This is a genomic window from Paraburkholderia acidipaludis NBRC 101816 (assembly GCF_000684975.1).
GTDB lineage: Bacteria > Pseudomonadota > Gammaproteobacteria > Burkholderiales > Burkholderiaceae > Paraburkholderia > Paraburkholderia acidipaludis.
Window position 1 is genome coordinate 227,315 of the sequence record NZ_BAXZ01000003.1, and the last position, 56,272, is coordinate 283,586.

The 56,272-nt window shown below is 65.4% G+C and carries 47 protein-coding genes and 6 tRNA genes (2 of these 53 cut by a window edge); 33 read left to right on the forward strand and 20 right to left on the reverse strand.

The annotated features are described in order from the left end of the window. From BAC01S_RS03675 to BAC01S_RS03690, 4 genes are all read left to right on the forward strand, one after another. Positions 1-452 carry the 3' portion of an ATP phosphoribosyltransferase regulatory subunit gene (locus tag BAC01S_RS03675; protein WP_027793545.1) on the forward strand. It extends 700 nt beyond the left edge of the window, so only the last 452 of its 1,152 coding nucleotides appear in the window; the start codon falls outside the window, past its left edge; it ends in the stop codon at positions 450-452. A gap of 141 nt (positions 453-593) precedes the next feature. Beyond that, the gene (locus BAC01S_RS03680) at positions 594-1,940 is read left to right on the forward strand and encodes an adenylosuccinate synthase (RefSeq protein ID WP_027793546.1); all 1,347 of its coding nucleotides are present in this window, start codon (positions 594-596) and stop codon (positions 1,938-1,940) included. A 14-nt stretch (positions 1,941-1,954) separates the two neighbouring features. Next, complete coding sequence (locus BAC01S_RS03685) at positions 1,955-2,530, forward strand: phosphoribosyltransferase (protein ID WP_027793547.1); 576 nt, start codon at positions 1,955-1,957, stop codon at positions 2,528-2,530. 311 nt (positions 2,531-2,841) lie between these two features. Continuing rightward, positions 2,842-4,728 carry a potassium transporter Kup gene (locus BAC01S_RS03690; RefSeq protein WP_027793548.1) on the forward strand — a complete coding sequence of 629 codons (1,887 nt, stop codon included), beginning with the start codon at positions 2,842-2,844 and terminating at the stop codon, positions 4,726-4,728. A gap of 118 nt (positions 4,729-4,846) precedes the next feature. Here the strand turns inward: BAC01S_RS03690 and BAC01S_RS03695 are convergent, their stop codons facing one another. Continuing rightward, entirely contained in the window at positions 4,847-7,189 is a 2,343-nt protein-coding gene (locus BAC01S_RS03695; RefSeq protein WP_027793549.1) for a Tex family protein, read from the reverse strand. A gap of 180 nt (positions 7,190-7,369) precedes the next feature. Here BAC01S_RS03695 and BAC01S_RS30210 point away from each other — a divergent pair, with 180 nt between their 5' ends. From BAC01S_RS30210 to BAC01S_RS03710, 3 genes are all read left to right on the forward strand, one after another. Next, on the forward strand, positions 7,370-8,473 hold the full coding sequence (locus BAC01S_RS30210) for a colicin transporter (RefSeq protein WP_245616497.1): 1,104 nt from the start codon (positions 7,370-7,372) through the stop codon (positions 8,471-8,473). 78 nt (positions 8,474-8,551) lie between these two features. Then, entirely contained in the window at positions 8,552-8,785 is a 234-nt protein-coding gene (locus tag BAC01S_RS03705; RefSeq protein ID WP_027793550.1) for a DUF465 domain-containing protein, read from the forward strand. Between the two features lie 75 nt (positions 8,786-8,860). Next, entirely contained in the window at positions 8,861-11,122 is a 2,262-nt protein-coding gene (locus tag BAC01S_RS03710) for an ATP-dependent DNA helicase (RefSeq protein ID WP_027793551.1), read from the forward strand. Positions 11,123-11,323: 201 nt separating this feature from the next. On the opposite strand, the gene BAC01S_RS35445 is transcribed toward BAC01S_RS03710, so the two are convergent. Both BAC01S_RS35445 and BAC01S_RS03720 read right to left on the reverse strand, forming a co-directional pair. Further along, complete coding sequence (locus BAC01S_RS35445) at positions 11,324-11,605, reverse strand: hypothetical protein (protein ID WP_084168166.1); 282 nt, start codon at positions 11,603-11,605, stop codon at positions 11,324-11,326. A gap of 232 nt (positions 11,606-11,837) precedes the next feature. Continuing rightward, entirely contained in the window at positions 11,838-13,070 is a 1,233-nt protein-coding gene (locus BAC01S_RS03720) for a JmjC domain-containing protein (RefSeq protein WP_027793553.1), read from the reverse strand. Positions 13,071-13,102: 32 nt separating this feature from the next. On the opposite strand from BAC01S_RS03720, the gene BAC01S_RS03725 reads away from it, so the two are divergent. After that, positions 13,103-13,651 carry an FKBP-type peptidyl-prolyl cis-trans isomerase gene (locus BAC01S_RS03725; RefSeq protein WP_027793554.1) on the forward strand — a complete coding sequence of 183 codons (549 nt, stop codon included), beginning with the start codon at positions 13,103-13,105 and terminating at the stop codon, positions 13,649-13,651. Positions 13,652-13,789: 138 nt separating this feature from the next. On the opposite strand, the gene BAC01S_RS30215 is transcribed toward BAC01S_RS03725, so the two are convergent. From BAC01S_RS30215 to BAC01S_RS03745, 4 genes are all read right to left on the reverse strand, one after another. Further along, entirely contained in the window at positions 13,790-15,136 is a 1,347-nt protein-coding gene (locus BAC01S_RS30215) for a hypothetical protein (protein WP_407667904.1), read from the reverse strand. Further along, complete coding sequence (mutS, locus tag BAC01S_RS03735) at positions 15,102-17,789, reverse strand: DNA mismatch repair protein MutS (protein WP_027793555.1); 2,688 nt, start codon at positions 17,787-17,789, stop codon at positions 15,102-15,104. Before mutS ends, BAC01S_RS30215 begins: the two co-directional genes overlap by 35 nt. A gap of 124 nt (positions 17,790-17,913) precedes the next feature. Continuing rightward, complete coding sequence (gene lplT, locus BAC01S_RS03740; protein ID WP_027793556.1) at positions 17,914-19,212, reverse strand: lysophospholipid transporter LplT; 1,299 nt, start codon at positions 19,210-19,212, stop codon at positions 17,914-17,916. Positions 19,213-19,335: 123 nt separating this feature from the next. After that, positions 19,336-20,133, reverse strand: coding sequence for an inositol monophosphatase family protein (locus BAC01S_RS03745; protein WP_027793557.1), 798 nt, complete (start codon positions 20,131-20,133; stop codon positions 19,336-19,338). Positions 20,134-20,467: 334 nt separating this feature from the next. Between BAC01S_RS03745 and BAC01S_RS03750 the strand changes: the two genes are divergently transcribed. Together BAC01S_RS03750 and cysE are read left to right on the forward strand one after the other, a co-directional pair. Then, complete coding sequence (locus tag BAC01S_RS03750) at positions 20,468-21,301, forward strand: RNA methyltransferase (protein WP_043201071.1); 834 nt, start codon at positions 20,468-20,470, stop codon at positions 21,299-21,301. A 202-nt stretch (positions 21,302-21,503) separates the two neighbouring features. Next, positions 21,504-22,325 carry a serine O-acetyltransferase gene (cysE, locus tag BAC01S_RS03755; protein WP_027793559.1) on the forward strand — a complete coding sequence of 274 codons (822 nt, stop codon included), beginning with the start codon at positions 21,504-21,506 and terminating at the stop codon, positions 22,323-22,325. 27 nt (positions 22,326-22,352) lie between these two features. On the opposite strand, the gene BAC01S_RS03760 is transcribed toward cysE, so the two are convergent. The 4 genes from BAC01S_RS03760 to BAC01S_RS03775 all read right to left on the reverse strand — a co-directional run bounded on the left by BAC01S_RS03760 (position 22,353) and on the right by BAC01S_RS03775 (position 25,167). Continuing rightward, positions 22,353-23,150, reverse strand: coding sequence for a UDP-2,3-diacylglucosamine diphosphatase (locus BAC01S_RS03760; RefSeq protein WP_027793560.1), 798 nt, complete (start codon positions 23,148-23,150; stop codon positions 22,353-22,355). Positions 23,151-23,198: 48 nt separating this feature from the next. Next, complete coding sequence (locus tag BAC01S_RS03765) at positions 23,199-23,693, reverse strand: peptidylprolyl isomerase (protein ID WP_027793561.1); 495 nt, start codon at positions 23,691-23,693, stop codon at positions 23,199-23,201. A 109-nt stretch (positions 23,694-23,802) separates the two neighbouring features. Further along, positions 23,803-24,384, reverse strand: a complete 582-nt coding sequence (locus BAC01S_RS03770) for a peptidylprolyl isomerase (RefSeq protein WP_027793562.1) — start codon at positions 24,382-24,384, stop codon at positions 23,803-23,805. 78 nt (positions 24,385-24,462) lie between these two features. Beyond that, complete coding sequence (locus BAC01S_RS03775) at positions 24,463-25,167, reverse strand: tetratricopeptide repeat protein (protein WP_027793563.1); 705 nt, start codon at positions 25,165-25,167, stop codon at positions 24,463-24,465. A 258-nt stretch (positions 25,168-25,425) separates the two neighbouring features. Between BAC01S_RS03775 and cysS the strand changes: the two genes are divergently transcribed. The 4 genes from cysS (at position 25,426) to tilS (ending at position 30,473) form a co-directional block, all read left to right on the forward strand. After that, positions 25,426-26,823, forward strand: coding sequence for a cysteine--tRNA ligase (gene cysS, locus BAC01S_RS03780; protein WP_027793564.1), 1,398 nt, complete (start codon positions 25,426-25,428; stop codon positions 26,821-26,823). Positions 26,824-26,868: 45 nt separating this feature from the next. Then, entirely contained in the window at positions 26,869-27,882 is a 1,014-nt protein-coding gene (locus BAC01S_RS03785; RefSeq protein WP_027793565.1) for a DNA-3-methyladenine glycosylase family protein, read from the forward strand. 140 nt (positions 27,883-28,022) lie between these two features. Next, positions 28,023-28,994, forward strand: a complete 972-nt coding sequence (locus BAC01S_RS03790; RefSeq protein ID WP_027793566.1) for an acetyl-CoA carboxylase carboxyltransferase subunit alpha — start codon at positions 28,023-28,025, stop codon at positions 28,992-28,994. Positions 28,995-29,036: 42 nt separating this feature from the next. Then, positions 29,037-30,473: a tRNA lysidine(34) synthetase TilS gene (gene tilS, locus BAC01S_RS03795; protein ID WP_027793567.1), complete on the forward strand. Its 1,437-nt coding sequence runs from the start codon at positions 29,037-29,039 to the stop codon at positions 30,471-30,473. A gap of 43 nt (positions 30,474-30,516) precedes the next feature. On the opposite strand, the gene BAC01S_RS34370 is transcribed toward tilS, so the two are convergent. Next, entirely contained in the window at positions 30,517-30,762 is a 246-nt protein-coding gene (locus tag BAC01S_RS34370) for a hypothetical protein (RefSeq protein ID WP_156954295.1), read from the reverse strand. Between the two features lie 160 nt (positions 30,763-30,922). Here BAC01S_RS34370 and BAC01S_RS03800 point away from each other — a divergent pair, with 160 nt between their 5' ends. The 3 genes from BAC01S_RS03800 to BAC01S_RS03810 all read left to right on the forward strand — a co-directional run bounded on the left by BAC01S_RS03800 (position 30,923) and on the right by BAC01S_RS03810 (position 33,189). Continuing rightward, positions 30,923-32,173, forward strand: a complete 1,251-nt coding sequence (locus BAC01S_RS03800; RefSeq protein WP_027793568.1) for an aspartate kinase — start codon at positions 30,923-30,925, stop codon at positions 32,171-32,173. A gap of 172 nt (positions 32,174-32,345) precedes the next feature. After that, positions 32,346-32,439 (forward strand) — tRNA-Ser (locus BAC01S_RS03805). Positions 32,440-32,868: 429 nt separating this feature from the next. Continuing rightward, complete coding sequence (locus BAC01S_RS03810; RefSeq protein ID WP_027793569.1) at positions 32,869-33,189, forward strand: hypothetical protein; 321 nt, start codon at positions 32,869-32,871, stop codon at positions 33,187-33,189. A 111-nt stretch (positions 33,190-33,300) separates the two neighbouring features. Here the strand turns inward: BAC01S_RS03810 and fabI are convergent, their stop codons facing one another. Then, positions 33,301-34,092 (reverse strand): enoyl-ACP reductase FabI, encoded by a 792-nt coding sequence (gene fabI, locus BAC01S_RS03815; RefSeq protein WP_027793570.1) that lies wholly within the window; start codon positions 34,090-34,092, stop codon positions 33,301-33,303. A gap of 108 nt (positions 34,093-34,200) precedes the next feature. On the opposite strand from fabI, the gene BAC01S_RS03820 reads away from it, so the two are divergent. The 5 genes from BAC01S_RS03820 to BAC01S_RS03840 all read left to right on the forward strand — a co-directional run bounded on the left by BAC01S_RS03820 (position 34,201) and on the right by BAC01S_RS03840 (position 40,836). Beyond that, on the forward strand, positions 34,201-36,138 hold the full coding sequence (locus BAC01S_RS03820; protein ID WP_084168168.1) for an extracellular solute-binding protein: 1,938 nt from the start codon (positions 34,201-34,203) through the stop codon (positions 36,136-36,138). Positions 36,139-36,190: 52 nt separating this feature from the next. Then, positions 36,191-37,228: a microcin C ABC transporter permease YejB gene (locus BAC01S_RS03825; protein WP_027793572.1), complete on the forward strand. Its 1,038-nt coding sequence runs from the start codon at positions 36,191-36,193 to the stop codon at positions 37,226-37,228. Between the two features lies 1 nt (position 37,229). Then, on the forward strand, positions 37,230-38,336 hold the full coding sequence (locus BAC01S_RS03830) for an ABC transporter permease (protein ID WP_027793573.1): 1,107 nt from the start codon (positions 37,230-37,232) through the stop codon (positions 38,334-38,336). Further along, positions 38,333-39,961, forward strand: coding sequence for an ABC transporter ATP-binding protein (locus BAC01S_RS03835; protein WP_027793574.1), 1,629 nt, complete (start codon positions 38,333-38,335; stop codon positions 39,959-39,961). The genes BAC01S_RS03830 and BAC01S_RS03835 overlap by 4 nt, the downstream gene beginning before the upstream one ends. Positions 39,962-40,098: 137 nt before the next feature. Then, positions 40,099-40,836 (forward strand): C40 family peptidase, encoded by a 738-nt coding sequence (locus tag BAC01S_RS03840; protein ID WP_027793575.1) that lies wholly within the window; start codon positions 40,099-40,101, stop codon positions 40,834-40,836. A gap of 114 nt (positions 40,837-40,950) precedes the next feature. Here the strand turns inward: BAC01S_RS03840 and BAC01S_RS03845 are convergent, their stop codons facing one another. Continuing rightward, entirely contained in the window at positions 40,951-41,904 is a 954-nt protein-coding gene (locus tag BAC01S_RS03845) for a patatin-like phospholipase family protein (RefSeq protein WP_027793576.1), read from the reverse strand. 374 nt (positions 41,905-42,278) lie between these two features. Here BAC01S_RS03845 and gltX point away from each other — a divergent pair, with 374 nt between their 5' ends. The 7 genes from gltX to BAC01S_RS03885 all read left to right on the forward strand — a co-directional run bounded on the left by gltX (position 42,279) and on the right by BAC01S_RS03885 (position 45,370). Further along, positions 42,279-43,700, forward strand: a complete 1,422-nt coding sequence (gltX, locus tag BAC01S_RS03855) for a glutamate--tRNA ligase (RefSeq protein WP_027793577.1) — start codon at positions 42,279-42,281, stop codon at positions 43,698-43,700. A gap of 232 nt (positions 43,701-43,932) precedes the next feature. Further along, positions 43,933-44,008: transfer RNA gene (locus BAC01S_RS03860), tRNA-Ala, on the forward strand. Between the two features lie 194 nt (positions 44,009-44,202). Further along, positions 44,203-44,278 (forward strand) — tRNA-Glu (locus BAC01S_RS03865). 75 nt (positions 44,279-44,353) lie between these two features. Then, a tRNA-Asp gene (locus BAC01S_RS03870) sits at positions 44,354-44,430 on the forward strand. A gap of 82 nt (positions 44,431-44,512) precedes the next feature. After that, positions 44,513-44,588: transfer RNA gene (locus tag BAC01S_RS03875), tRNA-Glu, on the forward strand. 78 nt (positions 44,589-44,666) lie between these two features. Continuing rightward, positions 44,667-44,743, forward strand: a tRNA-Asp gene (locus BAC01S_RS03880). A gap of 162 nt (positions 44,744-44,905) precedes the next feature. Next, positions 44,906-45,370, forward strand: a complete 465-nt coding sequence (locus BAC01S_RS03885) for a GNAT family N-acetyltransferase (RefSeq protein ID WP_027793578.1) — start codon at positions 44,906-44,908, stop codon at positions 45,368-45,370. A 26-nt stretch (positions 45,371-45,396) separates the two neighbouring features. Here BAC01S_RS03885 and BAC01S_RS03890 read toward each other — a convergent pair whose 3' ends face one another. After that, positions 45,397-46,278 carry an AraC family transcriptional regulator gene (locus tag BAC01S_RS03890; RefSeq protein ID WP_027793579.1) on the reverse strand — a complete coding sequence of 294 codons (882 nt, stop codon included), beginning with the start codon at positions 46,276-46,278 and terminating at the stop codon, positions 45,397-45,399. 151 nt (positions 46,279-46,429) lie between these two features. Here BAC01S_RS03890 and rraA point away from each other — a divergent pair, with 151 nt between their 5' ends. Further along, a complete protein-coding gene (gene rraA / locus BAC01S_RS03895) occupies positions 46,430-46,927 on the forward strand; it encodes a ribonuclease E activity regulator RraA (protein WP_027793580.1) in 498 nt (165 codons plus the stop codon). Positions 46,928-47,026: 99 nt separating this feature from the next. Here the strand turns inward: rraA and aceB are convergent, their stop codons facing one another. After that, a complete protein-coding gene (gene aceB, locus BAC01S_RS03900; RefSeq protein ID WP_027793581.1) occupies positions 47,027-48,619 on the reverse strand; it encodes a malate synthase A in 1,593 nt (530 codons plus the stop codon). A gap of 60 nt (positions 48,620-48,679) precedes the next feature. Next, entirely contained in the window at positions 48,680-49,480 is an 801-nt protein-coding gene (locus BAC01S_RS03905) for a haloacid dehalogenase type II (RefSeq protein ID WP_027793582.1), read from the reverse strand. 165 nt (positions 49,481-49,645) lie between these two features. On the opposite strand from BAC01S_RS03905, the gene BAC01S_RS03910 reads away from it, so the two are divergent. Beyond that, positions 49,646-50,557, forward strand: coding sequence for a LysR family transcriptional regulator (locus BAC01S_RS03910; protein ID WP_027793583.1), 912 nt, complete (start codon positions 49,646-49,648; stop codon positions 50,555-50,557). Positions 50,558-51,025: 468 nt separating this feature from the next. On the opposite strand, the gene aceA is transcribed toward BAC01S_RS03910, so the two are convergent. The 3 genes from aceA to BAC01S_RS03925 all read right to left on the reverse strand — a co-directional run bounded on the left by aceA (position 51,026) and on the right by BAC01S_RS03925 (position 55,090). Next, positions 51,026-52,333, reverse strand: a complete 1,308-nt coding sequence (gene aceA / locus BAC01S_RS03915) for an isocitrate lyase (protein WP_027793584.1) — start codon at positions 52,331-52,333, stop codon at positions 51,026-51,028. Between the two features lie 399 nt (positions 52,334-52,732). Next, on the reverse strand, positions 52,733-54,403 hold the full coding sequence (locus tag BAC01S_RS03920; protein WP_027793585.1) for a DEAD/DEAH box helicase: 1,671 nt from the start codon (positions 54,401-54,403) through the stop codon (positions 52,733-52,735). A gap of 417 nt (positions 54,404-54,820) precedes the next feature. Next, positions 54,821-55,090: an acyl-CoA-binding protein gene (locus tag BAC01S_RS03925; protein WP_027793586.1), complete on the reverse strand. Its 270-nt coding sequence runs from the start codon at positions 55,088-55,090 to the stop codon at positions 54,821-54,823. 199 nt (positions 55,091-55,289) lie between these two features. On the opposite strand from BAC01S_RS03925, the gene tsaB reads away from it, so the two are divergent. Next, positions 55,290-56,060: a tRNA (adenosine(37)-N6)-threonylcarbamoyltransferase complex dimerization subunit type 1 TsaB gene (gene tsaB, locus BAC01S_RS30220; protein WP_043201075.1), complete on the forward strand. Its 771-nt coding sequence runs from the start codon at positions 55,290-55,292 to the stop codon at positions 56,058-56,060. Beyond that, positions 56,057-56,272 carry the 5' end (the start) of a ribosomal protein S18-alanine N-acetyltransferase gene (gene rimI, locus BAC01S_RS03935; RefSeq protein WP_027793587.1) on the forward strand. Its footprint extends 279 nt past the window's final position, so only the first 216 of its 495 coding nucleotides appear in the window; the start codon lies at positions 56,057-56,059; its stop codon lies beyond the right edge, outside the window. The genes tsaB and rimI overlap by 4 nt, the downstream gene beginning before the upstream one ends.

The window sequence follows — 56,272 nt, forward strand, 5'->3', positions numbered from 1 at the left end:
CGGGCATCGCGCGCGCGCTGGACGATCTGGCATTCCTCGTGAACGAGATCGACGGTGCGGAACTGATGATCGACCTCGCCGATCTGGGCGGCTATGCCTATCACAGCGGCGTGATGTTCTCGGCCTACGTGGACGGCGTGCCGAACGCCGTGGCGCGCGGCGGCCGTTACGACAAGGTGGGCGAGGCCTATGGCCGCGCGCGTGCCGCAACGGGCTTCTCGCTCGACCTGCGCGAAGTGGCCCGTATTTCGCCCGTTGAGGCGCGCAGCAGCGCCATTCTCGCGCCCTGGCGGCACGACGAGGCCCTGCGCACTGCCGTAGCGGCGCTGCGCGACGCGGGCGAGGTCGTGATCCAGGCGCTACCGGGCCACGAGCACGATATGGACGAATTCGCGTTCGACCGCGTGCTGATCGAGCGCAACGGGACCTGGGTGGTCGAGGCGCGCGCCTGAGCGTGAGAGGAACAAGCGCCCGAGCGTCCGAACCCGCCCAGGCCGTTGAGAGATAAGGAAAATTCCCGCTATTTCGGGAAAAAAAGCGGGCTCGCGCCCGAACCCAGGTAGAATACGTTTTTAACCAGCTAACGAAACACCATGTCTGCCAGCGCAGTGAATGTAACCCCGGGGCGCAACGTCGTCGTCGTGGGCACCCAGTGGGGAGATGAAGGCAAGGGCAAGATCGTCGACTGGCTGACGGACCACGCGCAAGGCGTGGTGCGCTTCCAGGGCGGTCACAACGCCGGCCACACGCTCATCATCGGCGGCAAGAAGACCATTCTTCGCCTCATTCCGTCGGGCATCATGCGCGCGGGCGTTGCCTGCTACATCGGCAACGGCGTGGTGTTGTCGCCCGAAGCCCTGTTCAAGGAAATCGGCGAACTCGAAAGCGCGGGCATCGACGTCCAGAAGCGCCTCTTCATTTCCGACGCGACCACGCTGATCCTGCCGTATCACATCGCCATCGACCAGGCGCGCGAAGCAAAGCGCGGCGCCGCGAAGATCGGCACCACCGGCCGCGGTATTGGCCCGGCGTACGAAGACAAGGTCGCGCGCCGCGGCATGCGCGTGCAGGATCTGTTCGAGCCGGAACTGTTCGCCGAGCGCCTGCGCGACAACCTCGACTACCACAACTTCGTGCTCACGCAGTACCTGGGCGCGGCGCCCGTGGACTTCCAGCAGACGCTCGACACGATGCTGAGCTACGCCGACCGTCTGAAGCCGATGGTAACGGACGTTTCGCGTCGCCTTTATGACGTCAACCGTTCGGGCGGCAGCCTGCTGTTCGAAGGCGCGCAGGGCACGCTGCTCGACATCGATCACGGCACCTATCCGTACGTCACGTCGAGCAACTGCGTGGCGGGCGCGGCATCGGCTGGCGCGGGCGTAGGCCCCCAGCAGCTCAGCTACATCCTCGGCATCACGAAGGCGTATTGCACGCGTGTCGGCTCGGGCCCGTTCCCGAGCGAGCTCTACGACGCCGACAACGCCGACCGCCAGGAAGAAGTCGGCCTCACGCTCGCTAAGGTCGGCAAGGAATTCGGTTCGGTCACGGGCCGTCCGCGCCGCACGGGCTGGCTCGACGCCGCCGCGCTGCGCCGTTCGATCCAGATCAACGGCGTGACGGGCCTGTGCATCACGAAGCTCGACGTGCTCGACGGCCTCGACGAAGTGAAGCTCTGCGTGGGTTACAAGGTAAGCGGCAAGGATGTCGACATTCTGCCGCGCGGCGCCTCGCAGGTCGCGGAGTGCGAGCCGGTCTACGAAACTTTCCCGGGCTGGAAGGAAAGCACGATCGGCATTACGCAGTGGGACGCGCTGCCGAAGAGCGCGCAGGCCTACCTCACGCGCGTGCAGGAAGTGGCAGGCGTGCCGATCGACATGGTGTCGACCGGTCCCGATCGCGACGAGACGATCCTGCTGCGTCATCCGTTCAAGGCGTAAGAGGGTAGCGCACGATGATTCAGATGACGGACCCGCGCAACGACGAAAAGAACCTGTGGGTCGGCTGGGACGAGTACCACCGGCTGATCGAGCTGCTCGCGCTCGCAGTGCACGAATCGCGCTGGAAGTTCGACCAGATCCTGTGCCTCGCGCGCGGCGGATTGCGCGTGGGCGACCAGCTTTCGCGCATCTACGACCTGCCGCTCGCGATCCTCGCGACCAGTTCGTATCGCGAAGCCGCCGGCACGCAGCAGGGTGATCTCGATATCGCGCAATACATCACGATGACGCGCGGCGAGCTTGCGGGCAACGTGCTGCTCGTCGACGATCTCGTCGACTCGGGCGTCACGCTCGCGCGCGTGCAGCAGCACCTCAAGGATCGTTATCCGGCTGTGACGGGCGTGCGTTCGGCGGTGCTGTGGTACAAGGGCTGCTCGAAGGTGAAGCCCGACTACTTCGTGCAGCATCTGCCGACCAATCCGTGGATTCACCAGCCATTCGAGGAGTGGGACACGGTGCGCCCGCACAATCTGGGCGCGTGGATCAAGCGCGGCCTGCAGCAGGCGAACGCAGCCGAATCGCAGTCCTGACGAACGTGAGGGCGCGAGACAAGGTTTGTTGTGAGTGCAACCAATCGTGCCCAGCCTCACCCAATGAGCCCTCTGCGCCGGCCATGCAAAACGGAGCCTTTCGAGGCTCCGTTTTTTTGCATGACGTTTTCGTGTCGGGGCGATGCAAATGCCCGGATGAACACGTGAGGATAGATGGAATGGGGGGCAATGCTACACTTCGCCGGAATGGACGACGTGGCATGACCACAACGGGTGTCGTTGGGGTCACGTAGCCGGTTTAGAATAGCGGTCGCTTTTATTTTCCGCCTCGAAAACGGATCTCCGCGTATATGACAACTAGCACACACGTGGCAAAGCAGTCTCTGCCGGCGCTGGCCGTTGCGGCAATCGGCGTCGTGTTCGGCGACATCGGCACGAGCCCGCTCTATTCGCTGAAAGAAGCGTTCAGCCCGGACCACGGCATTCCGCTCAACGACACCTCCATTCTTGGCGTCATCTCGCTGCTCTTCTGGGCGATCATGATCGTCGTCAGCGTCAAGTACGTGTTGTTCGTCATGCGCGCCGACAACAACGGCGAAGGCGGTGTGCTCGCGCTGATGGCGCTGGCGCTGCGCTCGTTCAAGCGCACGAGCCGCGCCGCGCTGATCCTCACGGGCCTCGGTATTTTCGGCGCGTGCATGTTTTATGGGGACGCGGTGATTACGCCCGCCATCTCCGTGATTTCGGCCGTGGAAGGTCTTGAAATCGCGGCGCCCAAGCTCTCCCATCTCGTGGTGCCGCTCACCATCGTGATCCTGATCGCGCTCTTCTGGATCCAGCGTCACGGCACCGCGCTCGTCGGCCGGCTGTTCGGGCCGATCATGGTGCTGTGGTTCGTGACCATCGGCGTGCTCGGCCTCTCGCGTATCGTGCAGGCCCCGGGCGTGATCGCGGCGCTCAATCCGTACTACGCCGTCAGCTTCATGGGCGCACACATGCTGCAGGCCTATGTCGTGCTCGGCTCGGTCGTGCTGGTGCTCACCGGCGCGGAGGCGCTCTACGCCGACATGGGCCACTTCGGCGCGAAGCCCATCCGCGTGGCCTGGTATGTGCTGGTGATGCCGTCGCTCGTGCTGAACTACTTCGGCCAGGGTGCACTGCTGATGCAGGATCACCACGCCATCGAGAATCCGTTCTTCCTGCTCGCGCCCGACTGGGCGCTGCTGCCGCTCGTCGTGCTCTCGACGGTCGCGACCGTGATTGCTTCGCAGGCCGTGATTTCGGGCGCGTATTCGCTCACGAGCCAGGCGATCCTGTTGGGCTACGTGCCGCGCATGAAGGTGCTGCACACGTCCGACCTCGCGATCGGGCAGATCTATGTGCCGGTGGTGAACTGGCTGCTGCTGTTCGTCATCCTGTGCATCGTGGTCGGCTTCAAGAGCTCGGACAATCTGGCCGCGGCCTACGGTATCGCCGTGACGGCGACGATGGTCATGACCACGGTGCTGCTGTGCGTCGTGATGATCGAAATCTGGAAGTGGCACAAGGCGCTCGTCGCGCTGATCATCGGCGTCTTCCTGGCGGTCGATCTGGGCTTCTTCGGCGCGAACCTGCTGAAGGTCGAAGAGGGCGGCTGGCTGCCGCTCGGCATCGGCGCGTTGTTGTTCTTCCTCCTCATGACCTGGTACAAGGGGCGCATGATCGTGAAGGAGCGCACGGCCGCCGACGGCATCCCGCTGATGCCCTTCCTGCAGGGGCTGCTCGCGCATCCTCCGCATCGCGTTTCGGGCACGGCGATTTATCTCACCGGCAGCAACACGCTGGTGCCGGTCAGCCTGCTGCATAACCTCAAGCACAACAAGGTGCTGCACGAGCGCACCATCTTCCTGACTTTCGTGATTCGCGACATTCCCTATGTGTCCGAGGCGGAGCGCCTGAGCGTGCAGGACATCGGCGGCGGGCTTTATCTCGTGAAGGCGGACTACGGTTTCAACGAGACGCCGGACGTGAAGGCGGTGCTGCAGGAAGTGGGCCGCACGCACGACATGACCTTCGAGATGATGGATACGTCGTTCTTCATCGCTCGCGAGACGGTGGTGCCTACCCAGTTGCCGGGCATGTCGATCTTCCGCGAGCGCGTGTTCGCGTGGATGCACCAGAACGCGGCGAAGCCCACGGATTTCTTCAGCATTCCTGCCAACCGCGTGGTGGAGCTGGGGACGAAGATCGAGATCTGACGCGCGGCGTGCTGCGGAAATAAAATAACGGCACTTCGGTGCCGTTATTCGTTGGGGTGTCGCGCGACGCGAGCCTGCTTACCACAGGCCCCCGCGCGCGAAGCGCCGCGCTCGCGCCTTACCGCTGTTTGAGCTTCGCGAACGCCGCTGCCATCGCGCCGCCCGGCTCCGGGTCGCGCGAACGTTGCGGGCGGCCTGCATTGCTGCCGCTGCCGCCGTTTCGGCTGCCGGAATTGTTGCCCGCATTGCCGCTGCGCTGTGCGGCGCTTGCGGGATCGTCGTCCAGACGCATGGTGAGCGCGATGCGCTGGCGCTTCACGTCGACATCGAGCACCTTCACCTTGACGACCTGGCCGGCCTTCACGACTTCGTGCGGGTCCTTGATGAACTTCGTGGACATGGCGGAGACGTGCACGAGGCCGTCCTGATGCACGCCGATGTCGACGAACGCGCCGAACGCCGCCACGTTCGTCACGACGCCCTCTAGCAGCATGCCGGGCACGAGGTCGGAGACTTTCTCGACGCCTTCGCGGAAGGTGGCGGTCTTGAACTCGGGGCGCGGATCGCGGCCCGGTTTTTCGAGTTCGCTGAGGATGTCGCGAACCGTTGGCAGACCGAAGCGTTCATCGACGAACTCTGCGGGCGAGAGACCCGAGAGCGCCTCGCGATTGCCCAGCACGTCGCCAATGGAGCGCTTGATCTTCGCGAGCATGCGCTCGACGAGCGTGTACGCCTCGGGGTGCACCGAGGAGCGGTCGAGCGGATTGTCGCCGGCGTTGATGCGCAGGAAGCCCGCGGCTTGCTCGAAGGTCTTGTCGCCAAGCCGCGGCACTTTCTTCAGATGCTCGCGCGACGGGAAGGGGCCGTTGGCGTCGCGGTAATCGACGATATTGCGCGCGAGCGTGGCGTTCAGCCCCGAGACGCGCGCGAGCAGCGCGACCGAAGCTGTGTTCGCATCCACGCCCACGGCGTTCACGCAGTCCTCGACCACGGCGTCGAGCGAGCGCGCGAGCTCGCGCTGGTTCACGTCGTGCTGGTACTGGCCGACGCCGATCGCCTTCGGCTCGATCTTCACGAGTTCGGCGAGGGGGTCCTGCAGGCGGCGCGCAATCGAAACGGCGCCGCGCAGCGAGACGTCGAGCTCGGGGAACTCCTTCGCCGCCAGTTCGGACGCCGAATAAACCGAAGCCCCCGCTTCGGACACGACGATCTTCTGCAGCTTCAGCTCGGGATGGCGCGAGATCAGCTCGCTCGCGAGCTTGTCGGTTTCGCGCGAGGCCGTGCCGTTGCCGATGCTGATGAGCTCCGCCTGGGTTTGCGCGGCAATCCGCGCGAGCTTCGCGAGCGAGCCGTCCCAGTCGCGGCGCGGCTCGTGCGGGTAGATCGTGTCGGTCGCGAGCAGCTTGCCCGTGCGATCCACCACGGCCACCTTGACGCCCGTGCGCAGGCCCGGATCGAGGCCGATCACGGCCTTCGGGCCCGCCGGCGCGGCCAGCAGCAGATCCTTGAGATTGCGCGCGAACACGTGGATCGCCTCGGTCTCGGCCTGCTCGCGCAGGCCCGTCAGCAGTTCGTTTTCGAGGTGCGGCTGCACCTTCACGCGCCAGCACCAGCGGCAGACGTCGGAGAGCCATTTGTCGGCGGGGCGTCCCTGGTTTGCGATGCCGAAATGGCGCGCGATTCGCCCTTCGCCCGGATGCGGCATCAGGGCGTCCTGCTCGGTGCCGAGGCCGAGCTTCACCATCAGCACGCCCGCGTTGCGGCCGCGAAAGAGTGCGAGGGCGCGGTGCGAGGGCACGGTCTTGATGGTTTCGGAGTACTCGTAGTAATCGCGGAATTTTTCGCCTTCTTCGCCTTCCTTGCCTTCCACCACGCTCGAGCTGACGAGCCCCTCGTTGTGGAGCCACTCGCGCAGCTTGCCGAGCAGCTCTGCCGTCTCGCCGAACTGTTCCGAGAGAATGTCGCGCGCGCCGTCGAGGGCGGCCTTCACGTCGGCGACGCCCTTTTCGGCATCGACGTACTGTGCGGCCTCCGTTTGCGGGTCGAGCAGCGGATTGCCGAGCAGGGCATCGGCAAGCGGCTGCAGGCCTGCTTCGCGCGCGATCTGTGCGCGCGTGCGGCGCTTCGGCTTGTACGGCAGATAGAGGTCTTCGAGAACCTGCTTGCTGTCCGCGGCTTCGATGGCCGTGCGCAGCTCGCCGGTGAGCTTGCCTTGCTCTTCGATGCTCGCGAGGATCGCGGCGCGGCGCTCCTCGAGCTCGCGCAGGTACAGGAGCCGCTCTTCGAGCGTGCGCAGCTGCGTATCGTCGAGATTGCCCGTGACTTCCTTGCGGTACCGGGCGATGAACGGAACGGTCGAGCCTTCGTCGAGAAGCTGCACGGCGGCTGCCACCTGGCGAGGCTGTACGGTCAGTTCGGCGGCGATACGCTGGACGATCTTGAGTGCTACGGTTTCCGTCATAGGGTCTGGGTATTCCTGTAGGGCCTGGCGACGCTTGCGCGAACAGGCTTCGGGATCGGGTTGCACTTGCGCGGTCGAACGGGGCAGACCCCGGAGGGGGGCGGCCCGCCGGCCGGTGGAGCGGGGCATTTTGCCATAAATGCCGGAGCGCTCAACCCGGGGGGTGTTAGAATTTCAGGCATGTCCCGCAGCCATCCGAAGACGTTGACGATCTCCCGCTTGCTTCCCCGTTTGTCCCCCGGCTTGAACCTTGCCACCCTCCGCAGGCGTAAAGGCGCCCCGTGGCGTACCGCCGCCCGTCTGACAGCTTGCGCTGTTGCACTGTACGCCGTGGCGAGCGTGCCGGTAGCGGCACAGGAGGATTCGGCGTCCGGTGCGGCGGCGTCGGCGGGAACCGCCCAGGCGGCCAGTGCCGCGGTGCAACGGGACAATAGCCCCGGCGTGCCTTGGGTAGCCTCGGGAACGGGTGTCACGGCGAGGCCGCTGGACGCGGCGCCGGCGGTGGGAGCAAGTGCAGTTGCAGGTGCAGTGACAGGAGACGGCGGCGCGCAGGACAGCGTCCAGGCCGGCTTCGACGCGCGGCAGAAGGTGCTGGACCGCCGCTCGGCCGAGAACAATTATCGCTATGCAGTCGCGCAGCACGACTGCTACAGCACGTTTTTTGTGAACCACTGTATCGGCAAGGCGCGCGACGAGATGCGGGCCGTGCAGGCGGACATTCGCGGCGAGCAGTTGAAGCTCGACGAGGAGCAGCGCGCGGAGCGCGCGCGGCGCCGCGACGAGCAGGCCGCGTTGCAGCAGGCGCAAGATGAGGCCAATGCGCCGCAGCGCGCCGCCAACGAGGCGGCAAATACGCAGGCGTATCAGCAGAAGCAGCAGCAGCACGCGCTGGATCAGGCCCAGCGCGCGGCGGAGGCCCCGCAGCGAGCGGCGAACGAGCAGGCGTACCAGCAGAAGCAGCAACAGCACGCACTGGATCAGGCCCAGCGTGCGGGCGAGCAGTCGCAGGCCCAGCACGCGGCGAACCAGGCGGCGTACGATCAGAAGCAATCCGACTTCCAGCAGAAGCTGGACGAGGCTCACCGCCAGGGCCAGCAGCAGGCCGAAGAGCGGCAGCAGAAGGCCGAGCACTTCCAGCAGAAGCAGGAAGACGCGGCGAAGCACAAGGCTGACGTGGAACAGCGTCAGAAGCAGGCGGCCGAGAAGGCGCAGCAAAAGCAGCAACAGCAACAAGAGCAGCAGCGAGAACAACAACAGCAGCAGATGCAGCAGCAGGACCAGTAGCACGTTTTTCCTGGCCAGACAGCAACCTCAGGCGCGCCGACCGACAAGGGGCACGCCGCTCAACACGAGGAGGCGAGCATGCGCGAGCAACGTGAAGTCAAGTCCACGGTCCTTCAGGACCGGATACTCCAGCTGGAGTCCGAGCACGGCGATCTGGACCGTCTGATCGACCGGATGGCCGAGACGCCGGGGTGCGACGATCTCGAACTGCAGAAGCTCAAGAAGCGCAAGCTCAAGGTCAAGGACAACATCATCCTGCTGCAATTGCAGCTGGACCCCGATTCAACGAAGACTTCGAACGGGCACGGCTGAGTCCGGGTTCCGGCAGGCGCCGGGGCGTGGAATCCGCAGTGCCGCGCCCGCCGAAACAAGCAGGAACCGCTTGCCTTGAATTCAACGACCGTTTCGCAATCCCGGCCTGCGCCCCAAGACGGCGCGCCGGATGCCGACGCACGTCCGTCGCGTGCCGCGGCGCCGGCTACGCTGACCGCGCGCCGCGCAGCCGAACTCGAAGACCTGTTTGCCGCCGACGGCCTGCTTGCCCGCGAGATCGACGGCTATCGCCCGCGCGCCTCGCAGATCGAAATGGCGCGCGCCGTGGCCGCGGCCATGGAGGCGGCCGCGAAAGGGTTGCCCGAGCCGGAGATGTTCGAGCTGAAGTCGCGCCCGGCGCGGCGTCAGCCGGGCGGCGGCGATGCCGCCGGCGCGCAGGATCGCGCCGGTGAGGCCGCGAACGCGGTTGCCGAGGCCGGCGACAACACGCTGATCGTCGAGGCCGGCACGGGCACCGGCAAGACCTACGCCTATCTCGTGCCGGCCATGCTCTGGGGCGGCAAGGTGGTCGTTTCCACGGGTACGAAGCACCTGCAGGACCAGCTCTTCCAGCGCGACATTCCCACGGTGCGCGATGCGCTCGCGGTGCCCGTGAGCGTCGCGATGCTCAAGGGGCGCTCGAACTACCTGTGCCACTACTACCTGCAGCGCACGGCCGACAACGGCCGGCTGCCGTCGCGCCAGGAGACGTCGTATCTGCAGGAGATCGTGCGCTTCGCGAAGATCACGCGCTCGGGCGACAAGGCCGAGCTCGCGAGCGTGCCGGAGACGGCGGCGGTCTGGTCGATGGTGACGTCCACGCGCGAGAATTGCCTTGGCCAGGAGTGTCCGCACTACAAGGACTGCTTCGTGATGCAGGCGCGCCGGGAGGCGCAGCAGGCCGACATTGTGGTCGTGAATCACCACCTGTTCTTCGCGGACATCATGCTGCGCGATACGGGCATGGCCGAGCTGTTGCCGAGCGCGAATACGATCATTTTCGACGAAGCCCATCAGCTGCCGGAAACGGCGACGCTGTTCTTCGGCGAGACGCTCTCGACCTCGCAGTTCCTCGAGCTTGCCCGCGACTGCGTGGCCGAGGGCCTGAGCCATGCGCGCGACGCGGTCGAGTGGGTCAAGCTCGGCGCGGCGCTCGAGCGCGCGGCGCGCGACGCGCGGCTCGCGTTCAAGGAGGACTCGCTGCGGCTGTCGATCGCACAGCTTGCCGGGGATCACCCCCTCTTCGATGCGCTCGACGCGCTGCAGACCGAACTCGTCGTGCTGGCGACGGCGCTGGCAGGGCAGGCGGAGCGCGCGGAGTCGCTAGGCGCATGCCTGCGCCGTGCGCGCGAACTGCAAGGCATGCTCGCGGGCTGGACGGCGCCGCAAACGGATGCCGCAACCATGCGCGAGGCCGACTTGACGGAAGCCGGCAAGGAAGGCGAGGGCGATCGCGCCGACGCTGACGAAAAGGTCCGCTGGGTCGAGGTTTTCTCCCATACGGTGCAACTGCACGAGACGCCGCTGTCCGTGGCGCCGATCTTCGCCAAGCAGCGCGCGGGTGTGCCGCGCACGTGGATCTTCACGTCGGCGACGCTTTCGGTGCGCGGGGACTTCACGCACTATGCGGCGCAGATGGGTTTGAATGCGCGCCGCTCGATGACGCTGCCCAGCCCATTCGATTACCCCGAGCAGGGGCTGCTCTACGTGCCGCGCAATATGCCGCAACCGTCGTCGCCGCAGTTCACCGACGCCGTATTCGAGGCGGCGCTGCCGGCCATCGAGGCCTCGGGCGGGGGCGTCTTCATGCTGTGCACGACACTGCGCGCGGTGGACCGGATTGCCGCGAAGCTGCGCGACACAATCGAGGCGCGCGGCTGGAACACGCCGCTGCTCGTGCAGGGCGATGCGAGCCGCACGGAGCTGCTGGAGCGCTTTCGCGCCTATGGCAATGCGATCCTCGTGGGTAGCCAGAGCTTCTGGGAGGGCGTGGACGTGCGCGGCGACGCGCTTTCGCTCGTCGTGATCGACAAGCTGCCGTTCGCGCCGCCCGACGATCCGGTGCTGGCTGCGCGGCTCGATGCGCTCACGAAGAAGGGTTTGAGCCCGTTCGCGGTCCACCAGCTGCCTCAGGCGGTCATCACGCTCAAGCAGGGCGCAGGGCGGCTGATCCGCGCGGAAACCGACCGCGGCGTGTTGATGATCTGCGACACGCGTCTTGTCGACAAGCCGTACGGCCGACGTATCTGGCAGAGCCTGCCACCGTTCAAGCGTACGCGCGAGATCGAGGTGGTGAAGGCGTTCTTTGACGAGGAAGCGGAAGATCCGGCGAATTGAGTGTCGCGGCACGCGTTGCCGTTCTGTATGACACCGGCGCGCTGCCGCGCTTTATGCAGGGTGAATAACAAAAAAGCCACGAACGAAAGTTCGTGGCTTTTTTTGCTTGCCCGCTGTATATCCGGCGAGACCGCCAGAATGCACAGCGGTTCGCAGCAATACCCGCCGGAGGCGAACTCCGCGCGGGCTTTGCGCGAATGCTTAGTTGCTTGCGCCCGAAGCCGGAGCAGCAGCCGACGCAGCAGCGGCTGCGTCCGAAGCGGCAGCACCAGCGTCCGAAGCAGCGGCAGCAGCCGAAGCACCAGCGTCGCTCGCAGCAGCACCAGCGTCCGAAGCAGCAGCACCAGCGTCCGAAGCAGCAGCAGCCGGTGCCGAAGCAGCGGTTGCGTCGCTAGCCGGCGCAGCGGCTTGATCGCTGCTCTTGTTGCACGCAGCCAGTGCAACAGCTGCCAGCAGGGATGCTACGAGGAGGGATTTCTTCATGATCACGTCCTTTTATGGTTAAAGGTAAGCAACAGCGCAAAATAATACCGGTAAATGTGCCCCAACACCGACCTGAGCCGCTGGTGGAGACGCACTGCAAGAGCGTGAATCTTCCCTACGGCCTGGGCGGGAATTATAGGCACTTTCGTATCGACCGTCGACAATTCGGGGGACAATACGTTGTCTTTCTCATACAAGCACTATATTAGTACGGTATAACAGTCCGGAGCGCTTAGGCAAGCATTCCGACCCGTATCCAGCCCGCACAATACCACTCGTGCAGCAACGCTGTCACCGACGAATCGTGTGAGAGTGTTACAAAGCGTTTCCCGTCCATCAAGCGGTTGTCGGCGAATTCCGGCAGCCACTTTCTCGTCTCTTTGAGCAAGTACTGGTCCCCGTTCAGGTAGTACGATCGCGCATCGTAAAGCAGGATTGTCCGCCGGTCGAGAGCCAGGCCGCTTTTTGCTGCGCGGGCGCCAAACCGGGCTTCGTCGAGCGGCTTTTCCGGTGCGTCGAACACGACGTTAGGCTTCGGTTCGCTGAGCCACGAGCCGACGAACGAAGATACCTCAGCTTCGCCCCAACGTACTTTTGCGAGCACATCCGCGACCCGCGAGACGAGCGCGGGCGGCAACTGCGCGGGCTGCGCGACCGCCGGCTGGCTCGGGTCGCGGTAGAGCGTGGGTACAGCCGGCGCGCGCTCCATTCCGCGTTCGGCGAGCCAGTAGAGAAACTGGTTCGTGAGCTCCGACGTGGAAGGCGAACGAAAGCCGATCGAACAGGTCATGCACTCGCCGACGGCCACGCCGTCGTGCGCGATATGCGGGGGCAGATAGAGCATGTCGCCGGGCTCGAGCACCCATTCCTCTTCCGGCTCGAAGTTTGCGAGGATCTTTAGCGGCAGACCTTCCTGCAGGGTGAGGTCGCGCTGCGCGCCGACGCGCCAGCGCCGCTTGCCATGCACCTGCAGGAGGAAGACGTCGTACGAATCGAAGTGCGGGCCGACGCCGCCGCCATCCGTGGCGTAGGAGATCATCAGGTCGTCGAGGCGCGCATCCGGTGCAAAGCGGAAACGCTCGAGCAGCGCGCGTGCCCGGTCGTCGTGCAGGTCGACGCCCTGCACGAGCAGCGTCCACTGGCGCGCCTCGGGAGCGGGCAGCGCCTCCGGCGAGAACGGTCCATGTTCGAGCACCCAGCGGCGACGAAAATGCGTGATGAGGCGCGACTCGACGTCGTCGCCGTCGGCGAGCGCAAAGAGTTCGTCGCGCATGAGCGGGGGCTCGATGCCAGGTATCGCCTGGCGGATCAGGAGCGGCTTTTTCTGCCAGTATCGCTTCATGAACTGCGCCGGCGTGAGGCCGCCGAGAAGCGGCGTGGGTTCGTCAGGCGCGGGACGTGCCGGAGTGGGCGCGGCGCGTTGCTTGCTGGCGTTCACCGCGTGGTCAGGGGACCGCTTGAGCATCGTATAATGTGGTCTGTATTCTGGAGGAACGAATGAAAATCGCAAAGGACACCGTCGTGTCGGTCGCTTACAAGCTATCGGATGCGCAGGGCAATCTGATTGAGGAGAGCGACGAGCCGATGGTCTATCTGCACGGCGGCTATGATGGCACGTTCCCCAAGATCGAGGAAGCGCTGGACGGCAAGGAGCCGGGCTTCGAGACCCAGCTTCAGCTCGAACCGCAGGACGCGTTTGGCGAGTACGATCCCGAGCTCGTCAAGATCGAGCCGCGTAGCCGTTTTCCTGAGCCGCTCGAAGTCGGTATGCAGTTCGAAGGAACACCCGAAGAGGGCGACGAGGATCTCGACACGCTCATCTACACCGTCACGGATGTTGCCGAGGACAAGGTCGTGCTCGACGGCAATCACCCGCTGGCCGGCATGGCGCTGCGCTTTGCCCTGACCGTCAGGGAAGTGCGCGAGGCGACCGAAGACGAGATCGAGCACGAGCACGCACACGGCGCGGACGGTCTTGAAGTCGTCGACGAGGACGACGAAGAGGAAGACGGCGGCGAAGCCGGTTCGAAACCCACGCTTCACTGATCCGCTTCGCAAATCTTTCATGCGCCGGCAAGTTGCCGGCGCGCATTGAGCCTGGCTGCTGCGGTCGTTGCCTCAGCTCATTGCGCCAGATCTATGCCGGGTGCGGCAGTTTGCCCGCACCTTTCGGCGCTATCTCTCTTACTGATTCCATGGCTGGGACGGCGTTGCGGGCTGCTGCCCGGGCGGGGTGCCCGGCGTGCCCGACGGCGGCATGGGCGAAACGCCGCTTGCGGCGGACGCGCCGGCCGGCGGCACGACGTCCGGCGCCTGGGGCATGCCGGGAATCGTCGTGACATCGGGCATTGACGAGACCTCGGGCATTTCCGGGGCCTCCCCTGCCGGGATCCCCTCGGGCAGAAGCGGTGGCAGGAGCGGCAGATGTTTCGGCACGTCGCGCACGCTGACGCGCAGCGGCGTGCCGTGCGTCATGTCGGCATCGATCTGCAGCCACTGCGTAAGCGGGTCGCGCAAGTCGAACTCGATGCGCGTCACGTTCGCAATTCTCACACCTTTTTCATTGTGTAACGGCCGGTCGATCGCGAAGCCGTGCGCAAGCTTTGCGTGCGTCGGATGGATGAGCACGACCGGACCGCGGAACGTTTCGGCCAGCTTCATCAGGCTGTGCCTGAATTCGACGTAGCCGTCGCGCGGCCGATGGCCGAAGCGCAGCCACGCGAAGCGATCGGGCCGCTCTTCGTGCTCGTGCTCCAGCAGGGGATCGCCTTCGATGAAGACGATCACGGCGCGCGCGTTACGGCGCTTCGCTACCTCCGCCGCGTGTTCGAGCCAGAAGCCGTTGGCGATCACGCGGTCCTCGAATTCGCCGTTGCGGCCGCCCGCGTACAGATAGTGATTGTTGCCGTCCGGTACGTTCAGCGCCACGAATACGGTGTCGCCAAGCTGCCAGCGCATGTTTTCCCGGTAGGGCCGAAAGCGCGACACTTCGCTTTCGCGCGTGACGGGAAGCGGGTTTTGCCCGAGCGTCATCGGGTCGGAGAAGAAGGTCTGGCGCAGCAGGTCGAGCCGTTCGACGGGGTCCCACGCCCCCGATCCGTTGGCGCCGCAACCGGACCAATCGTGTTCACCGGCCACGAAGATGAGGGCCGGGCGCGAAGCCTCCAGTATCGTGTGACGCCGGTCGTAGAGCGCATCCGCGCAGGTTTCGCCGGCTCCCTTGAGGTTGCCGTCGTAGACGACGAACGAGGTCTGCGGATCGCGGCCGATCGCGTCGATGAGCCGTTGCGCAGCAGGTTCGTCCGTTTGCGACCTGAGAACGTTCGCGATGACCGCGAATGCGTAGCGCGGCGACTGTGCTTCTGCCGGCGCACTGAAGGTCAGCACGAAAGCGACAGCGAAAACCGCCGCGGCACCGAACGACGCGCGGCAGCGCAAGGCCGCCTCGCCTCGGCACGCGGGCCGAGGCGAGGCATCCGGCGGCGCGCTGCGGCGCTCAGCGTTGCGCGTCCGGCGCCGTGGCCAGCTCATGCAGTTCGTACAGTAGATCGAGCGCCTCGCGCGGGCGCAACTCGTTCGGATCGAGCGCGCGCAGCCGCTCGGCGACGAGCGTGGCGGAGGGATCCTGCGCGGCAGGTGCGTCTTCGGCCTCGAGCGGCGCATCGTCGGCGAGCGACGCCGCGAAGAGGTCCAGCTGCGGCGTGGGTTGTCCCGCCGAAAGCTGCTCCAGATGGACGAGATGCTTGCGCGCCGCGCGGATCACGGGCGCGGGCACGCCCGCGAGCTGGGCAACCTGCAGGCCATAACTCTGATTGGCCGGGCCTTCCTGCACCGCATGGAGGAACACGATGCCATGCCCGTGCTCGACCGCCGAGAGATGCACGTTCGCCGCCTGAGTAAATTCGGCGGGCAGTTGGGTGAGCTCGAAGTAGTGCGTCGCGAAGAGCGTGTGGCAGCCGTTGCTCGCAAGCAGGTGGCGCGCGATCGCCCAGGCGAGCGCAAGACCGTCGAAGGTCGAGGTGCCGCGCCCGATCTCGTCCATCAGCACGAGGCTGTGCGGCGTGGCGTCGTTGAGGATCGCCGCCGCTTCGGTCATCTCGACCATGAAGGTCGAGCGGCCGCCCGCGAGGTCGTCGGCAGCGCCGATGCGCGTGAAGATGCGGTCGATCGGGCCAAAGCGGGCTTGCTTCGCGGGCACGTAGCTGCCCACGTAGGCGAGCAGGGCGATCAGCGCGGTCTGCCGCATGAAGGTCGACTTACCGCCCATGTTCGGGCCGGTGATGAGGAGCAGCTTGCGATCGGCCCCGAGCAGACAGTCATTGGCGATGAACTGCTCGACCTGCGCCTCGACGACCGGATGGCGGCCCTGTTCGATCTCGATGCCGGGCTCCGGCGAGAACGCCGGCGCACACCAGTCCAGCGCGCGAGCGCGTTCCGCGAACGCGGCGAGCACGTCGAGCTCGGCGAGCGCCGCAGCCACGCGCTGGCAGTCGGGAATGAACGGCAGCAGCGACTGCAGCAGCGCGTCGTAGAGCGCGCGCTCACGCGAGAGCGCGCGCTCCTGGGCGGAAAGCGCCTTGTCCTCGAAGGTCTTCAGTTCGGGCGTGATATAGCGCTCGGCGTTTTTTAGCGTCTGGCGCCGGCGATAGTCGTCGGGCACCTTGTCGGTCTGGCCGCGCGTGACCTCGATATAGAAGCCGTGCACCTTGTTGTACTCGACCCGCAGATTGCCGATGCCCGTGCGGGCGCGCTCGCGCGTCTCGAGATCGAGCAGGAACTGGCCGCAGTTCTCCGACAAGTCGCGCAGCTCGTCGAGCTCGCCGTCGTAGCCGCGCGCGATCACGCCGCCGTCACGCACCATGGCTGCCGGCTCCGGTGCGACCGCGCGTTGCAGCAGATCGGCACACGCTGCCGGCGGCTCCAGCGCCTCGGCGATACGCGCGAGCGACGGCGCGGCGCTCGCGCCGCCGGCGGCCGCCGCCACTTGTTCGCGCAGGGTGGGCAAGGCCGCGAAGGTGTCCCGCAGGCTCGAGAGATCGCGCGGGCGCGCCGAAAGCAGCGCGAGGCGTCCGGTGATGCGCTCCACGTCGGCGATCTGGCGCAAGCTGGCGCGCAGATCGTCGACGCCGGCGGGCGGCGGCGCTTCGAGCAGCGCGCCGATGGCCTGCTGGCGCATCTGCGCGATCGACGCATCGCGCGGCGGGTGATGCAGCCAGTGGCGCAAGAGGCGGCTGCCCATCGCCGTGCTGCAGGTATCGAGCAGCGAGCAGAGCGTGGGCGACTCGGTGCCGCGCAGCGTTTCGGTGAGTTCGAGATTGCGGCGCGTGGCCGGATCGAGGCCGATGTACTCCGACTCGACTTCCACCTTCAGGCTGCGCACGTGGCGCAGTTGTTGACCTTGCGTGGCCGCCGCGTAGAGCAGCAGCGCGCCCGCGGCGCCGCATGCGCTCGTGAGCGCCTGCGCGCCGAAGCCGTCGAGACTCGCTACGTCGAGCTGGTCGCACAAGCGCTGCTTGCCCGAGGCGACGTCGAAATGCCAGGCCGGTACACGCGTGAGCGCACCCGAATTCGACCCGGACGGTGCGGGCGGTGCCCAGCCCGCCGATTCCGCGGGCAGCTCGGCGACGAGGATTTCCGCGGGGCGGATCCGCTCGAAGGCGGCGGCGACCTGCTCGGGCGCGATTTCCGCGAGGCGCAGTGCGCCGCTCGCGAGATTGAGCCAGGCGAGACCGACGTTGACCGTCGCGCCGCGCCGGTTGTGGCCGGGGCAGACGGCCATCAGATAAACGTCGTTCTTGTCGGAGAGCAGGGCCGCGTCGGTCAGCGTGCCGGGCGTGACGACACGCACGACCTTGCGCTCGACGGGTCCTTTCGACGTGGCCGGATCGCCGATCTGCTCGCAGATCGCCACCGACTCGCCGAGCTTCACGAGCTTGGCGAGATACTGCTCCACGGCATGGTGGGGCACGCCGGCCATCTTGATCGGATTGCCGGCTGAGGCGCCGCGCTGCGTGAGCGTGAGGTCGAGCAGCCGCGAGGCCTTTTCGGCGTCTTCGAAGAAAAGCTCGTAGAAGTCGCCCATCCGGTAGAACACGAGCGTGCCCGGATGGTCGGCCTTGATGCTGAGGTATTGGCGCATCATCGGCGTATGCTGTGCGATGTCGCCTTCGGTATGTGTAGCCATCCTCGGAAGTCTTGCTTAGGGTTCAGGGCGTGAGTTTAACCCGCGCGGCCCGCATGTAAAGCTGGCCGAACGGCCGGTGCGGACAGCGTCAGGCATGGACGGCGCGCAAGGTGAATCGGCACGCTCATTCGTCCACGAGCGCGCGCAGATTCACTTTGCGTGCATTAGCGGCGCTTCGCCGCATGGCGAGCCCGATCATCGCGGCGATGAAGGTGCCGAACACGACAATGATCCACTGCGCCGGCATCCTGGCCGTCAATAGCAGCGCATAGGCGCCCAGCATCAACAGCACGGCGAGGTTCTGGTTGAAATTCTGCACCGCGATCGAGTGGCCCGCGGAGAGGAGCGTCGCGCCGCGATGCTGCAACAGCGCGTTCATCGGCACGATGAAGAAGCCTGCGAGCGTGCCGAGCAGCACCATCAACGGGTACGCGAACAGCAGATAGAAGGGCAGCAGGAAGTGGCCAATCCGCAGGCCCTCGCCCGGCGGGAAGAGCCCCTTGCTGTAGAACGCCATGCCCACGGCGACGACGCCGCACAGCACGCCCACGGGCAGCACCCGCAGCGACGCGCGCAGCGATACCCACGCGGCGGCGGCGGCCGCGCCGATCGCGATGCCCAGCCCGGTCACGCCCTGCATGACGGCGGCCTTCGAGAGCGAGAGGCCGAGGTTGACGTCGGCCCACTTGAGCACAAGCAGTTGCAGCGTGACGGCGGCGCCCCACATGAGCGTCGTGACCCAGAGCGCAATCTGCGCGAGCTTGTCGGCCCAGAGCACGTTGAAGCAGTGCACGAAATCGGTGACGAGGCGTCGAGGCTCCTTCAGGCGGTTCGCGTAGCGCGCGCCGGTATCGGGAATGTCGAAGTTGATGAGGCCGGCGATGACATAAGTGAGCATGACTGCGAACATCGCGAGATCCGCCGACGAGTGGATCAGCGGCAGCGCGTGGTGCGCGACGAAGCGATCGGCGTAGGTGCTCACGAGCGCGCCGCCCAGCATCGTGCCGATGATCGTGGAGAGCACGGTGGCCGACTCGAGCCACGCATTCGCCGCGATGAGCTTTTCGGGCGGCAACAGCTCGGTAAGGATTCCGTACTTTGCGGGCGAGTAGGCCGCCGCGCCGAAGCCGACCACACCGTAGGCAATCATCGGATGCACGCCCGCGATCATCAGCAGGCAGCCGCACGCCTTGAGCGCGTTCGAGACTAACATGACGTGGCGCTTTTGCAGGGCGTCGGCGAACGCGCCGACGAAGGGCGCGAGCACTACATAGGACACCGTGAAGAAAATCTGCAGGAGCGGCGTTACCCATGCGGGTGACGCGATCACCGTTAGCAGCGCGATCGCCGCGATCAGCAGCGCGTTGTCGGCAAGCGACGAAACGAACTGCGCTGCGATGATCGTGTAGAAGCCCTTTTTCATCGGATGCGTGCGCGGCGGCTGATAGGCAGAAAGCGCGACAAAACAAAAAAGCGGCCGAAGCCGCTCGACCGCGTCAGGCCGCAGATGGGCCGCATGGGTTTGGACCGCATGCGTCCGGCGTCCTTAAGCCGCGTTGACGCGAGTGTACTTCGAAAGGATCGGCACCATTTGCGCGTACACCTTCGGATTGCCCGCGACCACTTCGCCCATGTGCAGGAAATCCGAGTCGCCCGTGTAGTTGCCGATCAGGCCGCCCGCTTCGGTCACGAGCAGGCCGCCCGCCGCGACGTCCCACGGATTGAGGCCCTGCTCGAAGAAGCCGTCCATGCGGCCCGCGGCGACGTTCGCCAGATCGAGCGCGGCCGCGCCCGGACGGCGCAGGCCCGCGCAGGCGCGCGTCATTTCGGCGAAGAGGTCGGTGTAGCGTTCGAGGCCGTCCTTTTCGCGGAACGGGAAACCCGTGCCGATCAGCGAGTCGGCGAGCCGGTCGCGGCGGCCCACGCGGATGCGGCGGTCGTTCAGGAACGCACCGCGGCCGCGCGAGGCGGTGAAGAGGTCGTTGCGGGTCGGGTCGTAGACCACGGCCTGCGTGACGATGCCCTTGTGCGCGAGCGCGATCGAGACACAGTAGTACTGGAAGCCGTGGATGAAGTTCGTGGTGCCGTCGAGCGGATCGATGATCCACTGGTATTCGGATTCGTTCTCCGAGAGGCCCGATTCTTCTGCGAGGATGGCGTGATCGGGGTAGGCGGTCTTCAGCGTGTCGATGATCGCCGCTTCCGATGCCTTGTCGACCTCCGTGACGAAATCGTTGTGCTGCTTCTTCGAGACCTGCACGAGGTCGAGATCGAGCGACGCGCGGTTGATGATCTGTCCGGCGCGGCGCGCGGCCTTGACAGCGATGTTGAGCATGGGATGCATGAGCCTGGATCCTTTTTATCCGGCGCGTTCGCACGAGGCGCGGCGAGCCGGGCTGCAGAAGATAAAAGCGTCTGACGATGGACAGGGCGCCCGAGGTGCGAACCTGTCCCGCCAACGGAGACGAATTGAATAAGAGCGGGGCGCGGCGCGCCGGCGGATTTGTCCGACCGGCGCGCAACCGCGCGCGAATTTCGTCATTTTACCCGAGTCCGGCCCGTTGTTGCTGAAGGCTTGCGAATGAGGCGGTACTGCGAGGCCGCACTGCGAGCACTACGTGCTTTGGCTTTCCCGCGCTAACATAGGCGTTTCACTTTGCTGTCGTTCGAGATTCATCTTGGTGCACCCTGATCCTCACGCCGCCGCCGGCGAAGCCCACGAACCGCTGCGCGGCGGTTTCACGTCCACTCGTTTCGTGCTCGTCGAGCCGAGCCATCCCGGCAACGTCGGCGCGGCGGCGCGCGCGCTCAAGACGATGGGTTTCTCGCGGCTCGTGCTGGTGGCGCCACGGGTGCCGCAGGTGCAGCGAGATCCCGAGGCCATTGCCATGGCGAGCGGCGCCGACGACGTGCTCGCCGCGGCCCACATCGTGCCGACGCTGGCCGACGCGCTGGCGGGCACGCAATGGTCGCTCGCGCTCACGGCGCGCACGCGCGAGTACGGGCCGCCGCCCGGCGCGCCGCGCGAGGCGGTGCGCGATGCCTGTCGCCAGGTGTCGGCGCACGGCGATATCGCGCTCGTGTTCGGCAACGAGCGCACGGGCCTTTCGAACGACGACGTCGAGCGATGCAGCGCGCTCGCGCATATTCCGGCGAATCCCGCCTACAGCTCGCTCAATCTGGCGCAGGCCGTCCAGGTGCTCGCGTATGAATTGCGCCTCGCCTATCTTTCCGGCGGCGAAGCCATGGCTTCGCCGCCGTCCCTGAGCGCGGTCCCGGCTCCTTCGCCGCTTGCCACGAGCGACGACATCGAGCGCATGTATGTCCATCTCGAGCATGCGCTGGTCACGCTCGGCTTTCTCGATCCGGCGAATCCGAAGAAGCTGATGTCGCGGCTGCGGCGGCTCTTCGCACGCTCGGGGCTGGAGCGCGAGGAGGTCAACATCGTGCGCGGCATCGCCAAGCACATCCTGCTGCTGAAGGGGAAGGACGACGGCGGCAATACACCCTGAGCGCCCTGAGCCAGTCATCCGGGGGCTTCCGGCTGACCTTTACGCTATCGGGGTCATCCCGGCGTGGCGCACGTTGTCGCCTAGAATCGACTGCACATCATAAGCAAATCAGCGCGCGTGCCAGGCGCGCCCGTGCGTTGCCGCACGCGGCGCCGGCGCCGCGCCGTTTCCCCGCAGTTGCCCCTCTCACAGCGTGACAGCCATGTTCAAGAGACTTCGCGAAGACATCGCCACGATCCGCGAGCGCGATCCCGCCGCCCGCAGCGCGTGGGAGGTGCTGACCTGCTATCCGGGTCTGCATGCGCTCGTGCTGCATCGCGTCGCGCACGCGTGCTGGCTCGCGCAGCGTCGCTGGCTTGCGCGCTACATTTCGCAGGTCGCGCGCTTTCTGACCGGCATCGAGATCCATCCGGGCGCGACGCTCGGCCGGCGCGTTTTCATCGACCATGGCATGGGCGTCGTGATCGGCGAAACCGCCGAGGTCGGCGACGACTGCACGATCTATCAGGGCGTGACGCTAGGCGGCACGTCGCTCGCGCGCGGTGCGAAGCGTCATCCCACACTCGGGCCGGGCGTGATCGTCGGTGCGGGGGCGAAGGTTCTCGGCGGCTTCACGGTGGGAGCGCAGGCGAAAATCGGCTCGAACGCCGTGGTCGTGAAGCCGGTGCCGGCGGGCGCGACCGCGGTCGGCAACCCGGCGCGCATCGTGGCGCCGGCCAGGACCGCGTTGCCGCAGGCGAAGGAGAAGTCGGCGCGCGAGGCGTTCTGCGCCTACGGCATCTCGCCGAATGCCGACGATCCGGTCTCGCTTGCGATTCACGGGCTGATCGATCACGCGGCGAAGCAGACGCAGCGCGTCGACGCGATCGTCGATGCGCTCGAGCGGCTCGGCACGCGCCTCGAGGCGCTGCATGGCGCCGACGCCGCATTGATCGATCTGCGGCGCCTGTCGGCGAGCCTCGAGGGTGAGGCGGCCGCGCATCCGGATCGGGCCGAAGCGGAGCAGGCACGTATCCAGGCTTAAGCGAGGCGTGAGCGGTCGAAGGGCCGCTCAGCCGTGCGGCATCATCCTGAAGCCTTCCGCGTCGACACGCAGATAGCCGCCGCGCGGCTTGCCGTGATCGAGATCCCAGTCGGGCAATACCCAGCGCACGCCGCCCGGCTCCTGGTGCCGTGCGGGACGGTGCGTGTGGCCGTGAATGATCGTGCCGGCGCGGCTGCGTCTGAAGAGCGCCGCCACGCCGCGCGGCGTCACGTCGTAGCGCGGTGAAACCGGCCGCTCGCGGCCTTGTTCGCTCTTCTTGCGCATGTTCTCGGCGAGCGCGCGCCGCCAGCGGAACGGCCACGCGAGAAAGAGCCATTGCGCGAGCGTATTGCGTGCGAATTTGCGAAAGACCTGGTAGCCGCGATCTTCGGTGCACAGCCCGTCGCCGTGCGCGAGCGCGATGCGCGTGCCGAACGCCGTGATCGCGATGGGATCGGGCAGCCAGATCGCGCCCGCCGCTTTCATGAAGCGCTTGCCCATCAGGAAGTCGCGGTTGCCGTGCATGATGTAGAGCGCGATGCCGCGCTCGGAAAGCGTATGCATCAGCGCGGTCATGCGGGCGACGAAGGGATCGGCGAGCATGTCGTCGCCGATCCAGTATTCGAAGAGGTCGCCGAGTATGAACACCGAGTCCGCCTGGTCGGCGGTGACGCGGATGAAATGCTCGAACGCGGCGACCGTGCGCGGAATGGCCTCGCTCAGGTGCAGGTCGGAGATGAACAGAAACGGGCGCGCCGCATGAGGGCGCTTGCCCTCGCCGGGCACGCCCGCGGCGGCGTGTCGAAGTGCCTTTTCCTGCAGCATGAACGAAGCGTGCGCGTTGCGATGTTATTTGTGACGTCGTTAGTGACGTTATTCGACGACGACGGCCTTCTCGATCACGACGTCGTCCATCGGCACGTCCTGATGGAAGCCCTTCGAGCCCGTGCGGACCTTCTTGATCTTGTCCACGACGTCGAGGCCTTCGGCGACCTTGCCGAACACGGCGTAGCCCCAGCCTTGCGGCGTCGGCGACGTGTGGTTCAGGAAGTCGTTGTCGGCGACGTTGATGAAGAACTGCGCGCTCGCCGAGTGCGGGTCGTTGGTGCGGGCCATCGCGATCGAGCCGCGCTCGTTCTTCAGGCCGTTGTTCGCCTCGTTTTCGATGGTGGCGTCGGTGGGCTTCTGCTTCATGCCGGCTTCGAAGCCGCCGCCCTGGATCATGAAGCCGTCGATCACGCGGTGGAATACGGTGCCGTCATAGTGGCCTTTCTTCACATACTCGAGAAAGTTCGCGACGGTCTTGGGCGCCTTCTCGGCGTTGAGTTCGAGCTTGATGACGCCGTGGTTCGTATGCAGTTCGACCATGATGGAATCCTTTGCTGTGGCAGGAGGTGAAAGGACGGCGCGGCACCGTCACGAGGCGGGGGTCATGCCCCTCGCGTGTCACGGTGCCGCGCCGCGCGACGAAGGAGATTTACTTGCCGACGACGGTCGCCGACTCGATCACGATTTCCTTCTGCGGCACGTCGGACATCGGGCCGCGCGTAGTGGTGGGGGCCGCTTCGATCTTCTTCACGACGTCCATGCCCTGGACGACCTTGCCGAACACCGCGTAGCCGTTGCCGTCCGGATTCGGATAGTCGAGACCCGCGTTATCCACGGTGTTGATGAAGAACTGCGCCGTCGCCGAATCGGGGTCGCTCGTGCGCGCCATCGCGATCGTGCCGGTCACGTTCTTCAGGCCGTTCTTGCTCTCGAGCGGGATCGGCGCGCGCGTGGGCTTCTCGACGTAGCTTGCCGTGTAGCCGCCGCCCTGGATCATGAAGCCGGGGATCACGCGGTGGAAGATCGTGCCGCTGTACTGGCCGGACTTCACGTACTGGAGGAAGTTGTCGACGGTCTTGGGCGCCTTCTCCGGATACAGCTCGACGCGGAAGTCACCCTCGCTGGTCTTGAAGAGCACCTGCGGATGCGCGGCGGCCGAAGCCGATTGCGCAAAGGCGGGCGCGTTCGCGATCAGGGCGGCGCTGCCGAGCGCCAACATCAACCATTTCATGAGTATCCTCGGAGTAGCGAAAACAAGCGGAGAAACGTCGTGCGCCGCGCCGCCGTGCGACGGGCCGCGCGGCACGGCTTACTGCGACGGCGCCACGAACGGCGGCATCGCGAGCGACCCGGAAGGGCCGCCGAACTGGAATGCGGGATTGCTCAGCACAGGCGAGGTGGCCATCGGCGTGCTCGCTGCGCTCGGAGCTTCGACTTGCGCCTTTTTCGGCGTGGCGGGCGGCGAAACGATCTTCTGGAGATCGGCGAGGCGCTGCTGGGTCGCGCCGCTCGCGTGACCGAGTGCGGTCGCGCGTCGGTATGACGCATCGGCAAGGCGCAGATACAGATCGCCAAGATTTTCCCATGCGAGACCGTAGGACGGGTTCGCCTTCACGGCGGTTTCGAGCGCGGCACGCGCGTCGTCGTAACGGCCCTCCTTCGCGTAGAGCGCCGCGAGATTGTTATAGGGTTCGGGCAGCTCGGGGTAGGTCTGCGTGAGTTCGGTGAACGCCTCGATCGCGTCCTGATCGCGGTTCAGGCGCGCGAGGATCGTGGCGCGCTTGAACTTCGCCTGCACGTCGCGCGGGTTCGTCTTGATGCGCGCGTCGAGTGCGTCGAGCGCGGCCGCCCAGTTGTGCTGCGAGATGGCGGTGTCCGCCTGGGGTGTGTTGTCGACTGCCGCAGGAGGCGCCGCGATAGCGGCGCGCGCGCCGCCAAGGACGAGCGCGGCGCTCGCGAGAGCCGCGGCGGCAAGGGTCGCAGCGCGGGGCGCGCGGCCGCTGGAAGGTTTCATAGGGTGAGGTCGCGGTGTTATACTCCGAGCCATTCTAACAAAAGGTCTGTGCGTTTTCGTCGCGCGCCCGTTCCGGCAGATTCCCACGGGATCCTGCGTCCTGGTGAATGCCGGGTGAGCCGCGTAAGATGCCAGGCTGTCATCGCCACTCGTGGTCGTCTCCGCCCAGTTCGTAGCCTGAGTGCCGCGGTGCGACGCACCTCCCGGTCGCGCTCGCTGCCGTCGCGGATTTTCTTCGACCCACGTATCCTCGTCTTTATGGAAGCACTGCGCATCTACAACACGCTCGCGCGTGACAAGCAAGTTTTCGTGCCGCTTCAGCCCGGCGTCGTACGCATGTACGTCTGCGGCATGACGGTGTACGACTACTGTCACGTCGGTCATGCGCGTGCGATGGTGGTGTTCGACATTGTGCAGCGCTGGCTGCGCACGCTCGGCTACAACGTGACCTACGTGCGCAACATTACCGACATCGACGACAAGATCATTCGTCGCGCGGTGGAGAACGGCGAGACGATCAAGGCGCTCACCGACCGTTTCATCGACGCGCTGCATGAGGACGCGGATGCGCTCGGTGTCGTGCGTCCCGACCACGAGCCGCGCGCGACGCAGTACATCCCGCAGATGCTCGACATGATCGGTACGCTCGAGCGCAATGGTTACGCGTATCGGGGCGCGGACGGCGACGTGAACTACGCCGTGCGCAAGTTCGCGAACTACGGTGCGCTGTCCGGCAAGTCGATCGAAGATCTGCGCGCGGGCGAGCGTGTGGCGGCCAACGACGCCAAGCAGGATCCGCTCGACTTCGTGCTCTGGAAGCAGGCCAAGCCGGAAGAGCCTGCGGACACGAGTTGGGAATCGAAATACGGACGCGGGCGTCCGGGCTGGCACATCGAATGCTCGGCCATGGGCTGCTCGCTGCTCGGCGAGCATTTCGATATTCACGGCGGCGGGCAGGATCTGCAGTTTCCGCACCATGAGAACGAAATTGCGCAGAGCGAAGGCGCGACGGGCCAGAAGTTCGTCAACTACTGGATGCACAACGGCTTCGTGAATATCGACAACGAGAAGATGTCGAAGTCGCTCGGCAACTTCTTCACGATCCGCGAAGTGCTCGCGAAATACGATGCGGAAGTCGTGCGCTTTTTCATGGCGCGCGCGCACTATCGTTCGCCGCTGAACTACAGTGACGTGCACCTCGACGATGCACGCAACGCACTCACGCGTCTTTACACGGCCCTCAAGGACGTGACGCCCGACACGGGCGAGCTCGACTGGAGCGAGCCGTACGCGCAGCGTTTCCACGCGGCGATGAACGACGACTTCAATACGCCGGTGGCGATCGCGGTGCTGTTCGAACTGGCGACCGAAGTGAACCGCACACGCGACGCTGTGCTCGCGCGCCAGCTGCAAAAGCTTGCGCGCGTGATCGGGCTGCTCGTGCGCGAGCCGCGCGTGTTCCTGCAGCAGGGTGCGGGCGGGCAGGATGCCGGCGCGCTCGATGCGGCCGCGATCGAAGCGAAGATCGCGGCGCGCGTGGCGGCCAAGCAGGCAAAGCAGTATGCGGAGGCGGACCGGATCCGGGCCGAGCTGCTCGAAGCCGGTATCGCGCTCGAAGACAAACCGGGCGGATTGACCGAGTGGCGCCGCGTTTGAGCGGCTAGTCCAAACCACTGATCGATTCGCGAGGCAGGAGGCAGGATGGCAATGGCCACGAAGACGCAGGCCAGGCGGTCTGCGTCGCTAACGGGCGAGGCAGCGAAGCGCGCCATGCGCGGCACCGGTGCCGCCAAGGCCGCAGGCGCCGCCAACGCAGCAAAGGATGGGCTCGACGGCAAGACGGAGCCGGCGAGAAAGGCGGCTGCGAAAGACGCGGCGGGCGAAGCGCGAGGCACGCCCAATGGTGCGGCCAGGACGGCGGCGCGGTCGGCAGCGAAGTCGGCTTCGAAGCCGGCGGGCGCGAAATCGGCGCGCATGAAGGCCAATGGCGTGAACGTCGCGCTCGACGCGCAGGCCTTGCACGCGGTGCCGGCCGTGCAGCCGGACGGCGCGGCCACGCTCGATCTGCCCGATACAACCGCGGCAGCGGATGCGCATCGCTTCGACGTGCAGCGTCCCGATTACTGGGATCGCGCTTGCGCCGATCTCGTCAAGCGCGACCGCATACTCAAGAAGCTGATTCCGAAGTTCGGCCCGGTGCACCTGCTGAGCCGCGACGATCCGTTCGTCACGCTCGCACGCTCGGTGGTCGGCCAGCAGGTTTCCACGGCGGCGGCGCAGGCGCTATGGCGGCGTGTCGAGGAGGCCTGCCCCAAGCTCGTGCCGCAGCAGTTCCTCAAGCTCGGCCATGAAAAGCTTGCCGCATGCGGGCTCTCGAAGCGCAAGACGGAATACATTCTCGATCTCGCCCAGCATTTCGTCTCGGGTGCGCTGCACGTCGGCAAGTGGACCTCGATGGACGACGAGGCCGTGATTGCGGAGCTCACGCAGATTCGCGGCATCGGCCGCTGGACCGCGGAGATGTTCCTGATCTTCAACCTCGCGCGTCCGAATGTCTTGCCGCTCGACGACCTCGGCCTGATCCGCGCGATCAGCGTCAACTACTTCAGCGGCGAACCGGTCACGCGTAGCGAAGCGCGCGAAGTCGCGGCCAACTGGGAGCCGTGGCGCACGGTCGCAACGTGGTACATGTGGCGCAGCCTCGAGCCGGCCTGACCGGCTCGCGCGGCCCGATCTCCAGAAATTGACCAAAGGTTTGACTATCGTTAATTGGTAATCGATAGTTCAGAGCCAGCTTCGACGCTGGTAGTCGCGGTTAGAATACGCGCTGCCGGCAAGTCCAAGGATTCCACCACATGAAAACCACGTTTCTGGATTTCGAACAGCCGATCGCTGAACTCGAAGCGAAGATCGAAGAATTGCGCTTCGTTCAGGACGATTCGGCCGTCGATATTTCGGAAGAGATCGACCGGCTCTCGAAGAAGAGCCAGCAGCTGACGAAGGATCTGTACGCGAACCTGAGCCCGTGGCAGGTCTCGCAGATCGCGCGCCATCCGCAGCGGCCCTATACGCTCGACTACGTTCACGAGCTCTTCACCGATTTTCACGAGCTGCACGGCGACCGCGCGTTCGCGGACGACCTGTCGATCGTCGGCGGTCTCGCGCGCTTCAACGGCCAGGCCTGCATGGTGATCGGCCAGCAGAAAGGTCGCGATACGAAGGAGCGCGCCGCGCGCAACTTCGGCATGCCGCGCCCCGAAGGCTATCGCAAGGCCGAGCGCCTGATGCGTCTTGCCGAGAAGTTCGGTCTGCCGATCTTCACGTTCGTCGACACGCCGGGCGCGTACCCGGGCATCGGCGCGGAAGAGCGCGGCCAGTCGGAGGCGATCGGCCGCAATCTCTACGTGATGGCCGAACTGAAGACGCCGATCATCACGACGATCATCGGCGAGGGCGGCTCGGGCGGCGCGCTCGCGATCGCCGTGGCCGACACCGTGATGATGCTGCAGTTCTCGACCTACTCGGTGATCTCGCCGGAAGGTTGCGCGTCGATCCTGTGGAAGAGCGCCGCGAAGGCGCCCGAGGCCGCGGAAGCCCTCGGCCTCACCGCGCACCGCCTGAAGGCGCTGGGCCTGATCGACAAGATCGTCAACGAGCCGCTGGGCGGCGCGCATCGCGATCCGAAGGGTATGGCCGCGCTGCTGCGCCGCGCGCTTGCCGACTCGCTGCGCCAGTTCCAGGGCATGAGCGTCGCCGACCTGAAGGAGCGCCGCTACGAGCGCCTGATGGCTTACGGCAAGTTCAAGGAAACGACGCCGGGCGCGTAAGGCCTGACGCCGTCCCGCCGGCGCGCGAGCGCCCTCAAGGCAGTGACCGCTCAATCCCCATCCGACGCCGGGCGCATCGTACTCGATGCGCTCGGCGTTGCGCTTTCCACGCTCTCCGACGAGAGCCGCATCGCGATTGCGTACAGCGGCGGGCTCGATTCATCGGTGCTGCTCGACGCCGCCGTGCGAACGGCGGGGGCGGCACGCTGCGTCGCACTGCATGTCCATCACGGCCTGAGCCCGAACGCCGACGCCTGGCTTCTGCACGGCGCGGCGGTGGCGCACGCGCTCGGCGTGACATTCGACGCACGCCGCGTGGACGTGGCGCGCGACGATGCCGCCGGCGTGGAGGCCGCTGCGCGCGAGGCGCGCTACCGTGCGCTGGATGAGATGTGCGCCGTGCACGGCGTGAACGCGCTGTGGCTCGCGCAGCACGCCGACGACCAGGCTGAAACCGTGCTGCTGCAATTGCTGCGCGGCGCCGGACTCGCGGGGCTCGCGGCGATGGCGCCGGTGCGCGCGCCAACTATGGGGGTGCCGCGCATGCGGCCGCTGCTCCACCTGTTGCGTGCGCAACTTGAACAGTATGCGAGCGCCAGAAGCCTGCGCTGGATCGACGACGAATCCAATGCCGATACGCGCTATGCGCGCAATGCCTTGCGTCACGATGTGATGCCGGCGTTGAGCGCGCATTTTCCCGGCTTTCGCGACACATTGGCGCGCACGGCGGCACATGCGGCTTCGGCCCAGCGGCTGCTCGACGATCTCGCACAGATCGACCTCGCCGCGATTGCGACGGGCGACGACGGTAGGGTGCTCGCGCATGAACGCCTCGTTGCGCTGGACGACGAACGTGCGTTGAACGTCATGCGCTACTGGATGCGTACGCTCGGCTTGCCGGCGGCTTCGTCGGCGCGTCTGGCCGACGCCTTGCGCCAGTTGCGCGAGATCGCGCGCGACGGAGGCGGGCGGGGCGATCATGCGTTGCGTCTCGATCATGCGGGCTGGCGGCTGCGCGGTTATCGCGGGACGATCTTCTGGGAGAGGGCGCGCGAGCCCGACGTACCGCGTGTCCCGCACGACGCGGTGGAATTGGTTTGGCGCGGCGAAGAAATCTGGCGCTTGCCGCAATGGCGCGGCACTTTCGTTTTTGCCCGCGCCGAAGCGAACGATCCCGACGCGGTGCCCGAAGCGCTGCTGGCCGGCAGGCCACTCGTCGTGCGCGAACGCTCGGGGGGCGAGCGCCTGCGCGACGCGGCAGCGGGTGTGAGCCGCACGCTCAAGCATATGTTCCAGGCGCGTGGCATTCCGGCGTGGGAGCGCGATGTCCCGTTGCTGTTTAGCGGCGAGACGCTGCTGTTCGTTCCGCATGTGGGTGTGAATCGCGCCGCGTTTCCCGATTGGGATGCGATGGCGGGTGATGGCCCTCAGGAAGGGTGGCGCCGTATCGAGTGGCGCGAAGATCTTTTGATGGCGTGACGGCCTTGTGTGTGCCGGCCCTATTTAAAGCCCGGCACGGCGATCATTCAAACAAAAAGGGCGCCATCATTGCGGCCAAACGCTGCAAATCCTTGCTGCACAAGCCTTTTTCGCGCAGGATCACCCAGTTTCGTCTTGTAATTTTGGCCCCGATCGGGTAGGGTATTCCGTTTGTCCAGCCCGCTCTTTCGCGTTCATGGGCATCGTCAAAAGCGGTGCCGGGAGCGCGCCGTGCCAAAAGCACAAATGGCCCATCTAGCGGCATGCGGGCAAGTGAAGCGTAGTCCATGCGGCGCCTGTTGCGTACCCGGCGCGCGCTGCGTTTCGCCATCGGACAAATTCCGCGCGTGCTGCACGCGCTGCAGAGACGCCGTCGCCGTGGCCGCGAGCCTTCCGGCGGCGCCGTCATCAGTGCGCCAGCGCGGTAACATCTCCAGTTCAGAACGACAATGGCACTCATCGTACACAAATACGGCGGCACCTCGATGGGCTCGGTCGAGCGCATCAAGAACGTTGCCAGGCGCGTTGCCAAATGGCACAAGGCCGGCCACAAGATGGTCGTCGTGCCTTCGGCAATGTCCGGCGAAACCAACCGGCTGCTCGGCCTCGCGAAAGAGATTTCGGCCCAGCCGAGCCCGCGCGAACTCGACATGATTGCGTCGACCGGCGAGCAGGTCAGCGTTGGCTTGCTGTCGATCGCGCTGCACGACGCCGGCGTCGACGCCATCAGCTATACCGGTTGGCAGGTTCCCGTGAAGACCGACAGCGCGTTCACGAAAGCGCGCATCAACGAAATCGACGGCGAGCGCGTGCTGGCCGACCTCGAGGCGGGCAAGGTGGTGGTGATCACCGGCTTCCAGGGCATCGACCCGGACGGCCACATCACGACGCTCGGCCGCGGCGGCTCGGATACCTCGGCAGTCGCGGTGGCCGCGGCGCTCGAGGCCGACGAGTGTCTCATCTATACGGACGTCGACGGCGTCTACACGACCGACCCGCGCGTGGTGGACGACGCGCGCCGGCTCGACCGCATCACCTTCGAAGAGATGCTGGAAATGGCCAGCCTTGGCTCGAAAGTGCTGCAGATCCGCTCGGTGGAATTCGCGGGCAAGTATCAGGTGAAGACGCGCGTGCTCTCCAGCCTGACCGACCCGATGATGGACCTCGCCGAAGAGATGAAGTCGGGCACCCTGATTACTTTTGAAGAAGACGACACCATGGAAAAAGCAGTCATTTCGGGTATCGCGTTCCAGCGCGACGAGGCCCGCATCGCCGTGATGGGCGTGCCTGACAAGCCGGGCATCGCGTATCAGATCCTCGGCCCGGTGGCGGACGCGAACATCGATGTCGACATGATCATCCAGAACCAGAGCGTGGCCGGCAAGACCGACTTCACGTTCACGGTGCCGCGCGGCGACTATCAGCGCGCCATGGACGTCCTCAACAATCAGGTGAAGGGTCACGTGAGCGCCGAGCAGGTGCTGGGCGACCCGAAGGTGTCGAAGGTTTCCGTGGTCGGCGTGGGCATGCGTTCGCACGTGGGCGTGGCGAGCAAGATGTTCCGCACGCTTTCGGAAGAGGGCATCAACATCCAGATGATTTCGACCTCCGAAATCAAGATCTCGGTACTGATCGACGAGAAGTACATGGAACTGGCCGTGCGCGCGCTGCACAAGGCGTTCGACCTCGAACACGCGTAAAGCGTGACGCGTGCGTGACAGGTTTCACGGGTTTCGGGGCGCTGCACGCGACATTTGTCGCGTGCATGCAGAAAAATCTGCAAAAAGTGCGTCCCAAAAATTGACCTGAGCGGACGAACCCGCTATCATCTTTGCTTCGTCGCGCTGCCTCCCTGGCGCGAGCGAAAGTTCGGGAGACGTGGCCGAGAGGTCGAAGGCACTCCCCTGCTAAGGGAGCATCTGGGCCAAAACCTGGATCGAGGGTTCGAATCCCTCCGTCTCCGCCAGTGCATTTGCGTATATGGCGGCGAAACCCCGCAAGTTCTCGGACTTGCGGGGTTTTTGTTTTTCCGCGGCGGATTCTGTGCTTGTGTTCCGAGGGGAATGTCGCAACACGTTCAGGACTGCCTATCGATGAACAGCTTTTTCCCTGATCGCGCAATGATTCTGCCTGTTTCGAGGTCGCGGTTCATCACGCTCCTTTCACGCAAACACTGCAACACTCGACACCCGAGCCGCGCTGTCGATGCTATGCTCCGGATCGCTGCAGTAGCCGGGCGCATGCCGGTCTGCTGCGACGATGCTCCGTGTAACGAGACGTAACCAGGGTGCGCTCGAAGCGGGTTTGTGCATCAGTTATTACAATCGTGAAATATCCTGTGCGCGAGCCTGCGCTATATTGCATGCAACAAAATCATTCGCAAAAAGGTGAGTCCATGAAGTTTGCTCGTGTTCTTGCAATGCTCGTCGGGGGCTTGGCCATTGGTGCGTCAAGCGCCGCCATGGCGGGCGTGAGCGTTGGCGTCAACATCGGCATTCCTGCCCCGGTTTATGTCGCACCGGAGCCTGTCTATGCACCGCCGCCTCCTCCGGTCGTGTATCAGCCCGCTCCGGTCTATGCCGCGCCGGCCATTTACATCGGCTGGCACGGCGACCGCTACTGGGACGGTCGTCGTTACTGGAATCGTGGCGACTGGAACCGCTATCACGGTGGTGGCGGCCGTGGATGGGGTCACGGCGGCGGCCGCTGGCACTAAGCTGGCGCTGTCCGAAGCCGCTGCAAAAGCAAAGCCGCCCCGAGGGGCGGCTTTTTCATGCCTGCCGTTGCACGCGCAACGAGGCGCGCACAACGACGAGAGAGGCGGCCGTTACTCGCCGATGCCGGCCATGCCGCCGACCACGGCGCTAAAGCCCGAATCCACATGCACGATCTCGGCGGTCACGCCGCCGGAGAGATCGGAGAGCAGGAACGCGGCCGTGTTGCCGACCTGCTCGATCGTCACGTTACGGTGCAGCGGCGCGTTCTGCTCGACGAAGTCGAGGATCTTGCCGAAGCTCTTGATGCCGCTTGCCGCGAGCGTCTTGATCGGGCCGGCCGAGATGCCGTTCACGCGCACGCCCTTGCCGCCGAGCGAGACCGCGAGGTAACGCACGCTCGCTTCGAGCGAGGCCTTCGCGAGGCCCATGGTGTTGTAGTTCGGAATCGCGCGTTCGGCGCCGAGATAGGTGAGGGTGAGCAGCGAGGCGTTGTCGGCCAGCATCGGCTGGGCTGCCTTGGCGAGCGCCGGGAAGCTGTAGGCCGAGATGTCGTGCGCGATGCGGAAATTCTCGCGCGTCATGCCTTCGAGGAAGTCGCCGGCGATGGCCTCGCGCGGCGCGAAACCGATCGAGTGGACGAGGCCGTCGAGCGTGCCCCAATGCTGCTTGAGATCCGCGAAGAGCGCTTCGATCTGTGCGTCGTCGGCGACGTCGCAGGGGAACACGAGATTGCTGCCGAACTCGGTGGCGAATTCGGTGATGCGTTCCTTGAACCGCTCGCCGACATACGTGAATGCCAGTTCCGCGCCTTCGCGTTTGCAGGCCTGCGCAATGCCATATGCGATCGAACGGTTGGACAGCAGCCCGGTCAGCAGGATGCGTTTGCCAGCGAGGAAGCCCATGGATTCTCCTAATCAGATCAGTGCATCGCGCGCACCGCAAGGCGGTGCTGCGCGGTTTGGGTAGAATTCTCTCACACTTGACATGGCTCACCGGACAAATCCCTTTCCATGACGACAGGCACGCCTGGCAGGGCAGCGCGCGCGGGGCGCGGACACACGGTTGCGGCGCGACACCTTGCATGGGCACGTGCCTGGCTGCGCGCGGGCGCGAGATGCGGCGCGGCATGCGTGCTGACGTTTGCGGCGATGCCGTCCGTGTACGCCGCCTATGCGATCGCGCAATACGGGGAGCCGAAGTATCCCGCGAACTTCACGCATTTCGATTATGTGAATCCGGATGCGCCGAAGGGCGGCACGCTGGTGCTGGCCAACCCGAGCCGCCTGACGAGCTTCGACAAGTTCAACCCGTTCACGATGCGCGGCAACCCGGCGCCCGGTATCGAGATGCTCTTCGAGAGCCTGACGACGGGCAGCATGGACGAGGTCTCGTCGGCGTACGGATTGCTCGCGGACGATATCCGCATCGCGCCCGATGGTCTTTCGGTGACGTTCCATCTGAATCCCCACGCGCGCTTTTCGAACGGCGACGCGGTGACCGCCGCCGACGTCAAGTTTTCGCTCGACACGCTCAAGAGTCCGCAAGCCGCGCCGTCGACGCAGGCCTACTTCAGCGACATCACGCGCGCGGTGGTGGTCGATCCCGCGACGATCCGCTTCGAGTTCCGCAGCCACAGCCGGGAGCTGCCGTTCATCGCGGGCGGCATGCCGGTGTTCTCGCACAAGTGGGGATTGCGCCCGGACGGCAGCCGCATTCCGTTCGACCAGCTCGCGTTCGAACAGCCGATCGGCAGCGGGCCCTACGTAATCGAGCGTTATTCGAACGGCCGCACGATCACCTATAAGCTCGACCCGAACTACTGGGGCAAGGACCTGCCGGTGCGCGTCGGCACGAACAACTTCGAACGCGTTACCTACAAGCTCTATTCCGATGACTTCGCTCGCCTCGAGGCGTTCAAGGCGGGTGAATACGACGCGCTCGTCGAAATGGTCGCGCGCAACTGGGTGCGGCGCGACGTGGGCAAGCGCTTCGACGATGGCGAACTGATCAAGCGGGAGTTTGCGCAGCATAACGGCACGGGCATGCAGGGCTTCGTGCTGAACATCCGCAAGCCCATGTTCCGGGACGTGCGCGTGCGCCGGGCGCTCGACCTCGCGCTCGACTTCCAGTGGCTCAACCGGATGCTGTTCTACAGCCAGTACACGCGGCTCGACAGCTGGTTCGCGAATACGGAATTTCAGGCGAAGGGTTTGCCGTCGCCGGGCGAACTCGCATTGCTCGATCCGTGGCGCGAGGAACTCGACCCGGCGGTGTTCGGCCCGCCGCCGGTGCAGCCGGACACGGATCCCCCTCATTCGCTGCGCGCCAACCTGCTCGAGGCACGCGCGCTACTGGCGCAAGCCGGCTGGACTTACCGCAACGGCGCGCTGCGCAACGCGCAGGGCCAGCCCTTCGTTTTCGAAGTGCTCGACGACACCAGCGCCTCCGCGCAATGGCAGCCCATCATGGCGCTGTACACGCACGCCCTCGCGCGACTCGGGATCCAGGTGAACTACCGGCCGGTCGACTTCGCGCTCTACCAGAAGCGCCTCGACGCGTTCGACTTCGACGTGACGACGATCCACTTTCCCGACGTGCAGGTGCCGGGCACGGAAGAAGTCGATCGCTTCGGCAGCAAGGCGGCCGACGAGCCCGGCTCGGGCAACCTGATCGGCGTGAAGTCGCCGGCCGTCGACGCGATTCTGAAATCGCTGACGCAAGCGCAGACGCTACAGCAGTTGCTCGACGCCACGCACGCGCTCGACCGGGTGCTGATGCACGGCTACTATGTGGTGCCGCAGTGGTACGGCTCGACGCACCGCGTTGCGTACCGCAGCACGCTGACCTATCCGGCGAAGCTGCCGCTGTACTATGGCGCGATCGACTGGATCCTCTCGACGTGGTGGTTCAAGCCGCAGGCCGACTTGCAGCCCAACTCGCAACATTGAGGCGCGCCGGCGCGGTTTTGCCACGCAGTCCCAACTTACGGACTTCAAGACCATGTGGAGCTACATCGTCAAACGCCTGCTGCTGATGATCCCGACGCTCTTCGGCGTGCTCACGCTGACCTTCGTCGTGATCCAGTTCGTGCCGGGCGGCCCCGTCGAACAGGCCGTGCGCGAACTGCGGCGCGGCGCGGAGCAGGGCATGCCCTTCGGCATGCGTGCGCATACGGGCGTGGACGCGCAACAGATCGCGCAACTGAAGGCGCTCTACGGCTTCGACAAGCCGCCGCTGCAGCGCTACTTTCTCATGCTGGACCGCTTCTCGCGCTTCGACCTCGGGCAGAGCTATTTTCATCACCAGAGCGTGTGGTCGCTGATCGTCTCGAAGCTGCCGGTGTCGATCAGCATCGGCCTCTGGACTTTCTTTCTCACCTATCTGATATCGGTGCCGTTGGGTATCGCCAAGGCGGTGCGCAACGGCTCGCGGTTCGATCTCATGACGAGCCTGATCGTCCTGATCGGCTATGCGATTCCGGGTTTCGTGCTGGGCGTGCTGCTGCTCGTGCTGTTCGGCGGCGGCACTTTCCTGCAGATTTTCCCGCTGCGCAATCTCACATCCGACGGCTGGGACACGTTCTCCTGGGGCCACAAGATCCTCGACTATCTGTGGCATATCACGCTGCCCGTTACGGCCTCCGTGGTGGGCAGTTTCGCCGTGACGACGATGCTCACGAAGAACGCCTTTCTCGACGAGATCCGCAAGCAGTACGTACTGACCGCGCGCGCGAAGGGTCTTTCCGAGCGCACCGTGCTTTGGAAGCACGTATTTCGCAATGCGCTGCTGCCGCTCGTGGTGGGCTTTCCCGCAGCCTTTATCGGCGCTTTCTTCACGGGCAGCCTGCTGATCGAGACGCTCTTTTCGCTCGATGGTCTCGGGCTGCTCTCGTACGAGTCGGTCGTGCGGCGCGATTATCCGGTCGTGCTCGGTACGCTCTATCTCTTCACATTGATCGGACTGCTGACGAAGCTCGTCTCCGACCTGTGCTACGTGTGGGTCGATCCCCGCATCCAATTCGAACAACTGGAGCGCTGATTTGAACCGAGCCCGTGCCGGCGCCGAGCCCGAACTGCGCACCGAATCCGTTGCGGCCTTCAAATCGCCCACGCCGGCGCGGCGGGTATGGGCCCGCTTTCGACAGCAGCGGCTCGGCTACTGGAGCCTGATCGTGTTCGTCGTAGCATTTGCCGCGAGTCTTGCGGCGCCGCTCTGGTGCAACGACAAGCCGCTTGTCGTGCGCTACGACGGGCATGTGTATTTCCCGCTCTTCAAGGCGTACCCGGAGACGACCTTCGGCGGCGATTTCCCGACGCCGGCCGACTACCTCGATCCGTACATCCGCCATCGCTTCGACGCGCCCGGCAACTTCGCGATCTATCCGCCGAATCCGTACTACTACGACACGCTCAACTACTTCTCGAAGGTGCCGAACCCGGCGCCGCCGTCGCGGCAGAACTGGCTCGGCACCGACCAGAGCGGCCGCGACCTGTTCGCGCGTCTGCTGTATGGCTTTCGCGTGTCGGTGGCATTCGCGCTCGTGCTGACTGCCATCGGCACGATATTCGGCGTGCTGGCGGGCGCGGTGCAGGGCTACTTCGGCGGCAAGACCGACATCATCGGACAGCGGCTCATCGAGATCTGGAGCGCGATGCCGGAACTCTATCTGCTCATCATCTTCGCCTCGATCTTCGAACCGGGTTTCATCCTGCTGATCGTGCTGCTCTCGCTGTTCGGCTGGATTGGCCTCGCCGACTATGTGCGCGCCGAGTTCCTGCGCAATCGCAATCAGGATTACGTGCTGGCTGCACGCGCGATGGGGCTCTCGAACTGGCAGATCATCTGGCGTCATGTTCTGCCCAATAGCCTCACGGCCGTTATCACGTTCCTGCCGTTCCGCATGAGCGGGGCGATACTCTCGCTCACGAGTCTCGACTTCCTGGGGCTGGGCGTGCCGCCGCCCACGCCGAGCCTGGGCGAGCTGCTGTCGGAAGGCAAGGGCAATCTCGACGCGTGGTGGATTGCCATGTCGACCTTCGGCGTGCTCGTGGTGACACTGTTGCTGCTCACGTTCATGGGCGATGCGCTGCGCAATGCGCTCGATACGCGCATCTCCGACGCCATGAAGGCGGGAGGCAATCAATGAGCGCTCCGCAGGCACATCTCGCAGCGCCGCTGCTCTCGCTTGAGTGCCTTTCCGTGCGTTTCGGCGAGACGCTCGCGGTGGACGACGTGACGCTCGCGATCGCGCGCGGCGAGCGTGTTGCGCTGGTGGGCGAGTCGGGCTCGGGCAAGACGGTGACGGCGCTCGCGATCCTGCGCTTGCTGAGCGACGCGCGGGTGTCGGGCGCGATCCGCTTCGACGGCGAGGATCTGCTCGCAAAGGGCGAGCGCGCAATGCGCGGCCTGCGCGGCAACGACATCGCGATGATCTTTCAGGAGCCGATGACGGCGCTCAATCCGCTCTACACGATAGGCGAGCAGATTGCCGAAACGATCCAGATGCACGATGGCGTGCCGAAGAAAGAGGCGTACGAGCGCGCGGTCGGGCTGCTGGAGCGCACGGGCATTCCGGAACCGCGCCGGCGCATCGGCAGCTATCCGCATCAACTTTCGGGCGGTCAGCGTCAGCGCGTGATGATTGCGATGGCGCTCGCGTGCCGGCCGCGCCTCCTGCTTGCCGACGAGCCCACCACGGCGCTCGACGTGACGATCCGCGGGCAGATCGTCGAGCTGCTGCTCGAACTGCAGCGCGAGGAGAGCGGCCAGACGTCCGGCCGCGGCATGTCCGTGCTGCTCATCACGCACGACCTGAATCTGGTGCGCCGCTTCGCCCAGCGTGTGGCGGTGATGGAGAAGGGCCGGCTCGTGGAGAGCGGGACCGTCGAGCAGATCTTCGGGGCGCCGCAGCACCCCTATACGCAGCGGTTGATCGCGAGCCGTCCCGAGCGCAACGTACTGCCGGTGCTGCCGCTCGCGCCGGTGCTGCTGGAAGCGAAAGACGTGGTCGTCGATTTCGCGACGAAGCTGCCGGGCTTTCGGGGCTGGTGGCGCAAAGGGAAATTTCGCGCCGTCGACGACGCGAGCGTTTCGCTGCGGCAGGGCGAGACGCTCGGCATTGTCGGCGAATCGGGATCGGGAAAATCGACCCTTGCGCTGGCCATGTTGGGACTGCAACGAGCGGGGAGCGGGCAGATCGAGTTCCAGGGCCGGCCGCTCGCGAGCTATCAGGGGCGCGACAAGCTCGCACTACGCTCGCATCTGCAGGTGGTCTTTCAGGATCCGTTCAGCTCGCTTTCTCCGCGGCAGACCGTCGAGCGCATCGTCGGAGAGGGGCTCGCGCTGCACCGGCCGGACCTCGGCAGCGAGGAGCGCAAAAAACGCATTGTTGCCACCCTGCGCGAAGTCGGGCTCGACCGCACGGCGCTGCAGCGTTATCCGCACGAGTTTTCGGGCGGGCAGCGCCAGCGTATCGCCATTGCCCGCACGCTCGTGCTGGAGCCGCGCGTAATCGTCCTCGACGAACCGACCAGCGCGCTCGACGTCTCGATCCAGCAACAGGTGTTGCGATTGTTGACGGAGCTGCAACGCAAGTACAACCTGGCCTATGTGTTCATCAGCCACGATCTCGAAGTGATCGGCGCGATGGCGCACCGTGTCGCGGTGATGCAGGGCGGCGCCATTGTCGAGACCGGAGACGTCGCCAAAGTTTTCGAAAGCCCTACGCATCCTTACACGCGCAAGCTGCTGAAAGCGGCGCTGGATCGATGACAGTCATCTGACATTCACCAATGAGGTGCGTATCGCGATTGTATTTTTCTATTTGTTTTGACACACAAATACTTACTGGCTAGTATCGTCCAAACTTTTCACTAACCCCCTGATTCGCGGGCAATTTCTACCGACCAATGCAGCACCGATACTTGACCCAGGCTTGCACGCGCGTCGTCGCCGGGATGTTCATCGGCGTACTGATGGCCGCGGCTCCCGGCGCGTTCGCCGACGAAGTAAGCAGCTTTAACCAGAATGCCTCATTTTCGCCGGGTTCTTCCCCGAACAGCACGGCGAACTCCCCGGCTTCGCAGGCGCTTTCCGCGACTGCTCAGGCCGACGCCCAGACCCAGACTGCTACACAGACCACGCCTCAGGCGACCCCGGCTGCGGCCGACGGCGGCGCCAGGTCGTTCCTTTCCGGCATGGCCGGCAAGGCAGGGGACGTCGTTGTGGGCGCCCTCAACATGATAGGCGTGCGTTATCGCTGGGGCGGCAACACACCGGATTCCGGCCTCGACTGCAGCGGCTTCGTGCGCTATGTCTTCCAGGACACACTGGGCCTCTCGCTGCCGCGCCGCGCCGAGGAAATGAGCCGCGTGGGCGAGAAGGTCAGCCTCAGCAACCTCAAGCCGGGCGACCTTGTGTTCTTCAATACGATGCGCCGCACGTTCTCGCACGTCGGCATCTATATCGGCGACAACAAGTTCGTGCATTCGCCGTCCACGGGCAGCACGATCCGTGTCGACGACCTCGACGACGGCTATTGGGAAAAGCGCTTCACGGGCGCTCGCCGTGTCGAAACGTCGTTCACGCCGCAACAGCAGCAGGACCTCAAGCAGCGCGTGAGCGCGCAGTTCGACGGCAGCAACTGATCGCTGGCCGGCGCCGGTCGCTTTACCTCAGGTCGTGACAGAAAGCCTGCTTCGTTCGAAGCAGGCTTTTTTCGTTCCGTGGGTCGCGCGGGTCGCTTCCGCCCGCGCGTTCGCTCAGACCGTCGCGGCGCGCGCCGCGGTCAGCTTGCGCTCCAACTCCGGCATCATCTTCGCGACGGCCTCCTCGCCCGCGAGGATCGCCGCATTGCGCTGGCCAAAATCGCTTCCCGACATCGCGTTCAGATTGGGCCGGATCACGACGTCGGCGTACTTGTCGAGCTCGTAGGTCTTGATCGACTGGCCCATGATCGTGAAGGTCTGCATCAGCACGTCGAACTGGGTCAGCGTCGGGGCGCTCTCCGGCCGGGCCGAAATGTCCACCGCAATCACGAAGTCGGCGCCCATTTTGCGTGCGAAGGCCGCCGGCACCGGGCTCACGAGCCCGCCGTCCACGTACTCGTGGCCTGCGATTTTCACCGGATCGAAGATCGACGGCAGGCTGCACGACGCGCGAACGGCGATGCCGGTATTGCCGCGCTGAAACAGGATTGGCTGGCCGCTGTGCAGGTCGGTGGCGACCACGCCGAGCGGCCTCGCCATCTTCTCGATCGGCCGGCCGCGCAGCGTGGTGTTCAGATAGTTCTGCAGCGCCACGCCGTGCAGGAAGCCTCGCGTGGCGAAGGGCATGGCCCAGTCGCTGATCGACGCTTCGTCCATCGTGAGTGCGAGCTTGTTGATGTCGAAACCGTTCATGCCCGACGCGTAGAGCGCGGCGACCACCGAGCCCGCGCTCGTTCCCGAGACGAGGTCGACCTGGACGTTGCGGGCTTCCAGCGCTTTGATCACGCCGATGTGCGCGAAGCCGCGCGCCGCGCCGCCGCCAAGGGCGAGGCCGACGCGAATGGCGCGCTGGGGCTTCGCGACAGGGGCGGGCGGCGTGGTGTTCGCGGTAACGGGCGAGGCGACCTTCGCGGTCTCGGTGCCGGCCGTCGTGCAGGCGGCAAGGAGAGTGGAGGCCGCTGCCAGCGAAAAGCTGCGGCGGCTCAAAGAGGGTGCTGACGGGTTCAAGGGGGGCTCTGATAGCGGCTTCAAGCGAGGTTCTCCATGCGGCGCGCCGACATCATAAGGCAAAGCCGCTCGCGCATTCGCAACGCGCTTGTAACGCCGTGTGTCACTCTTGTTCGTGGCCAAGGTGTCGCCTGGCCGTGGCGGTGCCGGCACCGTGCGGATGTCCTCCTGGTCTTGGCCTGCCGGGACCGAACGCGCGTCCGGCGGTTATAATCCCGTCTCTCTTTTCCCGGTTTTCCCGTTCGCGCCGCGTCGCGTTCCGCAGTCGCAAATGCTGCGTGCCGTGGCAGGTGACTGCCGCGAGGCCGCGAACCTCCTGCCGCCCGTCGCCAATCGCGCGTCGCCCGGCGGCACCGCTTTCGAGTAAAAAGCCCATGACCACGACTGTCGTCCGTACCCGCTTTGCGCCGAGCCCGACCGGCTTCATTCACCTCGGCAATATCCGCTCCGCGCTGTATCCCTGGGCGTTCGCGCGCCGCAACGAAGGGGTGTTCGTGCTGCGGATCGAGGACACCGACGTCGAGCGCTCGACGTCCGAAGCCGTCGACGCCATTCTCGAAGGCATGCAGTGGCTCGGCCTCGACTTCGACGAAGGTCCGTTCTACCAGATGCAGCGCATGGACCGTTATCGCGAAGTGCTTGCACAAATGAGCGAGCAAGGCCTCGTGTACCCGTGCTACATGTCGACCGAAGAGCTGGACGCATTGCGCGAGCGTCAGCGTGAGGCGGGCGAAAAGCCGCGCTACGACGGCACCTGGCGCCCGGAGCCGGGCAAGGTCCTGCCGACGCCGCCGGCCGGTGTGCAGCCGGTGCTGCGCTTTCGCAATCCGCTGACGGGCGTGGTCGCGTGGGACGACGCCGTGAAGGGCCGCGTCGAGATTTCGAACGAAGAACTCGACGACCTCGTCATCGCGCGCCCGGACGGCACGCCGACGTATAACTTCTGCGTCGTGGTGGACGATCTCGACATGAAGATCACGCACGTGATTCGCGGCGACGACCACGTGAACAACACGCCGCGCCAGATCAACATCCTGCGCGCGCTGGGCGGCGAGCCGCCCGTGTACGCGCACCTGCCGACCGTGTTGAACGAGCAGGGCGAAAAGATGAGCAAGCGCCATGGCGCGACGAGCGTGATGGGCTATCGCGACGCGGGCTATCTGCCGGAGGCGGTGCTGAACTATCTCGCGCGCCTTGGCTGGTCGCATGGCGATGCCGAAGTGTTCTCGCGCGAGCAGTTCGTCGAATGGTTCGATCTCGAGCACCTCGGCAAGTCGCCGGCGCAGTACGACCAGGCCAAGCTCGACTGGCTCAACAACCACTATCTGAAGGAAGCCGACAACGCACGCCTTGCGGGGCTCGCGAAGCCGTTCTTCGCCGTGCTCGGTGTCGACGAAGCCGTGCTCGCGAAGGGCCCTTCGCTCGAAGGCGTGATTGCGCTTTACAAGGATCGCGCGAATACGGTCAAGGAGATTGCCGAAAGCGCGCAAATCTTCTATCGCGAGCCGCAGCCCGAAGCCGCCGTGCTTGCCCAGCACGTGACCGAGGCCGTGCGCCCGGCGCTTGCCGACCTCGCTACGGCGTTCAAGGGCGCGGAGTGGACGAAGGAGGGCATTTCGGCCGCGCTCAAGGCGACGCTCGCGGCGCACAAGCTGAAGATGCCGCAGCTTGCCATGCCGGTGCGCCTCTTCGTGGCGGGCACGACGCACACCCCCGCCATCGACGCGGTACTCGCGCTGTTCGATCGCGACGTGGTGGTGAATCGCATCGAGCAGGGTCTCGCGAAGGCGGCGTGATTTTTTGAAGATTTTTTGCCCCGGCACTAGCGCCGGGGTAAGGGATCCTGTAGTATTCGGGCTCCGTTGAAAACGGTCCGCGAGAAAGCGGTAACGCTCACGCAGGAGCCGATGGATCCGGCAACGAAGTTTCACGCAGTTAGCCGCAGTGTGAAATAAGTTGCAGCAAAACGATCCAAAGGCTCTTTACAAAGGCGAGTTTGCTGTTTATAATCTCGCTTCTGTTCTGCAAGGGGGTATAGCTCAGCTGGGAGAGCGCTTGCATGGCATGCAAGAGGTCAGCGGTTCGATCCCGCTTACCTCCACCAACAGAGCAAATAGAAGTTTCTCCGCGAAAGCGGGGGTGAGGAAGAAAATAATTCTTCACAAAATGCAGTAAAGAAGTTAAAATCTTGTTCTTCGCTGTTGGGTGAAATTAACTGCGAAATAAGCGGGAAAATGAACAAGAAGCGGAAGTAAAAAACGCAGTAAAGTGTAGCAAGACATTATCTGAAAAGATTATGTCCCCTTCGTCTAGAGGCCTAGGACATCACCCTTTCACGGTGAGTACAGGGGTTCGAATCCCCTAGGGGACGCCAGACATGAGCGTCGTCAATGAGATTGGCGAGGCAGCAGTTGGGAATCAGCCGACGCCCAGCTGTCTATGTCGAACTGGAGCGGTAGTTCAGTCGGTTAGAATACCGGCCTGTCACGCCGGGGGTCGCGGGTTCGAGTCCCGTCCGCTCCGCCAGATGAAGCCCGTTCAGGCTATAACTTGAGCGGGCTTTTTAGTTAAAGCGGTAATAGCATCAGTCAAGGCGCAAGCCTGTGTTGTCCCCTTCGTCTAGAGGCCTAGGACATCACCCTTTCACGGTGAGTACAGGGGTTCGAATCCCCTAGGGGACGCCAAAGACAACTGCGGCGCCAAAGCAATAGGGCGACGCAGCCAGCGGGAATCGACCGACGCCCGCCGGTGCAAGCAGGACTGGAGCGGTAGTTCAGTCGGTTAGAATACCGGCCTGTCACGCCGGGGGTCGCGGGTTCGAGTCCCGTCCGCTCCGCCAGATGAACGAAGCCCGCTGGAATTTCCAGCGGGCTTTTTTCTTGTCTGCTCTTTGGCTTCGCGAGGCTCCTCGAGTCTCGCCATACGGACAAACTGCCATTGCCGCTACGCTCGCGCTATCGTAGCGTAGTCGGGACTTTCGCTCGTGCGCCAGCCGCCCCCCATGTTCGCTCCGAACGACATTCCATCGCGCTTCCAGTTGCGTCACGCGACCATGGAGGACTTCGAGTTCGCCGAGGCCCTCACGCGCAACAACATGGGCGGCTATTATCAGCGGCATCATCTGGTCTGGCGCGGCGATCTTTTTCTCGCCAGCTACCGCGAATCGGAGAATTTCATTCTCGAACTCGACGGTCAGGCAATCGGCGTGCTGCGCGTCACCGAAGAGGCCGACTCGCTGCATATCCGCGACGTGCAGATCGCCGAGGGCTATCGCGGGCACGGCGCCGGAACCTTCCTGCTCGACATGTCCCATCGCTGGGCGCGCGAGCGCGGCCTGCGCGAACTGCAACTGCGCGTGTTCGTCGATAATCCCGCGGCGCGGCTCTATTTGCGCATGGGTTATCGCGTGGCCGGGCCGAGGCTGGCTAGACTGGGATCGATACGGCACATGACGCGCCCCGTGTGAGGCTGTCGGGATCGCGTGCGGTTATGTTACTTCGGCCAATCCCGAACGCTCTCGCGTAGCGCCTCGTTTGCTTCGCTCAGCACCGACTCGTCGTTCGGGCCGCTTTCGCGATCGTCGCCGCCACGCCCGATAAACGCGCGCGGGCTCTCGCCGAACGCGCGCCGGAACATGGCCGAAAATGCACTCTGGCTTTGATAGCCGAGTTCCTGTGCGACGACCGCCATCGGCCGCCCCTGATTGAGCAGCGGAATCGCGCGCGCGAGTACTGCCTGCTGACGCCATTGCGAAAAGCTCACGCCCAGTTCCTGCCGGAAGAGCCGCGCGATCGTGCGCGTGCTGGCGCCCACGTGCTCGGCCCAGTATTCGAGCGAGCCGGGATTCGCGGGATCGGCCAGCAGCGCCTCGCAGAGCGAGCGCAGGCGCTTTTCCTCGGGCATCGGCACGGCAAGCGGCAGGGGGGCCGAGCGTGTGATTTCGTCGAGCGCGAGCGAAGCGAGGAGACGTTCGCGGGTGGGGCCGATGCCGCGTTCATCGAGCGCCGCGATCGTTTCGCGCAGCAAGCCCGATACCTCGACCACGCGGCAGTCGCCAAGCCCGGGCGGGATCACCGACTGGTCCACGTACAAGGTGCGCAGGAACGCGTCCTCGACGATCGCCACCTCATGCGTCACATACGGCGGAATCCAGATCGCGCGCGAGGGCGGCACCATCCATGTGGTGCCGGGTGTCGTCATGCGCAGCACGCCGCGCGACGCGTAGGCAAGCTGCGCCCACGCATGCGTGTGCAGGGCGATGCGCACGCCGGCCGCCATGGGTCGCGAGCGCACGCGGACAGGGTGCCCGGACGTGGGCTCGAACTCGGGCGGGATATCGGCGAATTCCGCGGGCGGCAGCAGGGCGAGAGGCATGGAGGATCGCGGCGTTGACGGCTCGCGGTCATTGTAGGCGCAACCCGGCGCGGTTGCCGCGCGGTCTCGGGGCGCAAGGGGCGAGGCGCGCGCGCACTGCTTCATGGAGAGGCATAATGCAGCGGGTTCATCTGTGCACGAGGGAGACACCATGACATTCGCCACCGCCGACCTTTGCGACGCGCACGAAGACCGGCTTGCAGCCGGCACGCTGCGCGTCTTCGATCCCGTGTTCCGCTGGTTCGGCCTTGCACCACACTTCAGCGGCCCGGCGCTCACGCTCAAGGTCTTCGAGGACAATTCGCTCGTGCGCGCCACGCTCGAGACGCCGGGCGAGGGCCGCGTACTCGTGGTGGACGGCGGCGGGAGCCTGCGCTGCGCCCTCGTGGGCGGCAAGCTCGGCGAGCTGGCGCAGGACAACGGCTGGGCGGGTGTGGTGGTCAACGGCTGTGTGCGCGACACGCTCGAGCTCGACGCGCTGAAGGTCGGCATCGTCGCGCTGGCGGCGCATCCGCAACGCAGCTTCCGGCGCGGTGTCGGCGAGCGCGATGTGCCGGTGCGCATGCCGGGTACGACCGTGCGCACGGGCGAATGGATTTACGCCGATATCGACGGCGTGCTCGTGTCGAGCGAGCCGCTGGCGATCTGAATCGCCGTCCGGCTCGGGACGCAAAGCACGAAGGCCCGATGGACTTGTTTGTGTCCACCGGGCCTTCGTCGTTCAAAGCAGCGCTCGTTCAGGCGAGCATCAGATCTCTTCGTAGAGCGGCAGCGTCAGGAAGTCGACGAAATTCTCCGACGTCGACATCTGTTCGAAGATCTGCGCAGCGCGGTCGTACGGCTTCGTGTTGCCGCCTACCACCGCCTTCACCTTGTCGAGCTCCTGCGGGATCAGTTCGCGCACGAGTTCGGCCGTGACCTTGCGGCCGTCGTCGAGCTTGCCCTTCGGCGAGCGGATCCACTGCCACACTTGCGAGCGCGAGATTTCGGCCGTTGCGGCGTCTTCCATCAGATTGTGGATCGGCACGCAGCCGTTGCCGTCGAGCCACGAGCCCAGATAGTGGATGCCCACGTTGATGTTGTTGCGCAGGCCCGCTTCGGTGATCGGCGCTTCCGGACGGAAGTCGAGCAGATCCTTGCCCGTCACGTTGACGTCGGGGCGCTGCTTGCCGATCTGGTTCGGCTTGTCGCCCAGCACCTTCACGAACTCTTCCATCGCGATCGGCACGAGGCCCGGGTGAGCCACCCAGCCGCCGTCATAGCCGTCGGTCGCGTCGCGGTTCTTGTCCGAGCGCACGCCGGCCATGGCCTTGTCGTTCGCTGCGGCATCGCTCTTGATCGGGATGAGCGCGCTCATTCCGCCGATTGCCGGTGCGTTGCGGCGGTGGCAGGTCTTGAGCAGCTGGAGCGCGTAGGCGCGCATGAAGGGCACGGTCATCGTGATCTGCGAGCGGTCCGCGAGACAGAAGTCCGCGTCTTTCTTGAACTTCTTGATCGCCGAGAAGATGTAGTCCCAGCGGCCCGCGTTCAAGCCCGAACTGTGCTCGCGCAGTTCATAGAGGATCTCGTCCATTTCGAACGCCGCGAGGATCGTCTCGATCAGCACCGTCGCGCGGATCGTGCCGCGCGGAATGCCCACGGCCTCCTGGGCGACGACGAAGATGTCGTTCCACAGGCGCGCTTCGAGATGGCTCTCCATCTTCGGCAGATAGAAGTAGGGGCCGCTGCCGCGCGCGATCAGTTCCTTCGCGTTGTGGAAGAGGTAGAGCGCGAGGTCGAAAATGCCGCCCGAAACGCGCTGGCCGTCCACGCTCACGTGCTTCTCGTCGAGGTGCCAGCCGCGCGGACGCACGATCAGCGTGGCGACCTTGTCGTTGAGCTGGTAGCGCTTGCCGTTCTGTTCGAGCGAAATCGTGCGGCGCACCGCGTCCTTGAGGTTGATCTGGCCGGTGATCTGGTTGTCCCAGCTCGGCGCGTTCGAATCCTCGAAGTCGGTCATGTAGGAGTCCGCACCGGAATTGAGCGCATTGATGATCATCTTGCGCTCGACCGGGCCCGTGATTTCCACGCGGCGGCATTCGAGGTCCTTCGGCAGCGCCGCGATGGTCCAGTCGCCTTCGCGGATCGACTTCGTCTGCTCGAGGAAGTCCGGGCGCTCGCCGGCGTCGAGTCGCTTCGTGCGCTCGGCGCGCGCCTTCAGCAGCTCCTGACGGCGCGGCTCGAACGCGCGGTGCAGCTTCGCGACGAGTTCGAGCGCTTCGGGGGTGAGGATCGTTTCGAAGCCCGGCTTGATTTCCGCCGGGATCTGCATGCCTTGCGGCAGTTGCAACGTGTTCGCCATGATTGCTCCTTGGTCGGTCAGTTCGTGTAGGTGTGGGGAATGCGGCGCCTGCCGGGGTCGTTACGCGCCTGGGCTTGGGCGGGTTCGGGCCGGGGTCCGTTCAGGCGGCGCTGCGGTTTCGAGAAAAGCGGCAAGTTCTGCCATGCCGCCGCCGGTGCCATTGGGCGTGATGCCGAGTTCTTCCGCGGGCAGGCGCTGGCGGTTGATCCAGAAAGTCGTGTAGCCGAACCAGCCGGCGCCCGCGGCGTCCCAGCCGTTCGACGAGACGAACACGATGTCGCGCGGCACCGCGCCGAATGCGGCTGTGCCGAGCGCGTAGGCCGCGGCGGCGGGCTTGTACGCGCGCACCGCATCGACGGAGAGGACGTGATCGAAGAGGCCGTTCATGCCCGCGCTCTTCACCGCGATGTCGAGCATCTGCGGATTGCCGTTCGAGAGGATGGCGAGGCCGGGGCGCGCGCCGTCGTCGCGCCCTTCGTGCATCTTGCGCAGACGCCGCAGCACGGGCAGCACGTCGGGGAACGCGGAGAGGCACGCGTATTCGTCCATCAAGCGCTTTTCGGCCGCGCCCGTCAACGCGAGATTCAGGCGCCGCGCCGCGTAGCGCAGCGCGTCGAGCGTGACGTCCCAGAACGGGCGGTAGCGCGCGCCGGCGGGGTCGGAGAGGGTGCGCAGCTGCGTATATTCGATCTGCTTGAGGCGCCAGAGCTGCGAGAGCGCATCGCCGTGGCCGGGGAACATCTGTTCCGCTGCGGCGACGACCGAATGCACGTCGAACAACGTGCCGTACGCGTCGAATATCACTGCCTTGGGAAATCTTGTCGCGTTTTGTGCCGCGTTTTGTGCCGTTGTGGCCGACATCGCCTTGCACTCCATCTTCAGAGGTCGGGATGAATTGTATTCGTGAGTTACATCACTGAAAAAGGAGGCATTGATCACTTGATCTTTTACTTTTACCAACCTAATCTGACGATCTAAACGATCTTTGCCAGCTCTTTTCGCCGTCATTCCTCCGCGTTCTTCTGAATGGACCGCTTCAAACAGATCGAAACCTTCGCCGCCGTGGCGGCCAAAGGCAGTCTTTCCTCTGCCGCTCAGGCCGAGGGGGTCGCACCCGCCATCATCGGGCGCCGCATCGACGCGCTCGAAGAGCGGCTCGGCGTGAAGCTCTTCGTGCGCACCACGCGTCGCATCACGCTCACCTTCGAAGGCTCGGCGTTCCTCGAGGACTGCCAGCGGATCATCCATGATATGCAGAACGCGGAAGCGAGCGTGTCGGCGGGCGGGGTGAAGGCGAGCGGGCACTTGCGCGTGTCGGCGCCGGCGGGCTTCGGGCGCCGGCATGTGGCGCAACTCGTGCCCGCGTTCACGGTGGCGCACCCGGACGTTTCGATCACGCTCGATCTTTCCGATCGCCTTGTCGATCTCGTCAACGAAGGCTTCGACTGCGCCGTGCGTCTGGGCGAGTTGCCCGACTCGTCGCTCGTCTCGCTCAAGCTCGGCGAGAACCGCCGCGTGTGCGTGGCGTCGCCCGAATACCTGTCGCGCCGGGGCGCGCCCGAAACGCTCGCCGATCTCACGCGTCACAACTGCCTCGCGCTCGGCGCAAGCAGCGCGAACCAGCAGCGCGGCTGGACCTTCCAGCAGGACGACAAGGTGGTGTCGATCCGCGTGGCGGGCACGATGGAATGCTCGGACGGCGCGGTGCTGCACGAGTGGTGTCTCGACGGACACGGGCTTGCGTGGCGTTCCTGGTGGGAAGTCGGCGAGGACATTGCGGCAGGCCGGCTCGTCAGCGTGCTCGACGCGTTCGCGGCGCCGCCCATCGGCATTCATGCGGTGTTTCCGCAGCGTCGTCATCTGCCATTGCGCGTGCGCCTCTTTCTCGACTTTCTCAAGCATACGTACGGTCATCCGGGGTACTGGGGCCAGGACTGACGGCACCGCCGCGGTTCGCGCCTGCGCGTTTTCGATTCGGCGCGCGTCACCGCTCTGCCTGTCTGCCGCAATATCCGTACTCGCCGTTTTCGGACGTCGTGAGCGAGCCGCCCGGCGACTCATGGCTTCGCACGGGCGGCGCGGGCTCAGCCATACGAAAATTCCCGTGATCGTGTACCGCTAGTCTCTCTGTGTGTCGGGAAACCGAACCCCAGTCGGCGCATGGGCATGCACGGCGGATGCCCATGCGCCTTCCGTGGCTGGCTGTGCTGTCGTCGGCTTGTTGCCTTCTCCGGCAACGAGGCCGCTTGCTCCGGCGGATGGCCGGATAAAGGGGCGGGCCGGATCGTGTCCGGCCGCGCGTGGCCTCTTGCCTCTCCCCGATGGGTGGGGGTTGCAGGCGCCGGCGGCCGGCGAGCCCCGCCAGGGACGCGCGTGCCGGCCGCGGCGCTGCTGCTGCGGGTGGTCTTACGCCACCTTCTTGTCGAAGAACTGCTCGTCTTCCGTCGAGCCGTGCAGGGCGGTCGTCGAGGCTTCGCGCTCGACCGTCTGCGTGACGGCATCGAAGTAGCCCGTGCCCACTTCTCGCTGGTGCTTGACCGCCGTGAAGCCTTTTTCGGCTGCGGCGAACTCGGCCTGCTGCAGTTCGACGAATGCGCTCATGTTCTGGCGCGCATAGCCGTGCGCGAGGTTGAACATCGAATAGTTCAGCGAGTGGAAGCCCGCGAGCGTGATGAACTGGAACTTGTAGCCCATCGCGCCCAGCTCGCGCTGGAACTTGGCGATGGTCGCGTCGTCGAGGTTCTTCTTCCAGTTGAACGACGGCGAGCAGTTGTACGAGAGCAGCTTGCCCGGGAACTCCTTGTGGATCGCTTCCGCGAACTTCTTCGCGAACTCGAGATCGGGCTTGCCGGTTTCGCACCAGATCATGTCGGCGTACGGCGCGTAGGCGAGGCCGCGCGAGATCGACTGCTCGAGGCCGTTGCGCGTGCGGAAGAAGCCTTCCACGGTGCGCTCGCCCGTGAGGAACGGCTTGTCGTTGTCGTCGATGTCCGAGGTCACGAGATCGGCGGCTTCCGCGTCGGTGCGGGCGAGCAGCACGGTCGGCACGCCGCAGACGTCGGCGGCGAGGCGCGCAGCGGTCAGCTTGGCGATGTTCTCGCGCGTCGGCACGAGCACCTTGCCGCCCATGTGGCCGCACTTCTTCACCGAAGCGAGCTGGTCTTCGAAGTGCACGCCCGCGGCGCCCGCTTCGATCATCGCCTTCATCAGTTCGAACGCGTTCAGCACGCCGCCGAAGCCGGCTTCAGCATCCGCCACGATCGGCTGGAAGAAGTCGGTGTAGCCTTCGTCGCCCGGGTTCTTGCCTTCCGACCACTGGATCTGGTCGGCGCGCGTGAGCGTGTTGTTGATGCGCTTGACCACCTGCGGCACCGAGTTGGCCGGGTAGAGCGACTGGTCGGGATACATTTCGCCCGCCAGGTTGGCGTCGCCCGCGACCTGCCAGCCCGAGAGATAGATGGCCTTGAGCCCGGCCTTGACCTGCTGCATGGCCTGGTTGCCCGTGAGCGCGCCGAGCGCGTTGATGAACGGCTCCGTGTTCACGCCCTTCCAGAGCTTTTCCGCGCCGTTCTTCGCGAGCGTGTGCTCGGGCTGGATCGAGCCGCGCAGGCGCACCACGTCTTCAGCCGTGTAGTTGCGCGTGATGCCTTTCCAGCGCGGATCGGTTTCCCATTGCTGTTGAAGTTGCTTTGCTTGTTCCTGACGAGTCGACATGATGAACTCCTTCGTTTGCCTGATTGGTAGAACCGCTGAAAGTCGGTGACTTCTCCGGGTGGGCGCCCTGTGGTGGTTTGGAGCGCTTCGTTTCGTGAAGTCTTATATAAGAGTCTAGGCAAATCGGTCCCGCGGGGACAGGCGCTCAAGCAGCTTTTTCCGTGTTTTTTATTTCAATAAAATCAAATGCTTGCGAAGTATATTTCACGATGGAAAACGCGGTTTTCCATATTGCAATGCATGGTGTTGTGCCACGCAGCACGATTTTTTACGACGCAAAAAATTTTTTCGTATCGTGAAATTTGTACCGGGGCAAAAAAAAGACCGGTGACGGAGCACCGGTCTTTTGCATGTCGCTACGCAGGTACGCCGAGGCGGCGCCTGCGCATCAGGCGGAAATCAGCTGTCGCGACGGGCGCCACGCGGGCCGTCGTTGCGGCGCGCGCCATAGCCTTCGCGCGAGCGGCCGTAGCCATCGCCACGCGGCTGGCCGTAGCCGCCGCGGTTGCCGCCTTCGCCGCGCGAGGCGCCGTAGCCTTCACGCGACTGGCCGCCGTAGCCGCCACGCGCGCCTTCGGACTTGCCCTGCCAGCCGCCGCTGTTGCCATTGCCGCCCTGGCCGCCATTGCCACGGCTGCCGTAGCCGCCGCCCGGCTTGCCGCCGCCGTTGCCGAAGCGCCGGCCGTTACCGCCGCCATTGCCGCCCGGACGGCCGCGGCCGCCAAAGCCGCGATTGGCCGGCGGCGCCTTGCGCGGCTCGAACCCTTCGATCACGTTCACCGGCAGCGGCGAGCGCACGAAGCGTTCGATGCGCTTGAGCGCGCCTTGCTCGGCGTGGTGCACGAGGCTCACCGCCACGCCCGAACGGCCCGCGCGGCCCGTGCGGCCGATACGGTGCACGTAGTCTTCCGCGAACTTCGGCAGGTCGTAGTTGAAGACGTGCGTGATGCCGGGGATGTCGATGCCGCGCGCCGCCACGTCGGTCGCCACGAGCACGCGCACGCGGCGCTCGCGCAGCGCACGGATCGTGCGGTTGCGCGCGCCTTGCGGCAGGTCGCCGTGCAGCGCGGCGGTTTCGAAGCCCGCGTCGGCAAGCTTGCCGGCCAGCTGGTCGGCGTCCATCTTCGTGGCCGTAAACACCACGGCCTGGTCGAGGCTCTCGTCGCGCAGCAGGTGGTCGAGCAGGCGATCCTTGTGGTCGCGGTCGTCGACGTAGTGCACGGTCTGCGCGATGTTCGAGTTCGCTTCGACCTTGCGCACGATCTCGATGCGCTCCGGGTCCTTCAGCAGACGGCCCGTGATCGAGGCGATCTTGCCGTCGAGCGTGGCCGAAAACAGCATGGTCTGACGCGACGCGGGCGTGGCGGCGACGATCGTCTCGATGTCGTCGATGAAGCCCATGTCCAGCATGCGGTCGGCTTCGTCGAGGACGAGCATCTTCAGTTCCGAGAGGTCGATGCGGCCGCGCTCGAGGTGATCGAGCAGACGGCCCGGCGTCGCGACGAGGATCTCGGGGTTCTTGGCGAGCAGCATGAGCTGCTGGCCGTAGGCCACGCCGCCGAGAATGCTCACGGTGCGCAGGCGGCGCAGATGCTTGCCGTAGGTCGATGCGGCCGTGGTCACCTGCATGGCGAGCTCACGCGTGGGCGTGAGGACGAGGAGACCGGGGCGCGCGACCGGCTGCGGACGGCGCTGGCGGCGATCGCCCTGGCCTTGTTGTTGACCTTGCGGACGCGGCTCGCGCGGCTGGGCGGCCTGGGTCTTCTGGATCTGCGCGAAGCGCTCGATCGCGGGCAGCATGAAGGCGGCGGTCTTGCCCGAACCGGTCGGGCTCGAGACCAGCAGGTCGCGGCCGGCGATGGCCGCGGGGATGGCGCGTTCCTGCACCGGCGTGGGCGCCTTGTAGCCCGCTGCCGTCAGCGCGGAGACGATCTCCGGCGACAGGCCGAGCGACGCAAACGTCGGGCCTTCGGGGGTGTCGGCGGCTTGCGCGGGGGCGTCAGCGGCGTCGAGACCGAGGGCTTCGTTGGCGATTGCGTCGAGAGGGCTTTGGGTAATGCTCGAAGTCATGAAAATCCTTGGTGAAACAGGAAATAGAACGTCGGCGCCAATCGGCATACCCAAGTCGTCGGATTTTGCGAACAAATCGAAAAACGGGGGCAATCCGCCACAGTGGCGGATTTTTGTTAGAAGCTGTTTCGAATGCGGCGCACCGAAATTGGTTTGCCGCCAGCCTGATACATGACAGCCTCTACACAGAAGAGGCCAAGGCAGGAGGGGACAGGTTCTAAACTGGATTGGAGCTTAACGCTACGAGGCGCGTTGCCGGCCGGCCTCAGCAGGGCTGAGGGGCGCAAAACACAGCGCAGCGCGCATTATAGCGGATTTTGTTGCGCTGCGCCAGAGCCATGTGCGCAAGGAGCTTGCGTGTGCGGCTGAGCGGTGGCAAGCGGCTCGCCGGCCCTGGCGCGCCGCCTTGAGCGATTTTCAGCTCGCCGTGCCGTTCTTGAGGGATTCGACGAGCTCGACGTACTGCGTTTTCGCGGCGTCCTGTGCCGTGCCTTGCAGCGCGGCCCACGCTTCGTACTTGTATTTGCCGACGATATCGGTGAAGCCCGGCTTGTCGCCGTGGACGTCGCCATCGGTCGCCTGCTTGAAAAGCGCATAGAGACGCAGCAGCGTCAGGTTGCCGGGTCGTTCCGGCAGTTGCTGCACGTCGGTCTGGGCTTGCTCGAAACGGGCGCTTATGTCGCTCATGTTTTTTTCCTCCACTGATTTTTTAACGGGAACAGCGCGCCGATGGTAGCAGCGCATACCGCGAGGCGGCTGGAGCGATTCCTCCAGAGATCGACGGGAACTGCGGCAGAGGCCGCGATCGTGGTGGCGGGGCGTACTTTGTCCGCACGGATCGTGCCCGGCGTGGGAGAGCGCGGGGCGCGGCATTACAATAGCGGTCATGACCGACATCGTGCTGCTTGCCCTCGATACCTCGACCGAATTCTGCTCGGTCGCGCTGTTGCACGCCGTGGCCCCCGGCGACGGCAACCGCCTTTCCGATCCTTGCGCCGAAGTGGCGGTGTGGGTGCGCCATGAGGCCACCGGCGCCGTGTCCAGTACGCGCCTTTTGCCGGCGGTCGGTGAGGTGCTGGCCGAAGCCGGACTCGCGCTCGCGGACTGCGATGCGATTGCCTTCGGCTCGGGCCCCGGCTCGTTTACGGGGCTGCGCACGGCGACGGGCGTCGCGCAGGGGCTCGCATTCGGGCTCGACATTCCCGTGGTGCCGGTGGGCACGCTGCTCGTCTGCGCCGAGAGCGCGCGGCTGCACGATCCCGCGGCGACGCGCGTGCTCGCCGCGCTCGACGCGCGCATGGACGAGGCCTACTGGGCCGAATACGAATGGGATGCGGCGGCGAGCGACTGGCGCACGCTGCAGCCCGCGTCGCTCGACGCGCCCGAACGCATCGCCACGCCCGCCGCGCCGTTCACGCTGGCAGGCAACGCCGCGGCGGCGTTCGGCACGCGCCTTCCGGCCGCCGCGGCGGCCCGCTCGATCGACGCCGAAGCGCTGCCCCACGCGCTGCCGCTCGCGCACGCCGCGCTGCGCGCGTTTCGCGCGGGCCGCACGCTGCGCGCCGACGAGGCCGCGCCTGAATACGTGCGCAACAAGGTCGCGCAGACCACGGCCGAGCGGCTCGCCGCCAAGGCGTCGGGCGAGGGCGGTCGATGAGCGGTGTGCTGATGACCGACCGCTACCTGTCGCCGATGACCGAGAGCGACCTCGACGAGGTCGCTGTCATCGAAAAGTCCGCTTACGAGTTTCCGTGGTCGCGCGGCAACTTCGAAGATTCCCTGCGCAACGGCTATTTCGGCGTGTGCATGCGCCACGTGACCGGGACGCTGATCGGCTATTGCGTCCTGATGCCGGTGGTGGACGAAATG

What these genes read in the sequence shown, in the direction of transcription:
- BAC01S_RS03835 (WP_027793574.1), top strand. Translation starts at nt 38,333, where the DNA reads ATGAGCGCTCCGCAGGCACATCTCGCAGCGCCGCTGCTCTCGCTTGAG.
- BAC01S_RS03785 (WP_027793565.1), top strand. Translation starts at nt 26,869, where the DNA reads ATGGCAATGGCCACGAAGACGCAGGCCAGGCGGTCTGCGTCGCTAACG.
- BAC01S_RS03685 (WP_027793547.1), top strand. Translation starts at nt 1,955, where the DNA reads ATGATTCAGATGACGGACCCGCGCAACGACGAAAAGAACCTGTGGGTC.
- fabI (WP_027793570.1), bottom strand. Translation starts at nt 34,092, where the DNA reads ATGGGCTTCCTCGCTGGCAAACGCATCCTGCTGACCGGGCTGCTGTCC.
- rraA (WP_027793580.1), top strand. Translation starts at nt 46,430, where the DNA reads ATGACATTCGCCACCGCCGACCTTTGCGACGCGCACGAAGACCGGCTT.
- BAC01S_RS03705 (WP_027793550.1), top strand. Translation starts at nt 8,552, where the DNA reads ATGCGCGAGCAACGTGAAGTCAAGTCCACGGTCCTTCAGGACCGGATA.
- cysS (WP_027793564.1), top strand. Translation starts at nt 25,426, where the DNA reads ATGGAAGCACTGCGCATCTACAACACGCTCGCGCGTGACAAGCAAGTT.
- tsaB (WP_043201075.1), top strand. Translation starts at nt 55,290, where the DNA reads ATGACCGACATCGTGCTGCTTGCCCTCGATACCTCGACCGAATTCTGC.
- aceB (WP_027793581.1), bottom strand. Translation starts at nt 48,619, where the DNA reads ATGGCGAACACGTTGCAACTGCCGCAAGGCATGCAGATCCCGGCGGAA.
- BAC01S_RS03890 (WP_027793579.1), bottom strand. Translation starts at nt 46,278, where the DNA reads ATGCCTCTCGCCCTGCTGCCGCCCGCGGAATTCGCCGATATCCCGCCC.
- mutS (WP_027793555.1), bottom strand. Translation starts at nt 17,789, where the DNA reads ATGGCTACACATACCGAAGGCGACATCGCACAGCATACGCCGATGATG.
- BAC01S_RS03910 (WP_027793583.1), top strand. Translation starts at nt 49,646, where the DNA reads ATGGACCGCTTCAAACAGATCGAAACCTTCGCCGCCGTGGCGGCCAAA.
- lplT (WP_027793556.1), bottom strand. Translation starts at nt 19,212, where the DNA reads ATGAAAAAGGGCTTCTACACGATCATCGCAGCGCAGTTCGTTTCGTCG.
- BAC01S_RS03720 (WP_027793553.1), bottom strand. Translation starts at nt 13,070, where the DNA reads ATGCTCAAGCGGTCCCCTGACCACGCGGTGAACGCCAGCAAGCAACGC.
- BAC01S_RS03885 (WP_027793578.1), top strand. Translation starts at nt 44,906, where the DNA reads ATGTTCGCTCCGAACGACATTCCATCGCGCTTCCAGTTGCGTCACGCG.
- BAC01S_RS30210 (WP_245616497.1), top strand. Translation starts at nt 7,370, where the DNA reads ATGTCCCGCAGCCATCCGAAGACGTTGACGATCTCCCGCTTGCTTCCC.
- BAC01S_RS03925 (WP_027793586.1), bottom strand. Translation starts at nt 55,090, where the DNA reads ATGAGCGACATAAGCGCCCGTTTCGAGCAAGCCCAGACCGACGTGCAG.
- BAC01S_RS03680 (WP_027793546.1), top strand. Translation starts at nt 594, where the DNA reads ATGTCTGCCAGCGCAGTGAATGTAACCCCGGGGCGCAACGTCGTCGTC.
- BAC01S_RS03920 (WP_027793585.1), bottom strand. Translation starts at nt 54,403, where the DNA reads ATGACTTCGAGCATTACCCAAAGCCCTCTCGACGCAATCGCCAACGAA.
- BAC01S_RS03690 (WP_027793548.1), top strand. Translation starts at nt 2,842, where the DNA reads ATGACAACTAGCACACACGTGGCAAAGCAGTCTCTGCCGGCGCTGGCC.
- BAC01S_RS03745 (WP_027793557.1), bottom strand. Translation starts at nt 20,133, where the DNA reads ATGCATCCCATGCTCAACATCGCTGTCAAGGCCGCGCGCCGCGCCGGA.
- BAC01S_RS03905 (WP_027793582.1), bottom strand. Translation starts at nt 49,480, where the DNA reads ATGTCGGCCACAACGGCACAAAACGCGGCACAAAACGCGACAAGATTT.
- gltX (WP_027793577.1), top strand. Translation starts at nt 42,279, where the DNA reads ATGACCACGACTGTCGTCCGTACCCGCTTTGCGCCGAGCCCGACCGGC.
- BAC01S_RS03810 (WP_027793569.1), top strand. Translation starts at nt 32,869, where the DNA reads ATGAAGTTTGCTCGTGTTCTTGCAATGCTCGTCGGGGGCTTGGCCATT.
- BAC01S_RS03790 (WP_027793566.1), top strand. Translation starts at nt 28,023, where the DNA reads ATGAAAACCACGTTTCTGGATTTCGAACAGCCGATCGCTGAACTCGAA.
- BAC01S_RS35445 (WP_084168166.1), bottom strand. Translation starts at nt 11,605, where the DNA reads ATGAAGAAATCCCTCCTCGTAGCATCCCTGCTGGCAGCTGTTGCACTG.
- BAC01S_RS03760 (WP_027793560.1), bottom strand. Translation starts at nt 23,150, where the DNA reads ATGCTGCAGGAAAAGGCACTTCGACACGCCGCCGCGGGCGTGCCCGGC.
- BAC01S_RS03825 (WP_027793572.1), top strand. Translation starts at nt 36,191, where the DNA reads ATGTGGAGCTACATCGTCAAACGCCTGCTGCTGATGATCCCGACGCTC.
- BAC01S_RS03820 (WP_084168168.1), top strand. Translation starts at nt 34,201, where the DNA reads ATGACGACAGGCACGCCTGGCAGGGCAGCGCGCGCGGGGCGCGGACAC.
- BAC01S_RS34370 (WP_156954295.1), bottom strand. Translation starts at nt 30,762, where the DNA reads ATGGACTACGCTTCACTTGCCCGCATGCCGCTAGATGGGCCATTTGTG.
- BAC01S_RS03695 (WP_027793549.1), bottom strand. Translation starts at nt 7,189, where the DNA reads ATGACGGAAACCGTAGCACTCAAGATCGTCCAGCGTATCGCCGCCGAA.
- BAC01S_RS03800 (WP_027793568.1), top strand. Translation starts at nt 30,923, where the DNA reads ATGGCACTCATCGTACACAAATACGGCGGCACCTCGATGGGCTCGGTC.
- cysE (WP_027793559.1), top strand. Translation starts at nt 21,504, where the DNA reads ATGTTCAAGAGACTTCGCGAAGACATCGCCACGATCCGCGAGCGCGAT.
- BAC01S_RS03725 (WP_027793554.1), top strand. Translation starts at nt 13,103, where the DNA reads ATGAAAATCGCAAAGGACACCGTCGTGTCGGTCGCTTACAAGCTATCG.
- aceA (WP_027793584.1), bottom strand. Translation starts at nt 52,333, where the DNA reads ATGTCGACTCGTCAGGAACAAGCAAAGCAACTTCAACAGCAATGGGAA.
- BAC01S_RS03840 (WP_027793575.1), top strand. Translation starts at nt 40,099, where the DNA reads ATGCAGCACCGATACTTGACCCAGGCTTGCACGCGCGTCGTCGCCGGG.
- BAC01S_RS30215 (WP_407667904.1), bottom strand. Translation starts at nt 15,136, where the DNA reads ATGAGCTGGCCACGGCGCCGGACGCGCAACGCTGAGCGCCGCAGCGCG.
- BAC01S_RS03765 (WP_027793561.1), bottom strand. Translation starts at nt 23,693, where the DNA reads ATGGTCGAACTGCATACGAACCACGGCGTCATCAAGCTCGAACTCAAC.
- BAC01S_RS03775 (WP_027793563.1), bottom strand. Translation starts at nt 25,167, where the DNA reads ATGAAACCTTCCAGCGGCCGCGCGCCCCGCGCTGCGACCCTTGCCGCC.
- BAC01S_RS03770 (WP_027793562.1), bottom strand. Translation starts at nt 24,384, where the DNA reads ATGAAATGGTTGATGTTGGCGCTCGGCAGCGCCGCCCTGATCGCGAAC.